Here is a 56,101-nt window from a genome sequence, read left to right on the forward strand (position 1 = left end):
CCAGCGTGGCGGTCGGCGCGTTCTCCGCCACGCTGGCGGGAACCGCAGGCGTCAGCGCCTACGACCTCGACATGCGCCGCGCCATCCTCCGCGAGCTGCAAGGCTCGGGGCTGCTCTATCAGGGAATCGGATAGCACCATGCTGCAGATACCGAAACGCGCCCTCCCAAGCACCGCAGCCGTGCGCGTGCCGCTTGAAGGCGACTACGGCGGCGAGTTCGCCGAGCCGGTCGCCATCGGGCACGTGCGCTACGAGAAAGCGGCGGGGATCAGGCGCACCGACTACCAGTTGCAGGACGGCACCACCGGGATCGTGTTCATCGACGCCGTGAACAGCGAGGGAGCGTTCGAGGTGCCGGCCAGCTCGATGGTGAGCATCGACGGAGCGCCCGAGGTTTGCGTCAACGCATGCCACCCCCGCGAGCAGTTCGCGGGGCGCGTCCATCACTGGGAATTGGAGGTGCGCTAGATGACCGTTCGCATCGACCTGTCGGCCATGGAGAGCCGCTTCGGCGACGCGGAGGCGGAGAAGCGCCAAGAGTTGTTCGCGATGAAGGCCGCATCGCTGATACGCAAGTACGTGCCGGTCGAGGAAACGACGCTGCGCTCGTCGGAGCCGATGAACAGCGACTACAGGGGCGGCGTGCTCGTCTGGGATACGCCTTATGCGGCGAGGCACTTCTACGTGCCCATGAACCACTCGGAGGCCGGCACGGGCGACCACTGGGACGAGCGGTTGAAGGGCGGCGACATGGGCGCGCTCGAAGACTTCGCCGGCGGGCTGTTCGGGGGCGGCGCATGAGGTTCGATCTGCTCGACGTGGTGCGCGAACGCCTGAAAGAGGCCGGCATCGCCGACGTGGTAACCACGCTGCCCGATTCGTCGAAGCACCCCGAGGCCGTCGTCGTGTCGCTCGGCGTCGCATCGCGCCAGACGCGCTACCACGACGGCGAGGTGGCGACCCCGCTGCGGCTCACCGTCATAGCGAAGCGGAGAAGCGAGCTTGACGCCATGGGCGACGCGATGGAGGCCGAGCGTATCTTGCGCACCCGCCCGCTCGATTCGCGGAACGGCTCCTACCGCGTCGCGAGCGTCGAGACGGCGTTCCCCCGCCCCATCCCGTGGGACGAATCGGGCTTCTTCGTCTGGGCGTTCGACGCGACTATCAACATAACGAGAAAGGACTTCGGTTAATGGATATCGGATTCGCACCCAACCACACGCACCTTTACGAGCTGGATATCACCCCGTTCGCTGTGAAGCGCACGTTCGCGCGCATCGGCGCGGGCATCGCCACCATCGACGGCGACCCGTCGGAGGAGATCGACCAGACGGCCTATTTCGACGGCGACGGAAACGCAAGCTCGGACGTCACCGGCGGTCAGGAGATCATCAGCGTTTCGGGGCATCGCCGCCACGGCGACCCGTACCAGGATTACGTGGCGTCGCTCAAGTTCGTGCGCGGCGAGGCCCGCAAATCCACGCTGCGCATCACCGACCCGGCCGGCGAGGTGGTCGAATCGAGCGTGACCATCTGCAACATCAAGGCGCTCGGCGCGAATGGCGACGCGAACGGCAAGAACGAGTTCTCGTGCGAACTGCACTTCAACGGCGCGCCGCGCGTCATCCCATCCGACGCCACCGTGCTGCCGGAATCGGTCACGGCGACCGTCGGGGCCGTGGCCGTCGGGAAGACGGTCGCGGCGTCGGCAACCGTGACGCCGAGCAGCGCGTCGGACCGCTGCGTGTTCGCCATCGAAAACGACGAGTTCGCCACCGTCGATAGCGAGGGCAACGTCACCGGCGTCAAGGCCGGCAAGACGCGCCTCTCGGTAAAGTGCGCCGCGAAGCCCAGCGTTTGCGCCGTCGTCGACGTGACGGTGGGGGCATCCGCATAGAGCGGCGCGACACCGCAAATACATTAGGCCGAGGGCCGAGGCGAACGCGCTGCGCCTCGGCCCTTCCTTTGCCCACAGCGCGCAAGAAAGGGCGAAGAAATGGCTAAGATCATCGCTTTCGGGAAGTTGTTTGAACCGCTCGATATCGAGCTTGGGGACGAGACGGTGCACGCGCGTATCGACCTGCGCGATTCGAGCGTGAACAAGAACTGGGAACTGCTGCGAAGCTCGCGCGAGAAGATGGAGGCCATACAGGAGGCGGGCAAGGCCCTCGAATCGGCCTGCGGGCCGGAGGCCGACAAGATCGCCAAGGACATGGCCGACCTCATGCGCCCCGCGATATGCGGGGCCATCGGCGAGCAATCCTACCTTGAAATCCTCGTGGCATGCGGCGACGGCGAGCCGGTGCAGCCGGAGGAGGCCAACATGGTCATGGCCCTCGTGTTCAGCGAGATCGAAGTGGCGATCATCGACCGAATCAAGGCTTTCAAGGACCACAAGGCAGCGCATTACCTCAAGGAGATCGCCAATGCGCAGCCCGAGCCTCACAAGGCGTAGCGAGCACGCTGGAGGGCGGCTGTGCCACTGGTACGACTGGCGCGGCCGCTCGGTGCTCGTGTGCGATTCCGCCCGGAACATGCTGCTCGTCATCGAGCTATTCGCCGACAAGGAGCTTGAGCCGGAGGACAAATACCAAATTCTTCTCGCAATGCTGTTCCCCGATCCTGCGGAAGCACTCGGAATGGCCGGCGGCGACATTAACGACCTCATAGCGTGCGTGCTGTGGGACGCGTGCGGCCTCGACGTGACCGGCACCAAGCCCCACGAGCGCGCCGTCTTCGACTGGGAATCCGACGCGCCGCGCATCCAGGCGTCGCTCATGAGCGCCTACGGGATCACCTGGGACCAAGCGGCCGACGGGCTGTCGTTCGCGGACGTGTGCGCGCTGCTCGGCGAGCTTGTCGAAGACGACGGCCAAACCCCGTTCGCGCAAGCGATCTACTACCGCACGGCCAAGCCACCGAAGCGCACGAAGTACAACGGCGAGCAGTGCGACGCATGGAGCGCGCGCCGCAGCCATTTCGCGATCAAGGCCGCCGACGCCTCGCCGGCCGATGCCATGGAAGAGCAGAACAACCGAAGCCGCGACCTGTTCGCCGCGTTGAAGGCCGTCGCCAAGGGCGCGGAGGTGGGCAATGTCTGACGGGCGCGTGGAGGTAGAAGCGGTACTCAACGAAGCACCGCTCAAAAAGGGCGTCGCGTCGGTCAAGGCCGATATCAAGAGCATCGAGGACGCCGACCGCAAGCTCGACTGGTCCGGCCTGCAGAAGGGTGCGGACGCCGCGAAGCAGTTCGGCGACAAGCTGACGAGCGCAGGGCAGGGCCTTACCCTCAAGCTCACGACGCCGGTGCTCGCGGCAGGCGTCGCATGCGCGACCATGAGCATGAACTTCGACGATGCCATGGCGAAGGTATCGACCATCGCCGACACGACCGAAGTACCGCTCGACGACCTGCGCGGCGCGATCCTCAAGCTGTCCGACGACACCGGCGTGGCGGCATCCGATATCGCCGATAACGTCTACAACGCAATATCCGCCGGCCAATCGACCGGGGACGCCGTTAACTTCGTGAGCAACGCCACGAAGCTGGCAACCGCCGGTTTCACCGATTCGGCGTCGGCGCTTGACCTGCTGTCAACCACCATGAACGCGTACGGCATGGAGGCCGACCAGGTAAACCGCGTGTCCGACGTGCTGCTGATGACCCAGAACAAGGGCAAGACGACCGTCGGCGAGCTGTCGCAGGCAATGGGCAAGGTCATCCCAACCGCGTCGGCCTACGGCGTGAGCCTCGAAAACCTCGCGGCGGCGTATGCGACCACCACGGCCAAGGGCATCGCCACCGCCGAATCGACCACGTACCTGTCCGGGATGATCAACGAGCTGGGCGATTCAGGCTCGGACGTTGGAAAGATCGTTAAGAACAAGCTCGGAAAGTCGTTCAAGGAATGCATGGCCGAGGGCATGAGCCTCGGCGAAGTGCTCGATGCGTGCCGCCAGTACGCCGACGAGAACGGCGTGAGCCTGAACGAGCTTTTCGGGAGCGCAGAGGCCGGGAAGGCCGCGCTCGCCATAGCGGGCGACGGGATCGACGGGTTCACCGCGAATCTCGACGCCATGAACAACTCCTCGGGTGCGACCGAGGAAGCGTTCGGCAAGATGCAGACCGATTCGTGGGACCTGAACAAGGCGATAAACGAGATAAAGAACGTGATGATCGAGTTCGGCGGCACCATCGTCGAAACGCTGCGCCCCGCCATCCAAGGCTTCATCGACGGCGTGTCGGCGTTCAAGGACTGGTTCCAAAGCATCGGGCCTGCGGGGCAGCAGGCGATCCTCGGCATCGCGGCCGTGGTCGCGGCCATAGGCCCGCTGCTGATCATCGTCGGGAGCCTCGCCGGAGCCGTCGGCAACATCGGCGCGCTCATTGCTGCGGCCGGAACAGCAGCAACCGGCGCGGGCGCTGCTGCGGGAGGCCTTGGCGCATCGCTCGGCGCGCTCCTCGGCCCCGTCGCCCTCGTGGTTGCGGCCGTCGCCGGCGTCGTCGCGATAATCGTGTACCTATGGAACACGAGCGATGGCTTCCGCGAGGCCGTCATGGGAGCGTGGGACGCCATTTCGTCGAAGGTCCAAGAGGTGGCGGCGTTCCTCATGCCCTACATCCAAATGGCGATGACCGCCATACAGCAGAGCATAACGACCGTTTTCGAGGCCGTCATGCCCATTATCGACGCGGCTATCCAGTTTGTCATCGCCACCGTTATACCCGTGATAACTAGCCTCATGGACACTGTGGGAAACGTATTCGCGGCGATCCTCGCGACCATTACGGGAGTGATGACCGGTGTATCGCAGATCATCAGCGGCGCGCTGTCGGTCATCCAGGGCGTGTTCCAAACGGTTTGCGGCTTCATCCACGGCGTGGTGACCGGCGATTTCTCGCAGATGCAGGCGGGCGTCGAATCCATCATGAACGGGATATCGAACATCGTCTCCGGCGTGTGGAACACCATTTCGTCCATCTTCTCCGGCGTCATCAACACCATCGTTTCCGTGGTCGAGGGCGGGTTCAACGCCGCGTCGTCTGCTATTTCAGGCGTGCTCGACGGCATCGCCAACACGATATCGAACGTCATGGGCGGGGCGAAGAACACCGTTTCCGACGCGATAAGCGCAATATCCGGGTTCTTCTCCGGCTGCAAGCTCGAACTGCCGCGCATCAGCCTCCCCCACTTCTCGATCAGCGGTTCTTTCAGCCTCAACCCGCCGAGCATCCCGACCATCGGCGTGGACTGGTACGCCACGGGCGGCATCTTCAACGCCGCGTCGATCATCGGCGTGGGCGAGGCAGGCCCCGAGGCCGTCATGCCGCTGCGAGGGCGGAACATGCAGCCCTTCGCCGACGCGGTGGCCGCAGGCATCGGCGGCGGCGAGGCGCGCGACGTAGAGGTGAACATCTACGTCAGCGCAACGGTGAGGGAAGAGGCGGACATAGAAAGGCTATCGCAAGCCATCGCCCGCGAGTTCAAACGGAAGGAGCTGTTCGCGTAATGATATTCAACGGCTGCGATCTGTCGAAGTGGTTCAGCGCGTCGTTCGAGCGGCGCATATCGCCCGAGCTTGACGTGGCGACGCGCGACGTGCCGGGGCTTGCCGGCGCGCGCTTCGTCCGCGCGAAGGTGAAGCCGCTCGTGATCCCGGTGAAGCTGCGATGGCGGGCACGCCCAGGGGCCTCCATGGCGCGCCTGCGCCGCGAGGTCGCCCCGGTGCTCATGGCCTCGGAGCCGAGGCCGCTCGTGCTCGACGACGAGCCGGACATGCACTATATGGCGATCATGACCACGCAGGCCGCGTTGAGCAATCTGTGGTACACGGGCACGTGCGATATCGAGTTCACCGCGTACGACCCCATAGCCTACGGGCGCGACCGCGAGGCGTCGCTTTCCCCCGCCGGCACGTTCGAGGTCGGCGGCACATGGCCGACCGAACCCATAGTGACCGCGCGTCCGGGCGGAAGCGTGTCGTTCCTCCGCCTCACCGACAACGCGACGGGCAGGTTCGTGCAGGTTACCGCCGCGCTCACGTCCTCGTCGGTGGTCGTGTTCGACATGGCCGCGCCGAATGCCGCCGTCAACGGCGCGAACGCGCCTGTGACGTTCGAGAGCGACTTCTTCGCGCTCGAACCGGGCGAGGCGTCGCTTCGGCTGTCGAGCGGCACGGGCACGGTCGCGTGGACGGAGAGGTGGCGCTAGATGCAGCTATTCGTCTGCGACCGCTGGGAGAACTACAAGGGCGCGATCAAGACGCTCGCCTCGTGCATCGACACCCGCGAGCTGAACGGAGAGAACAGCCTCGAGATCGTCTCGTTCGCGGTGCTCGACAAGGGCGACCGCATCGTTTGGCGCGACCTCAAGGGCCGTTGGCGCGAGAACATCGTCGGAAGCTGCGACGAGAGCCACGCCGACACGGGCGTGGAGCGCACGCACTACTGCCCGAATTCCGCCATCGAGCTGCGCGGCGACTACATCGAGGACAAGCGCCCCGGCAACTGCTCGGCGGCGACCGCGCTCGCCTCGGCGCTATCGTCGTCGCGGTGGACGGTCGGCCAGGTCGATGACCTCGGCACGGCACAGGTCAACTTCTACCACGCGAGCGCGTGGCAGGCGATACACGACGTGGCCGACGCCTTCGGCGGCGAGCTGCGCTTCGATATCGCGGTTTCCGGCTCGCGCGTCGTATCGCGCCGCGTGAGCCTGCTCGCGCACGTCGGGGCCGACACGGGCAAGCGGTTCACGTACCGGAAGGACCTATCGGAGTGCAGGCGCACCGTGTCGGAGGACGACGTGTGCACGGCGCTCTACGGCTGGGGCGCGTCCCTTGAGACGACCGACGATGACGGCAACCTCACGGGCGGGTACTCCCGCAAGCTATCGTTCGCGGACGCGAACGGCGGGGTCAAGTGGATCGGAGACGACGCGGCCCGCGAGAGGTGGGGCCGCCCCGACGGCAAGGGAGGCAAGGCCCATGTCTTCGGCGAGGCGACGTTCGACAAGTGCGAGGACCCGGCGGAGCTGCTGCGCCTCACGAGGGCGGAGCTTGCCATGCGCAGCGTGCCCAAGGTGAGCTATGCGGCGTCCGTCGCCGCGACCCGGAACGCAGGCGTCGGGTTCGAGGGGTCAGACGAGGGCGATGCCGTGGCCGTCATCGACGGCGACCTCGGCGTGCGCGTGATGGCCCGCATCACGAAGATCAAGGAAGACCAGCTCGAAGAGGAGAACACGACCTACGAGTTCGGAAACTTCGGCGACCTCGCGGACGTGTTCAAGGCCCAGAAGAGCGCGATCCGCGAATCATCGGATTCGGTGGCCTCCTACGCGCAGAACGCCGTCAACGCCTCGAACGCGCAGACGAACAGGAACATGGGCGCGCTCGGCGACAGGTTCGAGCAGGAGGTGAACGAGGCGATCAAGCACGGCGACGACCAGGTGGCCGCGCTCAAGGCCGAAATGGACAAGATACCCTCCGATATCCGTGAACAGCTCATAGACATGATCAACGAGGAGGTTAACACGACGGGCGGCTGGGTGTACGAGGAACCCGGCAAGGGCATATTCGTGTACAACTCGCGCCCGGAGAGCGCGACGAAGTGCGTGAAGATCGGCGGCGGCATCGTGGCCGTGGCGAACAGCAAGTACAGCAGCGGCAATTGGTACTTCAAAACCGCGATGACGGGCGACGGCATCGTGGCCGACCGCATCTATACCGGCCGCATAACCGGCGGCAGCTCGTACTTCGACCTCGACAGCGGCACTATCAACATGCGCAACGGCATCATCAACATCACCGACACCAACGGGAACACCGTAACGGTGTCGCCGTCGCTCGGGTTCCAAGTGCGCGACAAGAACGGCTCCATGATCGCCGGAACGGTGATAGCGAACGGCAAGGCGTTCTTCATGAGCCGCGCGGTTGGCGTGTCGTCGTCGCTCTACGTGACGACAGGGACGACAGCGGCGGGGAATCCAGGCGCTTCGTTCGTCAACTCGCAGGGCAACTACCTCGACGTCGAGGCGCTTCGCGCATCGGCCGACCCGAGCAACAGGACGACGGGTGCGGGCATGGCCTGCTTCAACAAGCCATTCCTGCACACGAGCACGTACTACAAGCAGCTATGGCTCCATCCGCCGTATTTCGACGACACGTATATGCAGCAGCCGAACGAGCAGCTATTCCTTCGCTGCGGAGGCAACAGCCTCGGCGAATCGCCGCTCGTGAAGCTGCAATACAGCAGTTCGCAAGGGCTGTTCTTCGGGAGCGGGTACGTAACGCTCAAGCTCGACGATTCGCACTATGTTCGCATCTCGTCGGACGGCGTGCAATGCCGCTGCGGCTCGAAGGGCTTCGGATGGCTCAATGGCGAGTTCCACCAAACGCTCGTCTGGTAAGGAGGCGCACATATGGAAGAAATATCAGACGGTTCGGTGCCGGCGGCGGTAGGCGCGCTAAATGGCGAGACCGAAGCGAAGCTCGCAACGATTCTCGACCTGCTCGAAACGTCGATCTTGCCGGCGCTTGAATCGGTCCCGACGAAGGCGGAGCTGGCGGAGGCGATAGGCGAAGTGAAAGGAATGATCAATGGCAATTAGCGCGCAATGGTACACGCGCGCCGTCACGCTCGACTGCGCCGACGGCCACGTAGGCGACATGTACGCGAACGAGGGGGACGCCAACGGGCGCGGCATCGACCTGTCGCTGTTCGACGGCAAGGAACCGGCGAACACGACCGGCATGTCCGTGTACCTCGCATGGGGCCACGAGGCTGGCGGCGAGGGTTTGACGCCGTTCTCCGCCGTGGACGCGGCGCACGGAAGATGGCGCGTGCTCTACCCCACCGCCATGCAGCGGAGCGGAACCGTGCTGGCGCGAATCATGGTTTACCTGAACGGCAACCGCGCCGCGATATCGGGCAGCAAGAACTTCCGGATCTTCGTGGACGTCGATCCGGTGGACGGGAGCGCGGCGCTTTCCGATAACGACTTCTCGGTATTCCAACAGGCGGTCATCGACCTCAACACGGCGAAGGCGAACGCCGACAAGTCAACGAAGGCGGCGAACGACGCCGCGAAGAAGGCGACCGACGCGGCTGCGGGCGCGAACGCGGCGGAGAAGAGCGCCGCCAAGGCGACCACTGACGCGAACACGGCGGCTAAGAGCGCGGACGAGCAGGCCGACAGGGCATCGAAGGCGGCGAACGACGCCGACACGGCGACCGCGAAGGCGAAGGAGGCCACGGGCAACGCCGAGAAGGCGACCACGGACGCCGCAGCGGCCACGAAGTCGGCGACGAGCGCGGCATCGCAGGCGCAGGGCGCGGCGAGCAACGCGAACGCGGCGGCGAGCAACGCCCTGCAGATCGCGAACAGCATCGCGAGCAACGGAGCGGGCGACGGCGAGGTGGCCGCGTTGAAAGAGAGCGTGGACAAGCTCGGGAACCTCGCGGCGGAGCTGTCGGGCGGCTACATCGTCATGGACGGCACGCTCTACGCCCCTTCGGCGAAGGCGACCGCGAGCGGCGGCACCGCGGCCATGAAGAGCGCATCGGTTAGCGGCGAAATGGCATCACTTACCTAGAAAGGAACGGAACATGACGGATATCAGCAAACTGGGCGTGGGGGGCACCACGTACACCATCAAGGACGAGAGCGCCCGCACCAGCAGCCAGAACGCCGTGAACGCGTCGGAGTACGCGCGGCAGATCGACACGGACACCTACGCGGGCCAAAGCCTCGCCGCGCTGTTCGCGGGCGAGATCGCGAATTACGCGAACGTCTGGGCGTGGCTGCGCGCCCGCGTGCGCGCGGGGAACTTCGCGGGAATGCGGACGAAAGACTACATCGACCTGACGCTCACGAACGGCAACAACGTGCGGTATCGCATCGGCGATTTCGACCCGTACCTGTATTGCGGCGATGCGTCGAAGGGCCATCACGTCGTCATGGTGCCGAGCGCGCCGGTCGCCGTGACGGGAGCGGATGCGGTGAACGGCTCCTACATCGTATGGAACGAGACGGCGACCAACCAGGGGACGGCGGAAAACGCGCACCCCTACCTGGTGAGCAACCTGCACCGATGGGAAACAGAGGTGTACTACCCCATGTTGCCGCAGATCGTCCGCGACTGCATCCTCAACCAGCGCGTTCTGCTCGAAACGCGCTACAGCGCGTCGGGCGCGCTCACGGCCTCCAACAACTGGGCGTGGGCCGACCTCGGGCCGGTGTGGTCGCCTTCCGAAATGGAGGTGTACGGCTGCTGCGTCTGGGGGACGCCTGGGTATTCGGTCGGCTTCGACTGCCAATTTGACATTTTCAAGAAGACGAAGGACCGCATCCAAGGTTCGCGGATCTCTTGGTGGCTTCGCTCTGTGTCCGGGCTTTCCTCGTCCTACGTGTGCTACGTCGACAGTTACGGGATTGCCTACTACTATACCCCGGCGTACGCCTGGGTCCGGCCCCTGCCCTGCTTCCTCGTAGGCTGAAAGCCGGTGCTGTATACTTCTCTGCGCCCGCCTTGCGCGGGCGCACTTGCCCGCGAAGCGGGCCGGTTCAAATTTTTATTTTTCGGAGGGTAGAGCATGGGCGGGGTTTACGAGCGGACCCGCAAGGTGTCCGAATTCGAGTTCTACAACACGGCGATCAGGATACGCGTGGAGGTCAACAGACTCATGGCGTCGCCCGCTGTCGTGCCGAAGGCTTACCGCCTGCTGAACGCCGTCCCCACGGTCGAGACGGCGCGTGCAATCGTCTACAACATCAACCGCGCCGATCAGTTCTACCCGAACAGCGCGGCCAACGTGCTCGAGCGCAGAAAGTACCTGTCGCTCGCGATAGCGGATTGCGAGCAGCTTTGCCAGGACATGCAATGCCTTATCGACATTGGGCTACCCGTCAACGTCGGAAAGTTCGAGGCCGTCGTCTCGATGATCGAGCAGGAGATAGCATTGCTCAAGGGCGCGCGCAAGAACGTGCGCATCGTCGGAAAGCGCAGCGCCGAAGAAATGCTAGCCGATGCCGAGGCGGAGGTAGAGAGGATTCGTGCGCTATAATGGTCGCGCGTTATGCCTTGCATCGCGGATCAATTGGTGGCTTCGCTCTGTGTCCGGGCTTTCCTCGTCCAACGTGTGCTACGTCAACAGTAACGGGAATGCCAACTACAATACCCCGGCGAACACCTGGGTCCGGCCCCTGCCCTGATTCCCAGACGGCCAGACCGAGTAGGCGAAAGCCGAAAGCAGCGCCATTGAGGAAGGAAGGCATGACCGTCGGCCGCGAGGCCGTAAATACGCACCCCGCGAGCGATGGCGGACGCTTCTTGCATGGCCGTGGCCTTAGGCGCTCGACCCGGTTTCATGCCATCGTCTCACGCGGCTGCTGCACGAACGCCATTGAAAAGGCCGTGCGGGGTGCCCTCCTATGAATTCGGATGAGCGCAGGGCGGCGCGCAGGGCGCGCAGGGAGGCAGAGCGGGCGCGCAGGAAGGCCGAGCGCAACGCGGGATGCGACCTTGAGGCCGTCGCCGACTTGAACGCGCTTTACAAGGCGGCGAAGCAGGCCGCGCGCGGCGTCGCATGGAAGGCGAGCGTGCAGAGGTACCAGGCCGACGTGCTGCGCAACGTCATGAAGGCACGCCGCGACTTGTTGGAAGGCCGCGACGTTTGCCGTGGGTTCATCCGCTTCGATCTATGGGAGCGCGGAAAGCTGCGCCACATAAGCGCCGTACGCTTCTCCGAGCGCGTCATACAGAAGAGCCTAACGCAGAACGCGCTCGTCCCGGCCATAGCGCCGACGCTTACCTATGACAACTCGGCGAACCTCAAGGGCAAGGGAACCGATTTCGCCATAGCCAGGATGAAGAAGCAGCTCGCGCGCTTCTACAGAAAGCACGGGGCCGATGGCTACATCCTGCTCGTTGACTTCTCCGACTACTTCGCGCGGATATCGCACGGCCCAGCGAAGGCCATAGTGGCCGGCGCGCTCGAAGACAGGCGGCTCGTCGCGCTTGAGCACCGCTTCATAGACGCGCAGGGCGATATCGGGCTGGGACTTGGAAGCGAACCGAACCAGATACTCGCCGTGGCGTTCCCATCCTACATCGACCACTTCGCGGCGGAAATGTGCGGGCTTGAGGCCACGGGGCGCTACATGGACGATAGCTATTACATCCACGAGAGCAAGGCGTACCTCGAAGTGGTGCTCATGCTCATAGAGCAGAAGTGCGACCAATGCGGGATATCGATCAACCGCAAGAAGACGCGCATAGTGAAACTGTCGCGCGGCTTCACGTTCCTCAAGAAGAAAATCTCGTTCGGAGAGAACGGGCGCATCGTCGTAAGGCCGTCGCGCGAATCGATCACGCGCGAAAGGCGGAAGCTGAAAAAGCAACGCAAGCTCGTCGATCTCGGGATGATGACGCCCGAGCAGGTAGAGAGGTCCTACCAATCGTGGAGGGGCGGCATGAAGAAGCTGGACGCGCACCGCACGGTGCTGTCCATGGATGCGCTGTACAAGGATTTATTCTCGAACCCCGAAAATGCCTCGCGGGGGGGGGTGTCATTGAAATAGCACTTCCGCGAGCCGCATGACGCGACGCCGGCGGGATCATCGAGCCACCCGAAGAAAGGATGGCGAAATGGAGCGCACGGAGATCGAAGGCGCGATCAACGCATACAAGAACCTGCTGCAGCAAACCGACTACATGGCGATCAAGCACGCCGACGGCGCGCTGACCCCCGAGGAATACGGCCCCATGAGAGCTAAGCGCGAGGAATGGCGCGAGGCGATCAACCAGTGCGAAGCGCAGCTCGCCACGCTTGACGAGCAGGAGCCGGCAGAGCAAGGCGCGATCTGAACGCAAGCACCCGCAAAGGTGCTTTTTTTGCGCCGCGACGCCGCAAATACCCTTTAGCAATCCGCTAAAGGAGGTGATCTATGGATGCGTTTCTGAACAGCCCGGAAGCAATGAAAGAACTTGGCTTCTTCTGGACCTTCATCGCACTTGTTGTCGCGTCGTGCATCTACTTCGGCCCCGATATCAAGGCGCTCATAAAGGGCATTCCTGCGCGACGGAGCAAAAGCGACCAGATGACCGAGAACAACACCGAGGCGCTGCACCTATGCCGCGCAGCCCTCGACAACAACACCGAGGCGCTGCGGTCGAACAAGGAGGACCGCGACACGACCACCGCGATCCTGATCGAGCACGACCGAAAGTCGGAGATCAGGTTCGAGCACCAGAACGAAACCCTGGCACGCATAGAAAGCAAACTCTAGGAGGCGAACATGCCCGAATTGATGAAGTGGTTTTTAAACGACAACTCGCGAGAGGCGAAGCTGGCCAGAACCGTGGCGCAAGGCGTCGTCGGCGTCGCTGCGGCAGCGGTCACCTACTACGCCGCCATGGCCCCCGAGTTCGTCGCCGTCGTGGTGTGCCCCGCGTCCATGGCCGTGCTTTCGCCGATCATGGACTATCTTGGCGAGCGGATGGCGTGATGCGCAAGACGAGAAACGCCGTTCGCGCCCTTCTCGCGGCCCTTGCGGCCTTGATCGTGGTGTTCGTCGCACTCGTGGCCGCATCGCAGCCAAGCGGGCGCGCAGAAGAGCCGAGCGAAGTGCTGGAAGCCAGCGAAGACTACATGGTCACCGCAGCCGATATGCAGCTTCCGGAGCTTCCGACCGGCTGCGAGGCGACGGCCATAGCGACCCTGCTGCGGCTCAACGGCGTTGACGCGTCGAAAACCGACATTGCCGACGTGATGCCAAAGAGCGATACGGACTTTGTGCATTCGTTTTTGGGCGACCCCTACAGCAAGAACGGCGGCTGCTGCATGTCGTTGTGCGCAGTCGAGACGATGCGGAAATTCCTAGTCGGCTGCAGCCTGATCGGCTACGAGACGGAAGGCTACGATCTCGCCGACCTGCCGACGCCGTGCGTCGTGTGGGTAACCATCGACCTGGCAGAGCCGCAGGGGCCGCTCAAGACGCAAGGGGCTTACTCGATGTTCTATCCCTCGCACTGCTTGACCGTGCTCGGCGTCGATGACGACACGGTGCGCACCATCGACCCTCTTAAAGGATACGAGGAGTACCCCCGCGACAAGTTCGAGCACGTTTACAGCGTGCTCGGTAAGCAAGCCGTTTATATCGGGAAGGAATAGCCCATGGACGAAGAGAAGAAGACCGCCGAGGACGAGGCCACCATGCTGCAGAAGGCCGTGGAGGCCGGCCGCACCGACGGCGACGGCCCCGATGACGTGGAGGTGGCAGACGATGGCGAATAGCGCGGCCGACGTTATCAGGATCGCTGCTGCGGAAGTCGGCTACTCGCGGTGGAGCGACCCCGAGCAGGGCACGAAGTACGGACGCTGGTACGCCGAGAAGACCGGCAGCGGCTACTACGGCACCAACGGGGTGCCGTATTGCGCCATGTTCGTGAGCTGGGTCATGGCGCAGGCCGGCGCGAGGTGCGAGGGCATCCCCGGTGCTTACTGCCCGTGGATTCTCAACGCCGGTAGGAAGGCGGGGAAGCTCGTATCGGCCGCGAACGCGAAGCCGGGCGACGTGGTGCTGTTCGACTGGGAAGGCGACGGCACAAGCGATCACGTGGGCTTCGTGGAGCGCAACAGCGGCGTGCTCCACACCATCGAGGGCAACACCAACAACGGCGCGGTGGCGCGCCGCACGCGCTCGTACGGAACCGTGTGCGGCGTCATCCGCCCGGACTACGATGGCACGACCGCGAGCGCCCCAGAGAACGGCGTCGGTGCGCTTGAAGTCGATGGCGTGTGGGGTCCCGCCACGACGCGGGCCGTGCAAGCTGCGCTCGGCACCACGCAAGACGGCATCGTGAGCGACCAGTACGCCGGATACCGCGCGGGCAACCCCGGATTGAGTTCCGCGTCGTGGGAATGGCACAGCCGCACGTCCCTTGGCAGCGACATGGTGCGCGCGCTGCAACGCAAGATCGGCGCAACGGTCGATGGTGTCGCAGGCCCTAAGACGTTCCGCGCCCTGCAAACCTGCCTCGGAACCACGCAGGATGGGCGTATCAGCAACCCAAGCACGTGCGTTAAAGCCCTGCAGCAACGTCTGAATGCGGGCACGTTTTAGAGTTCGAAAAGGGAAAAGCCCCTAGTGATAGGGGCTTTTCTCGTACTTGCCCACTATGACGAATCCACGCCACAGTGCATAAAATCCGAACGTTTGTTGTGTTCGGATATTGGTTCCGTGGTGGAGATGATGGGATTCGAACCCACGACCCCCACGTTGCGAACGTGATGCTCTCCCAACTGAGCTACATCCCCACGGGTAGTGCGCTTATCGCGCGGGGCAATATTCTGCCTGTCTTGGAGGCATTTGTCAAATGGCAATTGCAGACGATCTGCAAAATGCACACGAACGGGATTTACAGCTCGGCATTCTCGTCGATGAACATGGCATTCGCCTCGTCGGCGGAGACGTGTTTGAGGATATCTCCCGGCTGACATTTGAGCACCTCGCACAGCATGTCGAGCGTGCTGAAACGGACGGCCCTGATTTTGCCTGTCTTGATGCGCGAGAGATTGACGTTGGTGATTCCCACCTTGTCAGCAAGCTCGTTCAGCGAGATATGCCGATCCGCCATGATCTCGTCAAGATGAAGAACGATAGGCATCGAACCCACCTACAAGGTTTCGTCCGAAAGCTTTTGCAGAAGTATGCCGTATTTGAACACAAAGGAGAAGGCGAAGACAACCGCCGCTGCCACTAAAGGAAAGAAGTTCAGAGTTGGAGAGACGCTACCCGCAGAAGAACCCGCCCATCCTTGATTCATAAAAGCCGCACTGCACGTCATTACAAACTCAAGAACGCCATAGGCCAGCAACGAGATCGCAATCAGCCTAAGCCTTTTAACTTGCAGCATAGTAAAGGGAGAATGGCCTTTTGAAGTATCGGAGAATATTTTAATAAGAGTGATGCATATCGCAGCCATAGCGATACCACACAACACATAGTTAACTAACGTAAACCCATTAACAGGGTTATCTGAGAAACCGGGATCGAACAAAGAACAAACCATTACCCCACTTGATGCCAGCCACCAAATGCAAAGGAAGACAAAGACGACAATCATGGCGAGACCGATAAGACGACATATCTTGCGAGTTTTAACAAGTAAACGTTCCGTTGTTTCCACATCCGTGTCAGGCATTACGTCTCCTTCTCCCAGAGCACCTTACAAATAAAAGCTATAGTATCGCAAAGACCTCTTTCATTACCTAATGAAAGAGGTCTTTGATAAATACATCGATGGGGTTTACTGTTTACTCAGAAACCCACCGCAAAACAGGAACCGTTAAACCCGATGGGATAGCACACAGACAAAGGTTCCGCGTCGCTATAGAACAGCATTCTTTCACCTCCTTTGTTGTAGTGATTCTGACATGGCTTTTCCCAGGACGTCGTAGAATTCCTGGGTCATCAGGCAGTAGGAGTCCTTCGACTCCAAATTGCCCGATTCGAACAGCGAGCGGGCTCGGCAGCCTCCCCCGCAGATTCGCAGATACCGACACGTTCCGCAGTCCTCGAACTTTTCGGCGTCGAGCGTTTGGAACGTGCGAGACACATCCGTCTGCAGCGCATCGAGCACGGCGTCCGTGAACGCGTTGCCCATGGCAAGCTCCGGGCGATGCAGCATGTGGCACGGGTAGATGGTGCCGTCGGCGTCCACGCTGAGCGACTTGCAGCCGGCGCCGCAGTTGCGTTTCACCGTGAGGTTCACGCCTACGGGCGCGTCCATCGCGGGAAGGGGCTTGCCGTTGTCAAGCGTCAGCAGCGCGCGGCCCAGCATGCGCAGCTCGTCCGCGCCGGGCAGCAGACCTCCCAACACCTCGTCATCCGGTTCGCAGGTAAGCAGGCTGAAGTTCAGCGACGCGCCCAAATCGCGCGACAGCTGCACGTACGAGGCCAGGTCGCCCACGTTCTTCGCATGCACCGTGGGAATGATGTGCGCCGAAATCCCCGCACGCTGCACCATGCGCACGGCTTCCACCAGCTCGTCGAAGCGCTGCTCGCTCCTGATGTACGCCGGCGCGCCAGCCGAGCAGCCGTCGAACGACACCGACACGCAATCGACGTTCGGCGCAAGCTGCTCAAGCGCTTCCTCGGTCATGCGCGTGCCGTTCGACAGCACGGTGACCGACGCGATGCCGCAGGCGCGCTTCGCGTGCTCCACGATGTCGGGAAGGTCCTCGCGCAAGAACGGCTCGCCGCCCGAGATGATCAGCTGCGACAATCCGGCGGCGGCAAGCCCTTCCACCGCGCGCTTCATGTCGGCCAAAGGCGCGTCGGCCAGACGGTTGCGATGCTCGTCCAGCGAGTAGCAGCCCGCACATGCGAGGTTGCAGCGCTGTGTGACGTGCAGGTACGCCGAAAGCACGCGCGGCTCGGCAACGACCCGCTGGAAGAAGCCGCCGCGCGCAAGATGTTCCAGCAACGCCGGATCCACCGCGGTCACATCGTCCTCGGGAACATCCTCCTCGAGCATGCGCGCGCAAACCGCAGCGCCCTGCTCGGTCAAACCGATCGCATATCCGGTATCGAGGCAGCCCACCATCGGGATTCCCGCGAAGTCGAACAGAACTACCTCTTCGGTAAACCTCATACACCCAGCCCCTCGTCGTACGATCGATGCATCCCGAACAAACATGGCGCAAAACCGTCTCTCCACGCTTACAAAAGCATACTAGCATTCAATGAAACCTTGCTGCTAGGGGGCTTCTGAAATACCGGTGCGACAAGTTGCGTAATCCGATGATTACAATTAGGAATTTTGCAGTCCATCTGGGCATTCAGTCGGAACAAAACGGCGAAGCCACCATCACAGATTTAATGTTTTATGATAAATTGTCTGACGTTAAGATTACTGCAGAGCCACGATCATCGGAAAAGAGCCGCCGTCATGAATATCAGCCGATCGGAGCATATCGTGACCGCCGGACGCAATGGAAGCCTCTCATGCCATTGCACGCATAAACGCGATCTTCAACGATCGCACTAGATGATACCACGAGCGAACCACCGGACTTGAAAGGGATGACGCTGATGAACACTCCCGCAGATCGTGAACTGAACAAGCGGCTCATCGACATCTCCAAAGCTTTGACTACGCTTCTTTGCGGAACCTCTACCGTAGACGATTCCGCCTACATCCGCGACGAGGCGCTTCGCGCCGTTGCGGAGCAATCGGAGCTGGCTCGGCTGAAGCTCTCGCGCGCCGCCTCGGGAAAGTAGCGCCGAACGGGAGAAGGCCGACGCCCTTGCACGGACGCCGACCTTCTTGACCGCAGACGCGAAACGCAGAGCGTAGTCGAAACGCCGCCGCTTAGGCGTTCGCCACCGCCGAGGCTCCGGCGATGCGGCCGAACACGATGAGGTCGGTGAACGAGTTGCCGCCCAGACGGTTGCCGCCCTGGACGCCGCCGGTGACTTCGCCGCACGCGAACAGGTTGGGGATGGGTTCGCCCGCCTCGGTGCACACCTGCGCGTCGGTAGTGATGCACAAGCCGCCCATAGTGTAGTGGATGGTGGGGATGCGCTTGGAGGCGTAATACGCGGGATCGGACAGCTCGGTGCCCAGCAGCTCCTTGCCTGGGGCGATCTGCGTGTCGACGCCGGCCTTCACGCAGGCGTTGTAGCCCTCCACCGTCTCGGCCAGCGCATCAGCCGGGACGCCGATCTGGTTCGCCAGATCTTCGATGTCGTCGGCCTTGAAGCTATGGCCCTTCTCCACCAGCTCGGCGATCTGGTCGGCGCGGTCGGCCGCGATGTCGGTGGAGTCCACGAGCAGCCACATCTCGTCGTTGGGCTGTTCGAGGATGGCGTCGGCGATGGTGTCGCGGCGCTCGTCCTCGCGGATGAATCGCTTGCCCTCGTCGTTGACCATCACGTAGTCCTCGACGCCCAGCCAGTTGCCCACGAACGTGGCCACGCCGCCGTTCTGCGGGTCGCCCAGCGGGTGGATCTGCACCAGCTCCATGTTGCGCAGACCCGCGCCCACGCCTTCGCCCAATCCCAGGCCGTCACCGGTAGACGAGCACACATTCGACGAGGGCATGTCCTTCGTCACGCGCTTGTCGTACTCCATGGCCAGCTCGGCGTTGCGGGAGTAGCCACCCGTGGCCAACACCACGGACTTCGCGCGCACGGCAATGGAAGCGCCGCTCGAAGGACGGGTTCCGGCGACGCCCGTCACCTTGCCGCCTTCCTCGACAAGCTGTTCGACCTTCGCGTCGGTGTACAGCGTGACCTTGCCGGTCTTGTCGGCGCTGTCCTTCAGGCACGACACGTAGTAGCTGCCGCCCTGCTCGCCCTTCTTCTCCACCTCGACGGCGTGACCGCGCTGCCATAGGCCGCCGATGGCCGTGAACGGTTCCTTCTCGTACACCAGGCCGTGGTCCTCCATCCAGTGCACGGCGTCCAGCGCGTTGTCGGCCAGGATGCGCACGAGCGCGGGATCGCCCAACTCGTCGCCGCCTTCGAACGTCTGCTGGTAGAACAGGTCAGGCGAATCCTCGATGCCGAGGGGCTCTTGACGCTCGGGGTCGGGCGCGTTGAGCGTGCCCTCGCCGGCGTTCGTGTTGCCGCCGTAGATGTCCATCTTCTCCAGCATGACCACCGTCTTGCCGGCCTCCGCCGCGGTGACGGCCGCCGCGAACGCCGCGCCGCCGGAGCCCACGACGCACACGTCGCAGTCTTCGTCGATAGCGGCCGCGGGCTCGATGCCCGTGTCGGCCTTCTTGAGGGCCTTCACGTCGCCGCCCGCCTGGTCGACGCACTCGGCCACGGCCGTGGCGAAGGCCATGGACGACAGCGAAGCGCCCGTGACGGTGTCGAAGTTGAGGCTTTGCGACTGGAGATACTTGTCCTTGAGGATATCGATGGCGGCATCGCCGATGTTGCGGCTTTCCTCGTGCTCGACATCGATGGCGTCGATAGCGTCGTCGGTGAACGTGACCTTCACGTTGACGGCGCCGTTGCGGCCCTCGGCGCTGGCCTCGTAGGTGCCGGCTTTGTACGCCTGCGAGCCCACGCCGCCGTTCGCGTCGGCCTTCGGCGAGCAGCCGGCCAGGCCGAGCATGGCCAACGCCATGGTTGCGGCGCTGCCGCAGACGAACTGGCGGCGGTTCATCTGCAGGCGCGTGCGCACGTTCGCCTCGATGCGACTCATGGCTTCTTCCATACGCTGGCGGGCGGCGATTTCGTTCGGGTTCTGGATCATGGCTCCTCCTTGGTTGTGTCTGCTTCCCTCACCGTCGCGGCGCGACCCTTCGCTCAGCCGCTGCCGGATCGCGATCGGCTGACGAGCGGGAAGATCAGGGAGGGAATGCCCGCCGGTCGATCACGATGGGTTCATGATGCGGCGCAAACGGGTGGCGCAACAGTACACGGACGGGGTGTTTTCGCAGGTTGTGCCATGACACGAACCGGGTGATATACTGTGCGGCATGGAATATCGCGACGCATACGACCCCATCCCGCTGGAAGACGTGCACGAAACGCACGGGCCCAACGACGCGGGCATGATGACGCACCAGTTCTACGCGTTCAACACGATCATCACCCTGCAAGCCTACGCCGATGCCGCGCAGTGCGCCCCCGCGTTCGACGCGGCCCGCGGCGCGAGTCGCGCGTTCGAGCGGCGGCTTTCGCGCACGCTGCCGCACTCCGACATCTCGCGGCTGAACGCGGCTGCAGGCAAGCGCGTGGCCGTCCACGACGACACGGCCGAGCTGCTGCGCGCGGCCATCGGGTACTGCGCCGACAGCGAGGGCCTGTTCGACGTCACCGTGGGCTCGGCGGTGCGGCTGTGGAACTTCCACGAGGGCACGGTGCCCGAGCGCGCCGACGTGGAGCGCGCGCTGACGCACGTGGATTGGCGCGCGCTGCGCGTAAGCGAGGCCGGAGAGCCCGGCGGGTCCTGGGCGCAGCTGGCCGACCCGCAGGCGGCCGTGGATGTAGGCGGCATCGCGAAGGGATGGATCGCCGACCGGCTTTCCGCGGTGCTAGCCGAGCACGGGCTGGACTCGTTCGTGGTGAACCTGGGCGGCAACGTGATGGCGCACGGGCAGAAGCCAGACGGCAGCCCATGGCGCGTAGGCTTGCAGGATCCGCGCGACAAGGGCTCCATCGTGGGCGCCGTGACCGTGCGCGACGCCTCGGCCGTGACCAGCGGCGTGTACGAGCGCTGCTTCGAGCGAGATGGCGTGTTCTACCACCACATCCTCGACCCGAAGACGGGCTTCCCCGTCGAGACGGATGCCGCGGGAGCCACCGTGGTGGCGCGCCGTTCGATCGATGCGGAGGGCTACTCGACCACCCTGCTGGCATTGGGGATCGAACGCGGCCTGGCGTTCGCCCGCGAGCGCGATGCGATCCTGGGCGCGTATTTCGTGGACCGGGACGGCAAGGTGGCAGGGATCGCCTAGCCCTGCGCGATCAGGTCCAAGATCTCCTGCTTCGAATGGACGTCGAGCTTCGCGTAGATGTGCTTCGAGTGGGACCGCACGGTGTTCTCGCTGATGAACAGGCTTTCTGCAATATAGCTTTTCGAGCGGCCCTTGCACAACAGCTGCAGCACCTCCACTTCGCGCGCGGTGAGGCCCCGCTGGGACCCCAAGCGCTCGCAGCCCTCGTCGATGCTCGCGAACATGGAGCGTTCGGGCGCGGGGCCTTCCAAATCGGCGAAGATGCGGCGCTGCGAGAAGTTCGCCTCGTTGAGCGCGAACACCGCGGCGATGGTCAGCAGGTAGGCCAACGCCAACAGCACCGCGGATCCCGCGCCGTGCAGCCCTTCCGCTTTGCCCGCCAGCTCGCCCAACGCGAACGGCAGCGAGTAGGCGATCCAGCCCGAGCCGAAGATGACGTAAGGCGACGTGCGCGAATGATGCGCCACGTCGGCCAGCATCGTCCAGAACAGCATGACCACGAGCGTCTGCGCGATGGAGATGAGCACGAGCGCCCAGCCCGCCCACGCCGAGCCGATGACGGGCAGGAAGAACAGCCCCGTGGCCGTGAACAGCAGGATCGCGCGCCACAGGCTGGAAAAGCGCAGCAGGCCGCCCTTCGCGAACACCCACCACAGCACGCACAGAGCCACCGCGATCTCGGCCCCGTGGTGCGCGGACGTCATCATCCAGAACGGGGTGTAGTCGGCTTGGATGGGCATGCCCTGGATCACGCCGATGATCAGGCTGTACGCAGCTACGCCGAACAGGATCTTCCACGGGATGGACATGGGGTTCTGGTCGTAGAACATCCGCGGCTCGCGCTCCGTCGGCGGCTGCTTGCGTTGCGCGCGGCGCGCCAGCGCGGCCGAGGCGAACGGCAGCGCCATGAGCACGACGGCCGCCGGAACGGGCGGCAGCAGGTCGATGGGCACCTTGAGCGCGGAGCCTACGGCCATGGCGCAGAAGATGCACGCGATGGCCTCGCGAACGTCGAGCTTCGCGTAGAACGGCGCCCATTGCAGGTACAGCCATGCCACGCCGATGCCCGCCGCCACCGCGGCCGCCGTGGCGCTGGCGGCCCCCGTCAGGGGCAACGGCACCACCAGCAGCAGGGTCGCAGCCGCCTGCAACGCGGCCAGCGGCCAATCCAGCTTGGGCGCCACGCGCTGCGCCTTGCCCTTCCAGGCCAGCAGCATCACCGCCAGCATGAACGCCGACAGCGCGATGTACAGCGGGATGCCGATGACCACGCCGCCGAAGTCGAGCCCCGCGCGGTGCGCCACGCAGTATATCCAAACATGCGGTGCGCAGATGCCCAGGTACGACACGTCGAAATGCCGCAGCACGTACGGCAAACGCACGCCTTCCTTTGCCCGATCTTGCGCCACGGTCCCTCCTCTTGCGTCGATCCCCGACCCGCTTTCCACCCCGCTATTCTATACGCTGACCTCGCTGCACGACAGAAGAAACAAGGCCGGAAACGCAAAACGGGTGCCGCGCTTGCGACACCCGTCGGTTTGCCGGAACCAGCCCTGAGCCGTTAGGACAGGACCTTCTCCTCTTCCTGCTCGTCCATAAGATCCGCGGCGGGCGCACCGTCGGCCGACTCGGGCACGAAGGGCTCGAACAGCGGCTCGCCGTTCTGGGACAGCTCCACCATGCCCGTCAGCACGTCGACGTACTGGTAGGACTGGCGGGAGGTGCGGCCGCGCTTGCGATCCACCTCGAGGATGAACAGCTGCGGGTGCACCTGCATGAGAACGCCTTCGCTCTCGACGATTTTCGACCGACCCATATTGGCCCGAACTTTCAGGCGTTGACCTACGAAGTCGTGTAACGTATCATGAATGGAGTCGACGATTTTGGCTTGTTTCGCTAAATCCATGCTCACTCTTTCTCGCGTATGCCAGTGTGCAGAAATGACAGCCTCAAATTATACCACCTGAGTCAATACTCTACAGAATCTGCACGGATTGTCCCCAAGTCCATAACAATTCAAACCTCGCGCCTCGTCACGTGAAACCCCCGTGGAAGCGGGCGCCGTGCGAGCGCTGCCGTCCGCGGAGGCTTCGAGCTCCTCACGGACGCACATGCTAGAATGGCCGCGAACATAGTGCGAAAGGATCCACGTGAGCTCGAAGAAAGACAAGAAGAAGAAACCGGACAAGAAGAAGGCGGAAGCGAAAAAGACGGCATCGGTGCTCGACGGACGCGTGTGCCCCTGCTGCAAGAAGCACTGCCCGCTTGCGAAGCCCAAGTGCAGCAAAGGCAAGGCCGTGCGCGCCAAAGCGCTGAAGGACGCCTAGCCCGCGACCGAGACTCGCGAAGGCGCACCGCCCCGTTCGGTCCACGGGTGCACCGATTCGCACGGTTCCGCTGTTAAACCAATATTGACATAGCCGGGCCGGGCCGTCCCGCGAGGACTCGCCGGCGGCTCGGAGGCCCTCTTCGGCCGTCGGCCGGGCGCCCGTCCCGCTCGATCGCCGGCTCCCCGACAGAGGAGGCGGCGCACGGCGGCGCATGTCAATATTGGTTTAACAGCGGACGCACGGCGATGTGCAGCAAAAACGAGGTTTTGGCAGTCGGAACCTCATTCGGCCGTCGCGGGAAGCTCTTTTGCGGGCAGCGCGACGAAGAAACCCCAGGTCGCGTTTCGCTCTATGCGCCGGCGAGGTGGCTCGCGCTGCCAAAACCTCGTTTTTGCTGCACATCGCCCGCGGATTTGCGACGCGAGGGGGGCCGCGAGCTGCTCGGCGGCAAGCCCCTCGGCAGACGAGCCCTCTTCAGCGACCGAACCGTTCAAGCGATCTGCTGGAAGGCGCAGCCGAGGCGGACGAACTCGGGGAGGTCGAGGGTCTCGCCGCGGAGGCGGGGATCGATGCCGGCGCGCTCGAACAACTGCGGGAGCCGGGCGATGACGGCGGCCCCTTGCGGGCCTCGTCCGGCGAAGTAGGTTTTGCAGGAGTTCGACAGCGTTTTGCGGCGCGTGGCGAACGCGGCCTCGGCCATGGTGCAGGCGGCGGCGATCGCATCGGCATCGAGCGGCACGCCTTGGTCGTCGAAGACCGGGCGGCGGTTCAGGCGCAGCACGGCGCTCTCCACCCGCGGCGGCGGGAAGAAGTTGCCCGGCCCTACGGCGAAGCGCCCGGCCGGCTCGGCGTACAGGCGCAGCTTCACCGTGTAGGCGCCGTAGTTCTTCGTGCCCGGGCTGGCGGCCATGCGGTCGGCCACTTCCTTCTGCACCATGACGGTGGCGCTTTCCAGCGACGCGAACCGCTCGAAGTAGTCGAGCACCACGGTGGCGGCCACGGCGTAGGGCAGGTTCGCCACCAGCTTGTTGGGTAAAAGCCTCATGGGTCCAGCTACGTCAGCGAGGGTTTCCGTGGTGCCCGAGATCGTGGGGAGGGCGAAGGCGCTGCGTACTTCGGTACGCGAGCCTTGGGCCTCGCCGCGAGATCGGGCACCACGGGAAGCCGCAGCGTCGAGTGGTTCCGCTGATTGGAAATCAGCGGAACATAAATCAAGCGCGTCTTTGTTGAGCAGGGCGAATCGGTCGGCCCAGGGGGACAGCGTCTCGGCCAGCACGGCGGGCAGGTCGGGGTCGCGCTCCACCGACAGCACGCGTCCGACGCTCTTCAGCAGCGCGACGGTGAGCGTGCCGATGCCCGGCCCCACCTCCAGCACGTAATCGTCGGGCACAAGATCGGCCAGGGCGACGATTTTCTGCAAGATGGCGTCGTTGATGAGGAAGTTCTGGCCGAGCGAGTACTTGGTCGAAAGCCCGTGCGCTTCCAGGACGGCACGCGTCTCGGACACGCTGGCCAGCGGCGACAGCTTCGTCATCAGACCTGCCCCACCGCGCGTGGAAACGTGCCTTCGGGACCAGTGCACGTGTAGGCCGAAGCCGGATGTACGCGGCCGCCCTCCAGCACGTCGGAGCCCGAAGGGAGCGCGCCGTCCGCGCTGACGAGGCCCACCCAGTCGTGCACGGATTCCAGCGCGAAGCCCGCCACGGCCAACGCCGAGCGCGCCTCGCCCACAAGCGGGCCGAACCCGTGCGGGTCGCCCCCCTCGCCCACCACGTACAGGCTTGCCGGTCGCTTCGGCTTGGCGCGCCAGTTGGCGTAGAAGTACGGCTGCAGGCGGTCGAGGAACGCCTTGAGCTGGGACGGCGCGCCCGCGAAGTACACCGGCGACACCACCGTCAGCTGATCGCAAGCGTTCAGCATCTCGCGCACGCGCAGCATGTCGTCCGAGATGATGCAGTACAGCTCGTTGCGCCCTGTGGTGCGCGCGCACGTCTCGCATCCCGTGCAGGGCGAGATGCGCACGTCCGCGAGCGACACGAGCCGCACGTCGTCGTCGGCGCAGGCGTCCTCGAACGCGAAGCGCACGGCCTCCGCGACGCCCGCGCTGCGCCCCCGCGCCCGAGGGGAACCGCTGATGATGAGTCGCTTCACAAGCGTCACGCTCCTTTGTTCTTCTGCCAAGCGGTGGCCGGGCGATCCAGCAGTTCGCGCGCATTGTCCATGAGCCGAGCGAGGAACTCCTCGCGCTGGGCCCCGGGCGCCCGCCCGCACGCCTCGGCCAGCCGTTCCGCCGTGAACAGCACGTGGTCGGGCAGGCAGGTCATGCCGCGCATGGGCTCGGGCGTCATGTACGGCGCATCCGTCTCGGTGAGCAGGCGGTTCACCGGCACGCGGGCCGCGGCCTCGCGCGTGTCGTCGGCGTTCTTGAACGTGAGCGCCCCGCCGAAGGCCACGTAGCACCCTTCCTCGACCCACGGCTCCAGCGTGGCCCAGTCCAGGTTGAAGCAGTGCAACAGCGTGCCCGCCTCGGGGAAGCCCTCTTCGCGCATGATGGCCAGCGCCTCGTCATGCGCCTCGCGCAGGTGCAGCGCGACAGGCAGCCCCGCTTCCTTCGCCAGGCGGAGCTGGCGGCGAAACGCCTCGCGCTGGTCGTCGCGCGGCGAGAAATGGTAGTGGTAGTCCAGGCCGATCTCACCGAGCGCGGCCACGCGCGGGTCCTTGAGCATGCGCCGCAGGTCGGCCTCCAGGCCGTTGTCGTAGAACTTCGCGTTGTGGGGATGGCACCCGACGGCGATCCGAACCCGCGGCACGCGCGGGAAGGGATCGCTTCAAGTCCAGCCGACGAAGCGCTTGGCGGCCGCGGCGGCCTCGAACCGCCACGAGTTCAGCCGGTCGAACGTGGCGGTTCCGTCTTCGAACGCGTCCACGATGGTGCAGACGAACTCGACCTTATGAGCCGCGCAACGCGCGAGCGCGTACGACGGATCGGGCAGAAGCTGCAGGTGGGCATGCGTGTCGGCCACCGACCCCTCGAGCTGGGGAGCGTCCACCACGCGGTAACGGCCGTGCTTGCGCTTCTGCCGGAACTGCGGATCGTCGAAGACGGGTTCCGCGCTCTGTTCGTCGACCATGGTCGCGTCCTTTCTTGCTCGCAGGTTGTTCGAGTCGTCGCCGGTCCAACAAAGCCAGCGAGGGGCGTCCTCGGATGCGAGATTCGCGGGATCGCGGAGGCGAAGCGTACCGCGGTACGCGAGGCTCCGGGATCGCACGAAGATCGCTTGCGAGGACGCGCCGCAGCGTCGGCCGTTCCGCCGGCCGGCAGGCCGGCGGAACCGTTCTACTCCATGCTCAGGTCGATGGCGTCCATGTCCAGGCGCGGGAACAGGGGGTCGCCGATTTCCACCGGGTTGCCGGCGGGCAGCTGGCCCCAGGCCGTCGCGGCCTCGATGTCGGTCACGGCCTCGATGTCGCCCAGCGACAGGCGACGGAACACCTCGGCCGACGTGTTCGGCATGAACGGCGCCATGTACAGCGCGATGATGCGGATGGCCTCGAGCGCGTTGTAGATGACCTCGGCCAGCTCGCCGGCGGTCTCCTCGCTCTTCGCGAGGTTCCACGGGGCGCTCTCCTCCACGTAGAGGTTCACGCGGCCGGCCAGCTTCTGCACGGCGGCCGCGGCGGCCGTGAAGTCGACGGCGCCCAGGGCGGCGTCGTACTCGGCGTACAGCTCGTCCGAGATGGCGCGCAGCGGGTTCTCCTTCGCGAGAACCCCGGCGGACACCTCCGGAACCTGGCCGTCGAAGTACTTCTTCGTCATGTTGAACACGCGGCTGCACAGGTTGCCCCAGGTGTTCGCCAAATCGGCGTTGTAGACCTGCACCATGCGCTCCATGGAGATGGAGCCGTCGGCGCCGAACTGCACGTCGCTCATGAAGTAGTAGCGGTACGCGTCCACGCCGAACACCTTGCAGAGGTCCGCGGGCTTCAGCGCGTTGCCCTTCGACTTCGACATCTTCTCGCCCTTGGTGAGCAGGAAGCCGTGGCCGAACACCGTGTGCGTGATGGGCAGCCCGGCCGCCATCAGCATGGCGGGCCAGATGACGCAGTGAAAACGCGTGATGTCTTTGCCCACGAAGTGGTACTGCATGGGCCAGCGGGCGTCGAACTCGCCGGCGCGCTCGCCCTCGTCGCCGTAGCCGATGCCGGTGAGGTAGGCCAGCAGCGCGTCGGCCCACACGTAGGCCACGTGACCCTCGTCGAACGGCAGCGGCACGCCCCAGTCGAACGTGCTGCGCGAGATGGACAGATCCTTCAGACCGCTCTTCACGAACGACACGATCTCGTTCTTGCGCGTCTCGGGACGGATGAAGTCGGGGTTCTCCTCGTAGAACGCCAGCAGCTTGTCGCCGAACTCGGACAGCTTGAAGAACCAGTTCTCCTCGCCGCCCGCCTTCTGCACGGGGCGCTTGCAGTCGGGGCACACCAATTCGCCCTCGTCGTTCTTCTCGAGGTCGCTCTCGGCGTAGTAGGTTTCCTCGTGCACGCAGTACCAGCCTTCGTAGCTGCCCTTGTAGCACCAGCCCTTGTCGTAGAGGTCCTGCCAGAACTTCTGCACGGTAACGGCGTGGCGCGGCTCGGTGGTGCGCACGAAGTCGGTGTAGGTGATGCCCAGCATATCCCATGCGTCGCGGAATGCGGGCTCCATGGAATCGCACCAATCCTGCGGGGTCATACCCTTGTCGGCAGCGGTGTCGGCCACCTTCTGGCCGTGCTCGTCCATGCCCGTCACGAACGCCACGTCGTAGCCGTTCATGCGCTGGTAGCGCGCCACGGTGTCGGCGGCGATGGTGGTGTACGCGGTGCCGAGGTGCGGGGCCGCGTTGACGTAGTAGATGGGGGTGGTGAACGAGTAGGTTCCCTTTGACATGGTGCTTCCTCACATTTCGGGGCCGCGCGGCGCATGATGCCTCGTCAGCCGGCTTTCGAGCGCCGCCGCTCATGATGCGGCGCGCTTGGACGACGCGCGCCAACCAGCATTCGTTCGCCAGTTGGCAAGCAACTGGATATTCTAGCACGAGGAAACGCTTCGACCCCTCGTCCCCGCAGATCGCACGCGAATGTTTCACGCCCGCGATGCAAAGGAATCCCGAACCTTGCCGCAACGTGCCCCAAACCTTAAGAAATGCTTACAGCACGCTTAAGTTTCACTTGCGTTGCGCCAGCACCGGTAACCGCGGCGGCACGACACCGTATACTGGCCGAAACGAAGGAAGCACTCACCGATGGCGAAGGAGGACCGATGCAGACGAACCCCGCGCGACGCTTCGCGTCGGCTGTCGCTTCCCTGCTCGGCTGCCTCCTTCTCATCGCGCTGTTCATGGTACAGCTCCGGTACACGGGCTACGAATCGGGGCTCGTTCCCGTCGCGCACGCCAATGGAAACGCGGTCGTCGCGCACGTCCCCGCTTCCCCGCGCACCACCGTCACCGCCGAATACTGCAGCGAGGTGGTGGCCGCCCTCGACCCAAACAACCCGTCAGGACGAACATCCACGCAGCTGACGTTCGACGACTCCTGGTTCTTCCACGACGCCCGCACCTACCAGCACGATCTGGCCACGGCCTGTTCCGTGTTGGCGGCGGTGTGCAATTCCGAATCCCAGTACTACGACGGCGTGGCCGGTTCGCTGCCCTACGCCGAGCGGACGCTTGGCGCGCTGGGATTCCACGACGTGCGCACCGAGTCGTACGCGATGCGCAGCAGCGTCCTCGACGAGGTCAGCTCACTGTTGGTGGGATCGAGCGACGTGGCCGCGTACACGTTGGCCAGCAAGACCATCGCTTCGGACGGCGACGGGAAGCCCGTCACGCTTCTGTTCGTGGGCATCCGCGGCACGTACGGCGCAGAGTGGCTCAGCAACTTCAACTTCCTGGGCGCCGGCTCCGACGATGCCGACCACCGCGGGTTCAAAGCGGCCGAGGAAGAGGTCGAGAAAGCAGTGCGCTCCTACGCGAGCGATCTGGGCATCGACCCCGCTCACACGCGCATTCTCATCACAGGGCACAGCCGCGGCGGGGCCATCGCGAACCTGCTGGCCGCCGACCTCGGCGACCCGGACGACGACGCGTCGGCGCTGGCGCCCTCGTCCGGCATCTACGCTTACACGTTCGCCGCCCCGTGCGCCACGCGCGCTGACGACCGGCACGATCCGAGGTTCGGCAACATCTTCAACGTGGTGAACGAGGCGGACATCGTCACGCAGCTGCCGCTTTCCTCCTGGGGTTTCGGACGCTACGGCTCCACCATCACGCTGCCCAGCACCGTAAGCGTCGACTTCGACGATTCGTACGCCATCGTGCAGACCGCCTACCAGCGCAACACCGGCTACGCGTTAGGATGCGACGAGGACGACTTCGCCACGCTGAGCACGTTCGGCTCCACGGCATCCACCCGCGTGCCCACGCTCGACGCGCTGGTCAGCCCATTGGGCATCGTCGGTGCCGTGCAGTCGCTCCTCGGCCTCGACCTTTCGGCCGCGCTGACCGCCCACTACCCCGACACGTACATCGCCTGGATGCAGGCCGGCGCGGCCGATCAGCCGGCTTCGGCCTGATTGAGGGCACGGAGCGCCGCGAGCGAGGGCAACGGTCGACGTTCCGTAGATTGCGCGCCCGGACGGCATGCGGTACCGTGGACGACGAGGTGATACGCATGCAAACCGACCGACGCAAGGAATTGCGAGACGCATACAAGAGCCGCCGCCCCGACATGGGCGTGGTTGAACTGCGCTGCACTGCCACGGGCCAGCACTTTCTGGGCATCACGCGCGACGCGGCGAAGGAGCTCAACAGCCTGCGGGCGAAGCTGAACGGAGGCGGGCACCCGAACCGTCCGCTGCAGCAGCTGTGGAGCGAGCACGGCGAGAACGGCTTCGACTTTCACGTGGCGGACACGCTGGAGTACGAGAACCCCGAAGACGTCTCGGCCGACGACCTGCAAGCCCTACGCGACCTGCTGCTGGCCGAAGACCCCGAAGCCTGCAAGATCTGGAAGTGAGCCAGGCGCGTCCGTCGATCCTAGACGCGCCCTTGCACGCGCCTCACTCGAAGTAGAACAGATCCTCGAACTTCTTGTCGAGCGCGATGCAGAGGACGAGGGCCAGCTTTGCCGTAGGGTTGAACAGGCCCGTCTCGATGGACGAGATGGTCTGGCGCGAGACGCCCACGAGCCCCGCGAGCTCTGCCTGCGAAAGCCCCGCCTCGGCGCGCGCCGCCTTCAGCCGGTTGCAGAGTTCGAGCTCGCCGTCGTTGTCATGCACATCGTCGAATCCGAGAGACGGTAGCTTGATCATGAAGTGCCCCTACATCGTCGCGAATATATGGTGGACGACGACGCTGATGACCGCGACCGTCACCAAAACGCCCGCACCCAACGCGGTTTTGTAACGAAACTGGTAGAACTGGTAGAAGTTCATGGCGGCTATGCCCGACATGACAATGGCGAACGACACATCCGTGCTCTGACCATGAAGCGAATCCCACAAGAACAACAACGCCCATACCACCATCATCACGGAGAGCATAAGGTAGCTCGCACGCCATTGCATCAGCTTGAACCGCTCGTCCATTCCGTCGTTGTCCCGACGGCTCTTCTCCAGAATCTCGTCCTTGTTCATGGCTGCCTCCTTCTGCATCGCCCGTTCGCTTCCGGATGTTTCACGTGAAACATTTGTACTCATGCCTCACCAAGCACGCAAAAAGCTTCTCGGTGGCGAAAAACCTCCGAATTCGGAAGTTTGAATCCCTGATCGCAGCGATACGCGGCTACCCACTCTGCAAAATACCTGGTCGCGAGCCGACATCCTCAATCACGTTGGACTTGCCACCGAATCGGACCGCGCTCACCTTCCGAATTCGATTGCTTTTTGCCAACTGGGCATCCTCGTACGGCATCCCAAGGTTTTCATTGGTTCATTCTGCCAAGTTTTCTTATCACAATGTCAAGTATACTTATCACGAAGAGGAAATGCAAGGCAAGCGTTGCAGATCCGGAACCGCGCATGGCACTCTTTTGCTACCATGCTCGTCATGGAAACGAACGAACCCACACCCACGACGGAAGCGGCCGAAAGCGGCACGCCCGTCGCCGCGCGCCGCAAGCCGCGCAAGCTCGTCGTCGCGCTGACGGCCCTCGCCATCCTGCTGTGCGTGCTGGCAGCCGCGTTCTTCGCGTACGCGAGCGACTCGTACCACGACCTCGACGCGAACCATCGCAACCTCGTGTCGACCGAGACGCTGCCCGTTCAGCAGGGAGACAACTACCTTGCGTTCGGCGACCCGAACGCAGCCGTCGGCCTCGTGTTCTACCCCGGCGCGAAGGTGGAATACAGCGCGTACGCGCCGCTCATGCGCGATCTGGCCGAGCGCGGCTACCTGGCCGTAGTGGTCCAGATGCCGTTCAACTTCGCGTTCTTCGACATCAACGCAGCCGACCGCGTGCGCGCGGACTTCCCCGACGTGGGCACCTGGTGGGTGGGCGGCCACTCGCTGGGCGGCTCGATGGCGGCGCAGTACGCGGTCGACCATGCCGGCGACGGCACGCTCGACGGCCTCGTGCTGTTGGGATCCTACTCCGCCAGCGACCTGTCGAGCACGAACCTGGGCGCCATCTCCCTGTACGGCTCGAACGACCAGATGCTCAACCGCGCCAAGCTCGAGGACAACGCCGACCTGCTGCCCAAGGGAGCCGAAACCGTGGAGATCGAAGGCGGCAACCATGCCGGCTTCGGCGCCTACGGCCCGCAAAGCGGCGATGGCGAAGCCAGCATCACCCCCGCGGAACAGCAGAGCCAAACCGCCGACGCCATCGACCGCTACATCAGGGCCCGCTACGCCGAGCCGTCCCTGGCAGCCGCAGCATAGCGCGAACCACGCTCAGCCGAGCCGCCTCTAGCGCGTTTTCCGCTGCGGGCGCGGCAGAAACGCCATGCCCACGACGAAGCCCACGACGATGACGGCCGCCTGCACTTCGAAGCTTAAAGCGAAACCGCCGACGTCGATGCCTAGCTCGTTGGAAGATGCGAGCGCCATAACCGTGATAAGCGCCGACGACGAGAGCGCACCGAAGATCTGGCGAAACGACGTGATGATGGCCGTGCCTTGCGCGATGTCTTCAAGAGACAGCGCCGCGCAAGCGTGAGCGGTCATCGGCATCATGAGGCATGCGACCCCCACCGTGCGCACGCCGTACAACACGGTTATCGCCCACTCGGGCGTACCCGCGTCGCACGCCGCGAACGCCAGCGTGCCCGCAGCCAGCACCGCGCATCCCACCGCAACGAGCGGCCTTGGACCGTAACGGTCGAGCAGGCGTCCCGTCACCGGGTTCAAGAACCCTAGCAGCACCGCGCCCGGCAGGATAGTCAGCCCCGACACCGTGGCGCTGCCGCCCTGCACGTCCTGTACGAACAACGGCACCATGATGGAACCGACCATGAACGCCATCTGGGACATCATCACCAGCACAGTGGCTATCGCGAACGTGCGGTTGCGAAAGCACGACAGTTTGAGCAGCGACTGCTCGATGCGCGCCTGGCGCCTCGCGAACACGAAGAGCGCAAGCGCGCCGCCTGCGAGCGCCGCCAAAGACACAGGATCGAACGCAGCGTCCGACTCCATAACCGTGGTCCCCAGCATGATGCCGCAGAAGCCAAGCGTGTACAAAAGCCCCGAAGGCACGTCGAACCGCTCGCGCGACCCTTCGCGCTTCACCACGTCGGACAGCACGAATAACGACAGCACCACAACCACCGCCGACACCGCGCCCAAGATGACGAACACCGAGCGCCAACCCCAGAAGTCGATGAGGAAGCCGGATACGGTGGGCCCGATGGCCGGCGCGAAGCCGATGATGAGGCCCACCAGACCCATCGCACGGCCGTACTCGCTTTTGGGGTACACTGACAGCGCCACCACCTGGATAAGCGGCAGCGCGATGCCCGCGCCGCCGGCTTGCAGCAGGCGCGATGCCAACAGCAGCGGATAATTCGGTGCGACGAGCGCGGCCGCGCAACCTGCGACGAAGCACACCATGGCTGCGATGAACAGCTTCTTCGAATCAACGCGATGCACCAGATAGGCGGTCATAGCCGAGATGAGGCCAAGCGTGAAGATGTAGGACGTGGTGAGAAGCTGGCCGAGCGAGGCGCTCACGGAGTACTCGTGCATGATGGTGGGAAGCGCGGCTATCATCATGCTCTGCGAGATGCACGCGGCGGTGGTGCCCGACATCATGACCGCAAGCACGATGGTGCGCTGTCTCTTCGGCAAGCCGTCGGATACCCCTTGCGCGGTATCACCCGCGCTGCCATAGTTCCGTTCTCGCTCTATCGCCTGTGCGCTTTCCATAGTTCCATGATAGCAGCGTGCGCAAGCGGTTTGCGAAGGATGCACACATTCCGCGATCAGGCCTGGGCAAGGCCAGTCGCGCCCGCGCCCTGGACGCTCGCCCGCGCCCGACGGTGACCGCCGTGCCGGACGCTCGCCTGCGCCCGACGGAACCTCACCGTGCCGGACGCTCGCCCGCAGCTGCGAGGCCGACCTGGGCGCAAAACACCCCCACCGTTCCGTTTTTACCGCGGAAGCCCGAACGTCCCGTCAAGCGGCCCGCCGGCCACGCGCAGAAGGGCATCGGGAACGCGCTCGGACGAACGCAGGGCACGACCTGCGGCTTTCATACGGTGCACGCGGGCGTATCGAGATCGACCCGCGCATTCCGAGCCGGCGCGTAATGCGCGCCGCGCACGGACGCGACCCGCGCCCTTCGGGGTGGCGCTCAGCACTCGGTGCTCGCCACGCTTGGGCGCCTACGGGCGCGGCGCTACCAAGGCCCTAGCGCAGCTTCGCGCGCCGATCTCGCCAGTCGGGCATGAAGGCGTCCATGAGCGCTTTGAAGCGGGAGCCGTGGCCGCGTTCCAGCAGGTGGCACAGCTCGTGCACCACCACGTACTCCAAGCACTCGGGCGGATAGAGCGCCAAACGCACGTTGATGCAGATGCGGCCCGTGGCGGGTTGGCAGCTGCCCCAGCGGCTGGTCATGTTGCGGTACGCCAGCTTGCCCGCCTTCACGCCCATGATAGGCTCCCACGCCTCCACCAGCGCGGGCACGCACGCCTCCACCACGGCGCGCCACGCCGCCACCTCCTCGGGCCCCGCCTCGGCCGCCACGGCGGCGGGCGAGGCGGCAACCTGCGCGAGCTTCGCGTCGATCCACGGGCGCTTCTCGCGGACGAACCTCTCGATGTCGCGATCGCGCACGTACGCCGGCGCCGACACCTCTACGAACCCGCCGCCGCGATGCACGCGCAGGTTGAGGTTCTTGATGCGCTTGCGTGTGAGCCGCACGACCAGGCCGTCCACCACGAGTTCGACGGGCTCGACGGGCGCAACGGGACGCGAGGCCGAAGCCCGCCCCCGCGCCGCACGCTGCCGCGGGCTCACGCGACCACCTCCCGATCGCGCCGGCGCGGCCCGTGCACGAACCGCACGAGAAGCACGGCGGTCAGCGCGAACGTGGCCGCCTCGGCCGCGGGGAACGTGGCCCACACGCCCGCCATGCCGAACAGCGCCGCCAGCACGGCCGCGAACGCGAGCATGGCCGGAAGACCGCGCACGATGGAGATAGCCAGGCCATACGCCGGCTTCTCCACCGCGCTGAAGAACGCCGCCGCCACGATGTTCGCCCCCGCGAAGAAGTACCCGAGGAAGTACACGCGCATGCCGTCCACGGCAAGCGCCGTGAGCTGCGGATCGTTGTCTCGATTGAACGCGAGCGCAAGCGGCTCGGCGGCGAGCGCCACCGCAGCGTACGTCGTCGTCGCGATGACGAGAGCCGTCAGCAGCGCCAGGCGCAGCACCGCGCGCACGTCGCGGTCGCTGCCACGCGCGTACGCGTTGCTGGCCAGCGGCTGGATGCCCTGCGCGATGCCCACGAACAGGGCGCTCGCCACGAACGCGAAGTTCGCGACCACCCCGTAGGCCGCCACGCCGATGGTTCCCTCGAACGCAAGGATCACCAAGTTCAGCACCAGCAAAACCAGCCCGCCCGACAGCTCTACCACGAACGACGAGAACCCGAGCGCCGCGATATGCCCCACGAGCCGCGCGCGCAGATGCAAGCGCACCGGCCGAAACGTGTTGCGCTTCCTGAGGAAATGGATCAACAGCACCGCCATGCTCATGAGCGGAGCAAACCCCGTGGCGAACGCCGCGCCGAACATGCCCCACCCGAACCCGAATATGAACAACGCGTCGAGCGCGATGTTCCCGAAGCTTCCCACCAGCATGGCGACCATGGCCAGCTGCGGGCTACTGTCGTTGCGCACGAACGGCAGCAGCACGTTGTTCAACAAGAACAGCGGCGCGAACGCGAAGATGGTGCGCAGGTACGTCACGGTCAGCGGAAGCGTGGCCTCGTCCGCTCCCAAAAGCGACGCCAACGGCGTCGCGAACGCCTCCACGACCGCAAGCAGCACCGCGGCCGCGCAGCCCGCCATGACGAGCGCCGTGGTGAACACCCGGTTCGCCCCCGTGCGGTCGCCCCTCGCCGAGCACACCTGGAACTCGGTTGCCGCGCCGATGCCCAGCATGAGGCCCGTAGCCTGCAGCACCGTGTACAGCACGATGGAGAAGTTAAGCGCCGCGAGGCCGTCCGACCCCACCCCGTTCGCAATGAAGAACGTGTCGGCCAGTATGTACACCGACACGCCTACCATGCCCAGCACGTTGAACGACACGTACCGCGCGAACGGACGCGCCATCGACGACGAGCCGGCCATGCCGGCACCGCGTGCCATCGCGCGCCGCCTCACGCCTCGAGCGAGATGTCGTATGCCGCGTTGCGCGCGATGCCGAACTCTTCGGCTATCGCGCGGGCGACGTCCTTGCTGCGCACGCCGGCGGCCTTCAGCTCGGCGGCGCGGGCGCGGGCTGCGACTTCGGCGTCCTGCTCGGCGGCGGCGTCCTCGGCCTCGCTCGGACCGTCGATCACCAGCACGATCTCGCCCTTGATGCCCGCGCCCTCCCGCTCGCGCGCGGCGAACGCGTCGCGCACCTCGGGCAGCGGGCCCCGCACCACTTCCTCGTGCAGCTTCGTCAGCTCGCGGCACACGGCGATCTCGCGGTGCGGAACCGTTTCCGCCAGCGAGGTCAAGGCCGCCACCAGGCGGTTCGGGCTCTCGTAGAACAGCAGCGCCGCATCGAGCGCGCGCAGGCTCTCCACCACGGCGCGGCGTTCGGCGTCCTTGCGCGGGAAGAAGCCACCGAAATAGAAGCGCGGGTTCGCACTGCCGCTGGCCACGTACGCCGTGGCCACGGCCGTGGCGCCCGGCAGCACCTCCACCGGCACGCCCGCCTCGCGGGCGGCGCGCACGAGGCGCAGCCCCGGATCGGACACGCCCGGCATGCCGGCGTCCGAGCAGTACGCGATCACTTCGCCTGCCGCCACGCGCTCAACCAACGACGACGCGCGCTCGCCGATGAGCGCCTCGTCCAGCCGCTCGATGCGCTTCTCGATGCGGAATGCCGCTAGCAGCTTGCCTGTGACACGCGTGTCCTCGGCGCACACCGCGTCGGCCGACCGCAGCGCCTCGAGCGCGCGCTCGGTCATGTCGCCCAAGTTGCCGATGGGCGTAGGACATATGATGAGCTTGCCGGCCATGTGCTTCCTTCCATTGCTGCGCGCGCCGCGCCGTTCTTCGTTGTCGTCCATTGTCGGGCAAACGGGCAACCTTGGCAAACGCGCAGGATGGAAAGCACGCGAGCAGCCGGGTCGGGTCAGCCCTTTTTGGCGCGGGGATAGGGCGCAAGCCCTTCTCTGGCGCGGAGTGGGATTTGGGACTTAGGTGTCAGCGGCCGCGCCGGTCGCACGCCGCGCCCGCCACGAATCGGCGCGGAACGCGCCCACCCGCTCGCAAGCGCCACCCCGCGCCCAGAAGAGCGGGCCCCACCCGAGGCCACCTTCCCCGCCTCCCCCGCCTCCTCTCCTCTTCCTCCCCTGCCCTCCATACCCGCGCGTCAACGCGCTACAATAGCTCCAGCTTATCGACCCGAGAGAAGGGAACGCGCATGCAGCAGCAACTCACGAAACAGACCCCCGAGGGCTTCCTGCTGGTCGGACGCATCGACGCGCCGGAGCAGCCGAAGGCGGCAGTCGTCATCGTCCACGGGCTGTGCGAGCACTTCGGCCGCTACGACTACGTGACGCAGCGGCTGCTGGAAGCCGGGTACGCCGTCGTGCGCTTCGATCATCGCGGGCACGGGCGCTCCATGGGCAAGAAGGTGTGGTACGACGACCGCACGCAGATCGTATCCGATACCGACCTGTTCGTCGAAGAAGCCCGCGCGCAGTTCCCCGACCTGCCGGTGTTCATGATCGGACACTCTATGGGCGGCTTCGGCGCCGCCAGCTACGGCACGGCCCATCCCGGCAAGCTGGACGGCTACGTGCTGTCGGGCGCTTGGACGCGCGACCACGCGAGCCTGGCCTCGGGCGCCGTCGAGCAGGGGCTCGACCCCGAGACGTACATCCCCAACGAGCTGGGCGACGGCGTGTGCTCCGACCCCGCCGTGGGAGAGGCCTACCTGGCCGACCCCTTCGTCATCAAGGAGTTCTCGGTGGCGCTGCTGCGCGCCGTGCACGACGGCCACCTCTGGCTGCGCGCGCAGGCCGCCGATTTCGCCGACCCGGTGCTTCTGCTGCACGGCGGAGACGACGGCCTGGTCAGCCCGCAGGACAGCATCGACATGTTCCGCGAAGCGTCGTCGGCTGACAAGTCGCTGCGCATTTACGCGGGCCTCTACCACGAGATATTCAACGAGTTCAAAAAGGACCGCGTCATCCGCGATGCCATCGAATGGCTCGACGACCACGTGAGGTAAGCTGCACTGGCCAAGGCCGAACATCGCCACGCCAACGGGGAAAAGCGCCTGCGTCATAAGAAGGATCGACGCAGGCGCTTGCACGAGGGCAAAGCCCCCTCGCGGCCGGACAGCCGTCTGCGTAGCCGAGCCCGGCATGCGCCGCATCCTGCCGCAACAGGAAAAAACGCATAAAAATGCACCCCCCCCCCCCCCCGCTCATCCCCGGATCGAGCCCCTATCAATGGTATTCTGTAGCCATCATGAACATCCATCGACGAAGCGGTGCGCGTGGAACATATGACTGACAGCGAATTCGAGCAGGTACGCTCGTTTCTTGCCCAGACGTACGGTCTGGACATGGATTCGAAGCGCACCCTGCTAGAATGCCGCCTCGCGCGCGAGCGCGATCGTTTGCAGCTGCCGTCGTTTTCGGCGTACTTCGACCTCGTGGAGTCAGGGCGAAACCAGCAGGAGCGAAACCGGTTCGTCAACCTCGTCACCACCCATTACACCTACTTCCTGCGCGAAAGCGCGCAGTTCAAGTTCCTCTTCGCCACGGCTTTCCCGGAATTGCTGGCCAAGCGGCCGAACCGCCCGTGGAACATACTGTGCGCCGGCTGCTCCACGGGAGAAGAATGCTACAGCGTCTCGATGCTGGTCGAGGACTACGCGCGAACCCACCCGATCCCCTCCGTTCGCATCACCGGCATCGACCTGTCGCAACCTGCGATCGAAGAGGCGCGTACGGCCGCCTATCCCGAATCGCGCATCAACAGGGTGCCCCGTCGCTGGCGCAATGCGTACTTCGTTCGGAACGGTCAGCTGTACACCGTTGCCGAGCGCATCCGCTCGCGCGTCTTTCTGGCGCAGGGCAACCTCTGCGACGACGAAGTCCTGCGCAGGACGTACGACCTCATCATGTGCCGAAACGTCATCATCTACCTCAAAGCCGAAGTTCGCAACCGGGTGATCGCGACATTGCACCGCCACCTCGCCCCATCGAGCTACCTCATGCTGGGGCACGCCGAGATCATCCGCGAACGTACGCTGTTCGAATACCAGGGGAACTCCGTTTATCGAAGACAAGCGAAAGCGACCAACGTATGAGCATGAAACCGAGCAACATCAGCATAAGCCGCATCTTGATGATATCCTACGGCATCGTCATCGCCCTGTTCGCCCTTTCGATCGCAGTGGCGCTCTACGGCGTCCACGCGAACGCCTCCATGACCAAAGAGTTCTACAACCGGCCGTACATGGTTTCGAAAAGCGCCGTGGCGCTTCGCTTCACGATCGAGGAGATGTCGACGTACGTCGAGCAGCTGCTTAACGCAGAAAACGACGCGGCGAAACAGAAAGCGCTGGTGGCCATCGAGGATCTCACTGAACAACGCATGAACGAGCTGAACGTCGTCCGGTCGCTGTTCAAAGCCGATCCCGATCTTCTAGAACGCTTCTCGAACGCCTGCGACGAGCTGGGCGCGCGCCGCAACGCCGTGATCGGTGCAGCCGAAGCGGGAGACATCAACCGCGCCATCGACCTGTACTCGAACGAGTACCTCGCGCAAAAGGAAGTGACCGTCAACCTGTCCACCGAGGTCGTGAACACCGCAGAGCACGTAGCGCAGGCCTTCGTCAAAGACTCGTTCAGCGTCGAGGTCGGAACCTCGCTGGCCATCGGGCTTCTAGGGACGGCGGCCATCGTGCTCGTCATCGTTATGTGGAGGCGCATCACGCACAGCATCGCCGCGCCCATTCAGGAGATCGACCGCATAGCGAAGCGGTTGGCCGACGGCGATCTGACGGTGCGCTCATCCTGCACGTCCGGCAACGAGCTGGGCTCGCTCGCTTCGTCCATGAACGAAACGGTAGCTTCGCTGCGCTTCGCCACCGAGCAGCTCAGCGAAACAGCCGAGCAGGTGGCTCGCTCGTCATCGCAGATGTCGGACAGCTCCCAAGCCGTCGCGCAAGGCTCCGCCGAGCAAGCCACCGCCATCGAAGAGCTTGCCGCCAACGTTCAGAGCATCACGCACGTGGTGGGAGAGAACACCGAAAGCGTCCTGACCGTGAATTCCAACACCTCCGATGTACTGGGCGCGGTCGAGGAAAGCAGCGACTCGATAGCCCGCACCGTGTGCGCCATCGAGGAGATCAAAGACAACGCCCAGAGCATCTCGCAGCTGGCCAACTCCATCGAAGACATCTCGTTCCAGACGAACATCCTCGCGCTGAACGCCTCCGTCGAAGCCGCGCGCGCAGGCGATGCCGGACGCGGCTTCGCCATTGTGGCCGAGGAGATCCGCCGCCTCGCCTCGCAGGTGAGCGAAGCGTCGCGTGCGGCTGACGAACTCGCCGGGCGCGCCATCGAAAACGTCGAGGCCGGAAGCGAGCTGATCGGCTCCGCATCTTCGAACATGGAGGAAGCCGTTACCTCTATCGAAGACATCAAGACGGCGATGTCCTCCATCGCTCACGCCTCCGAGCAGCAGCTCGAAGCGGTTGCCCAGATACAGGAGAGCATGGACAGCCTCTCCCAGGTCGTGCAGGAGAACTCGGCCGCCTCCGAGGAAAGCGCGGTCATCGGAGAGGAGCTTGCGGATCGCGCGAACGAACTCAAGCACCTGATCGGCCGCTTCAAAATCGATGCAGATCCGCACGAAAGCGAAGCTGGGGCATGACGCGATTCCGAACCGAAACAGGCAGCGCGCCGAGCGGATCGGAAGGCATCCGAGAAGACCGCGAACGCCTGCGCGCCGACAACGCCGCCCTGAAGCAGCAGCTGGACGTCATGCGGGCGCTCGCATTCCGCGACCAGCTGACCGGCTTGTTCAGCCGCCACTATTTAACCGACTACCTGGAGCAAGAGATCGAACGCATGAGCGGCGAAGCGAACATCGTGCTCGCCCTGTGCGATATCGACGACTTCAAGCTCATCAACGACGTGCGCGGCCATCAGGCCGGCGACATCGCCATCGTCTGCATCGCCGACATCCTCGACGACCTCTCCGGCAACCATCCGGTCATCCGATGGGGCGGCGAGGAACTGCTGCTCGTGCTGTTCTCCACGCCCGACCACGAGGCCTTGCGTCTGTGCAACCAGATGCGTGAGGAAGTGGCCAGCTATCCCATCAGCGACGACTTAGGCGATTTTTCGTGCACGCTCACGTTCGGTCTGAGCGCCTACGATCCGGAACTCACGTTCGGCGAGAACTTCGCATCGGCCGACCGCGCGCTGTACCACGGCAAGGAGACGGGCAAGAACCGTTGCGTGTTCGCGCAATCGAACCAGATAGAGCGCGACGGAGGGAACCGGTCGTGAAACGCGAGGAGATCACCGTGCAGGCGAAGCTCAAGCCCAATTGCGGGCTCGAGAACACGCGCGCTTCGCTCGTCATGCGCCGCATCGCGCCGTTGTGCGACTCGGCAACATGCCATCCGCACGCGATCAAGAGCAGTCGAGAGACGATTCCCTACCTGCGCGACCACGGCTTGTTCGTCACCTTCGTCTCGCGCACGCCCGAGCGGGTGCTCGCAGCCATCAGCGGTGCGTTCTTCGTGGACAGCTGCACCATCGTGGAGGATCCCGAAGGCATCCCGCCGTTCGAGATGCCTTCCGCACCCCAGGAAGACGATGCAGAAAACGGAGGGATCGAAGCGATTTCTTCGTTCGCCGATCGCGATGCGCGCAGCGAGCGAGACGAAAAGCTGTCGAACCTGATCGCGCAGCTGGAGGAGACGAACCGGTCTTTGCGAGCGCACGCCGAAAGCCTTCCGAACGACCGCGTGCTCAGCGATATCGCGTTCTCGTACGCGCAGACCCTCGACCACCTGCGATCCACCGTCGCCCTTTCGCGCATCGAAGCGTTCGACCGCATCGCCCCATCGCTTCATAAGCTCGTCGAGGACTACGGGCGCCAGTTCGGCGTTCCCGTCGATCTGGAGCTCGAGCAAGGACGCATGGATCTGGATCGTTCGGTGCTCGCATCCATCGAGGAAACGCTCAGACGCGCCCTTCGATCATGTATCCGCGACGGCATCGAAAGCGCCGAGGAACGCGCCGACCTGGGAAAACCGGAACGCGCAACCATACGCTTGCGCCTGGAAAACGAAGGCTCGGATGTCGTTTGCCGCATCGAGCACGACGGCAGGCCCTTCGACGCGCACCGTATCGCCACGATAGCGTCGAAACGCGGCCTTCTCGCCCGTCCGCTGGACGCGTATTCCGACGAGGAGATAGGCGCGTTCATCCTTCTGCCGCAATTCTTCTTGCCGAGCGCCGCCAGCGATGGCAACGCCTTCGCAGAACTGAACGAGATAGGCTGCATGCTGCAGCGCATCGGCGGGCGCGGCACGATGCGCAACACCGAACGCGGCACGTTGGAGATCGTCCTACGCTTTCCCGTGCCGTTCACCGTGTTCGAAGCCGCCCTGCTGCGCACCGGAGGCGTCCGCTTCGCAGTTCCCGCACAGCAGATCGTGCGCTTCGAGGCGTTCGACCCCGCCCGCGTCCAGCGCGGCGGCGCAGCGGGAGAAGGGTCGAAAGCAACCTCAACCTGGTACGAGGACGAACACGGCGCGCATATTGAGATGCTCAACCAAGGTGCCAAGCCCTTTCCGCTTGACGCGGCGCACCCCGCATATACCGTCCTGCTTGAAGCTCTGGGGGAACGATACGCTTTGGCCGCAGACGACGTTGAGGGCTACGAGCGGATCTCGATGCTGCAGCTTCCGGCACTGCTCGACCGCCGGTGCATGCACGAACTGAGCTACATCGGATACGCCATCCTGCAAGACGGTTCACCCTGCATCGTGATAAGCGTACGGCGCTTTCTGAACGACGCGGCGAAGGACAGGGGAACCCATGCGCGACCGTAGCCAACGTCTGCACTGGATTGAAACGCTCATCGGCAAGGACCGCCAAGAGGCTCGGCGGAATAACGCGCTGGTCATCCCCACCGATGACGGAGACATGGCCATCGCGTTCTCATCCATCGTCGAAGTGGTCGCCGCCAGCCGCGTGCAGCCCCTTGCCCTCTTGCCCGAGCAGTTCTGCGGCGTGCTGTTCCGCGGCAACGAGCTGGCTCCCATCGTCGACACGAGAGCCCCCGACACTGGACCGGGGCACGTCGTGCTCGTCGAAGGGGAAGGATGCCTGTTGGGGCTGCAGTTCTACGGCACGCCCTACGTCGTCGACCTCGACGAAACCGAACATGCCCTCTTGGCCATCGAGCGCCGTCCGAGCTTCCCGTCGGGAACGCTTCCCCTGCTGGATATCGACGCCGTAGCGAAAGCGCTGCTCGCCCTCGATTAACGCCGCAGTGCGCGAGCTCCCAACCAGCGCATCAGGTAGAATGGCTCGAACAACCAGCCACCGCATCCGACGAAAGGACGCATGCCATGGAGTTCGCACGCAGCACATGGAGGCTGTTCGCCGCCAATGCGCGAACCGCTATCCTGTTCGAATTCGGTTTCCGATTCTTGTTCGCCATCCTGTTCGTACCGGCATGTTTCGGCATGGTGGATCTCGCGATGGAAGCGGCCGGACTTGCCTACTTGGCCGACACGAACATGACGACTCTATTCGCGAATCCGCTGGCGTGGGTGTTTTTGCTCGTGGCCGCGCTTGTGCTAGCCCTCGGAGCCCTTTTCGAGATGTGCGCCCTCGTCGTTGTCATGCAGGCGGGAAAGACGGGTCGGCGCATCGGAGTGTTCGAAACGAGCCGGCTCGCATTCTCTTCCGCCCGGCGCATCGCACGCCCATCGAACTGGCTTCTTGCGCTGTTCGTGCTGCTGCTGGTTCCGCTCACGAACCTGACCGTCACTTCCTCGGCGCTCACCGGCGTGCGGCTTCCCGAGTTCATTATGGACTTCATCTGGGAAAACGGCGCGCTGACCGCGGTGTTCGTCATCGTGATGGCCGCACTGTACCTGCATGCGTTTTTTCTGGCGTTCGGCATTCACTTCTTCACGCTGTGCGACGAATCCTGGATGCAGGCACGCATCTCGAGCAGGAGCCTGCTGCGCGGCAACGCCTGGCGGCTGGCGCGCCGTCTGCTGGCCTTGTTCGCCGTGTTCGCGTCGGGAGCGGTCGCGGCCATAGTCGTCGGCGTCCTCATCTTGGCCGCCATCCTAGAAGGCGGCCTGCCGTTCGGAGTCTCCTTCGCGCTCACGCTCGTGATGTTCGCGTTCACTATCGTGGTCGACTGCGTGTTCGCGCCGCTGAGCTATGCCGCCCTCAGCGCCACGTTCTACGAATTCTCGCAGGAGCGGGGCATCGACATCCCTTACCGCATCGACGAGCCCTCGCGTACGTGCAGGACGAGGCTCGCGCGCGCAGCGGTCGGCTCCTTTCTCGCCATGCTCGGACTCGTTTCGTTGCTGTCCTACGACCCTTTGCACGGGGTATTCGAATCCGAAAGCCAGCGAGAGCCCGCGCCGGATTTCGCGATCACCGCGCATCGGGGCGGCGCGCGCGAGGCTCCCGAGAACACCTTGGCTGCATTCCAGAACGCTATCGACCAAGGCGCGGATTGGGTGGAGCTTGACGTGCAGCAGACGGCCGACGGCGTGCTCGTGGTGATGCACGATGCCAACCTCAAGCGCACGACGGGTCTGGATAAAGAGTTCTGGCAGGTCACGTACGACGAGATCAAAGACCTCGACAACGGCAGCTGGTTCGATCCCGCATTCGCAGACCAGCGGATATGCACGCTGGAAGAGGCGCTTGCGTTGTGCAAAGGCAAGATCAAGTTGAATATCGAGGTGAAGCCGGACGGCCACGGCGTCGACCTCGAGCGAAAGACGGTCGACCTCATCAACGCCTACGATATGAGAGACCAGGTGGCCGTCGCGAGCATCTCCTACGAGTCGCTCGCGAAGGTGAAGGAGATCGACCCCTCCATGCCCACCATGTACGACATGACGTTGGCTTACGGCTCCATCTCGAGCATCGAGCATGTCGATTATTTCAGCGTCGACGACTTCTTCGTCACCCAGGAACTCGTCGACGAAGTGCAAGGGGCGGGGAAGATCATATACGCTTGGACCGTCAACGACCCCGCCAACATGTCGCGCCTCATCGATTATGGCATCGACGGTCTGGTCACCGACGACATCGCACAAGCTCGCGAGCTGTACGAAGCCGCGCTGAACGAGGGGCACGAGTACTTCGCCGCCATCTGATCGACGGCGGCGAACGCTTGCGAGGTGTTGGCGCGCCCGAGAGCCCGCATGGGCGCCACCCGCAAGGCGACTCGTTGCCCCGCGCTTCGATATCGACGTCGTGATGGAAACGCCGCTCGCCCTCGACCAACGCCTCGATGGCCGAAAAAGCCGCCGTCGGACGAGGCTACTTAGCCGATGCGACCGATGCCGCCCGGTCGACGGCGTCCGCGAACGTTTTCGGACGCTCGTAGTGGATGTCGTGGCCCGATTCGACGACGACGGTTTCGCAGACAGCCACGAGCTGCTGCACGCGTGCGGCGTCCTCGTCGGAGTTGGCGGCGAGCAATGTACCATCCTCGCCGTAGTTCGTCTTCGCTTTCAGGTACACGGCAGGACAGGTTATGCAGCGCAGAAGGTCGGCCTGGTCGATGCCGTCGAACCACGTGCCGTCATAGAACGTCTCGCTGAACCGCACGTCGAAGTCGTCGTAGAAGTACAGGCCACGCACCCAGTCGTGCGGCACCCAGGCCAGCGTGAGATGCGCGTCGGGGTTCGCTGATCGCTCCTGCGCCGTCCACTCCGCGATTTTAGGCTGCAGTCCTCCGAACAGGCTGAACAGGTAGCTGTGCTGCGCGTAGTACACGGTCGGGTCGGCAACGTCGCCCTGCCGGAGGAACGCGTGCGTCACCATGAAGCCGTCTTTCCATGCGAAGCAGCCCGGTTCCTGCTGCATCTCGACCGGCGTGACGCGGAAGAAGGGCGGATCCTCCAGCACGCATGCCGATACCCGCTCGGCGTCGTTGGCGGCCAGCCACGCGGCGATGATGCCGCCCGACGAATGGCCCGACACGAGATAGCACGCGCCGATCTTTTGCGCAGCGAAGGACTTGAGCGCCCGCCCGATGGCCTCGCATGAGTAAAGCGCCGGATCGTGGCTCGATTCGCCGTGACCGAAGCAGTCGACGGCGAACACGTGGTAGCGCTGCGCGAGATCGGGCAGCACGTGGGCATAGTCCTCCCACTGCACGCCCTGGCCGTGCACGAAGTATCCCGTGCGGCCGACGGCGCACTTGATGGCGAAAAAGCATCGAATTCGGAAGTCTCCATCCAGTGCGCAAGAGCACCGGGAATCCTCCTCCTCGCATAACACCAGGTCACAGGATGGCTCGCTTCCGGCACCATGCATCGAGCTCGTCCGAGGCTCGCGATTTCTTCCGAATTCGATGCCTTTGTGCCATTTCGAGGGCGACTGGCCGCACGGAGGGGCAACGCGTCCCGATTCGCGATGCAAGAAGACCTCCGCTGGGCGCGAACCCAGAACAACCCTTAGGCGAGCATCTCGGCCGATGCTCTCCCAGTGGCAAATCCGTACAAATGCTTCACGTGAAACACTCGGACGCGCACAAAAAACGCCGCATCACTATGGATGCGGCGGCCAGGTTCGCGGGTTCGCGCTTCATGCGCTTGCGCGAGATAGGTGCGATCCGAAAAGGCTACAGCAGCTCCTCCACGGCGGGCGCCACGACATCGGGGATGGACGCGGTGGGCTCGAAACGGCGCACGACGTTGCCCTCGCGGTCGACGAGGAACTTCGTGAAGTTCCACTTGATGTCCGGCTTGCCGGCGTAGTCGGGGTCGTCCTTCGACAGCAGGTCTTCCAGAATGGGCGTCAACTCGTGGCCGTCGTCGAAGCCCTCGAAGCCCTTCTGCTGCTGCAGGTAGGTGAACAGCGGGTCGGCTCCCTCGCCGTTGACCTCGATTTTCGCGAATTGCGGGAACGTCACGCCGAACCGCGACGTGCAGAACTGCGCGATCTCCTCGTTCGTGCCGGGCGCCTGGTGGCCGAACTGGTCGCACGGGAAGTCGAGGATGTCCAGGCCTCGCTCATGCAACGCGGTGTACAGCTCCTGGAGCTGGGCGTACGTGGGCGTGAAGCCGCACTCAGTGGCGGTGTTCACCACCAGCAGCACGCGACCCCGGTAGTCGGCGAGCGACACGTCGTTGCCCTGCTGATCCTTTACGGTAAAGTCATAGATGCTGGAAGCCATGGGTCCTTCTTTCAACGAGGGGTTGTTCTTCGTCTGTGATCGTACCTATGATACCGCCAAATGATACTTTGTTGATAACATTTTACGGAACGGTCATACTTGCGCACCCTGCGGCGCGAAGCCGCCAACCGAAGGATCGCCCACCAAAACAAGGATGTCGTAATCCTCGCTCCATCCTCCCGACTGATCGCTGTCGTAGCAGTACACGCTCCCCGGCCCGACCACCTTCAACAGCTCGGCCAGCTCCTCCGCTTCCGCGCTGTTTTCCTTGTGGTAGTACGACACGCGCGTCAACGCAGCGTTGAAGTAGGTCGCGTTGTCCACCGTCACGTTCTCGAACCCCGCGCCGCGCACCTTCTCGGCCACCTCGGCAGCTGCGCCCTCGACGCCGCAGCCGTTGAGCACGAGCACCGTCACCTGGTCCTTGCCGATGCGCACGGATCCAGCAGCATCGACCGCAGCCGAAGCCGGCTCTGGCACGGAAGCCGCACGGGATAGAACGTTTCCTTCAGCCGACGCAGCCGTCTCGTACGCCGACTGGTTCGCTGACTCCTGCGCGGAAGGCTGGCCGGTCGAGCACGAACCGAGCAGTATCCCCGACGCCCCGCATAATACGAGTGCGCTCGCGAGAAGAGCCCCATGCGCCGTCTTCGCGTTCACGCTCATCGCAATCACCGCCTATCGTGCTCGAACATGCCGTCTCAGAAAAGAGTATACCCCCCCCCCTGACGCGCCGCCGCAAGTTTGCAGCAACGCGAAGGTTTGTCCTGCGGAGTGTTTCACGTGAAACATTTGTGCGCTATGCAGGGTGGCGGCCCCGACCCGCCTCAGCGGCCGACGCGCACGCCGCGCGCTTAGATGCCCGCCAGCACTTCCACCACGGCGAGCGCGAACACCACTGCGAAACCCACGCCCACGGCCGCGAAGCTGGTGCCGCCACAACGCCGCACGTAGGCGAGCGCCTCCCGCACGTTCGTCGCGCCCTGTTCGAACGCGCGGTCCATCGCGCGCTCGGCGCTGACGCGGTACAGCGAGTAGAACGCCATGCCGAACACGAGGCTCGCCAGGAAGAAGAGCATCCCCACCACCGTCGAAAGGGACTTCGACAGGAAATCGGCGCCGAAGCTCACGGCGATCCAGCAGCCAGCCGCGAGGTACTGCTTGCGGTACAGCAGGTACAGAGGTGTCAGCAACAGCGCGAGCCAGCTGAACCCCCACCCGCGCATCTTCCGCACCATCTGGGGTTTCGGACTGCCTCCCTCGCCTTCCGCATAAGCCGCGTACAAATTGCAAAGCTCGTACGGCTCTCCCGCGGGCGTCCTCGCCATGAACCGGGCATCGTCGTCCATCGCCCAACCTCCTTCCGAAAGCAACGGGGCGAGCCGCTCCGGCCCGCCCCGCGTCAACTCGCTCGTCGTTCGCTATGCCCGCTCCGTCTCGATTTCCAGCGCGCCGGCTTCTTCTTGGACGGCCTGGGGGCGGCCGGCGTCCACGAACCGGTCGCGCGCCTTCTTCGCCTCGGCCTCCTTGTCGGCAAGGTTCGCCTTCGCCACGCTGATCATCAGCTTGATGCGGTTGAGCTGGTTCACCTCGGACGCGCCGGGGTCGTAGTCCACCGCCACGATGTTGCTTTCCGGGTAGCGGCGACGCAGCTCTTTGATGACCGCCTTGCCCACCACGTGGTTCGGCAGGCACGCGAAGGGCTGCGTGCATACCACGTTCGGCGCACCGGTTTTGATGAGCTCCACCATCTCGGCGGTCAGCAGCCAACCCTCGCCCATCGAGTTGCACAAGGACAGGATCTCGCTCGCGTACTCGGCCAGCTCGTAGATGTCGGCCGGCGGCTCGAAGCGGCTGGAGTCCTGCAGCGCCTTCGTGACGGGCGCCCGCATCTTCGCGATGGCCCACAGCCCGATGCGGGAACCCAGCGCGCCCTTCGCCGAACGACCGAGCGGGTCCTTCTGGAAGATGCCGCCGGCGATGCCGAACAGGAAGAACTCGGCCAAGCCCGGCACCACGGCCTCGCAGCCCTCGCGTTCGATGACGTCGACGATCTGGTTGTTCGCAGTGGGATGGAACTTCACCAGGATCTCGCCCACCACACCCACACGCGGCTTCAACCCCTCGCCGGCCAGCGGCAGCGTATCGAAGTCTTCCACGATGCGGCGCACCGTCTTCTTGAACTCGCCGCGCTTCAAGCCACTGCGCAGCTGCGCCTTGCACGTCGTCATCCAGTGGTCGAACAGGCGGTTCGCGCTGCCCTCCTCGACCTCGTACGGACGCGTGCGGTACAGCGCCATCATCAGCAGGTCGCCGTAGAAGATGGCGTATGCGGCCTGCAGCAGCATGGACGGCGTCACCTTGAAGCCGGGGTTGCTCTCGCCCAGATCCTTGAACGACAGCGCGATGACGGGAATATGCGGCAGCCCCACCGAGGCCAGCGCCTTGCGGATAAGCGAGATATAGTTCGTGGCGCGGCAGCCGCCGCCTGTCTGCGTGATGATGACCGCCAGCTTGTCGGTATCGTAGCGGCCGGACATGACGGCCTCCATGATCTGACCGGTGACCAGCACCGACGGATAGCAGATGTCGTTGTTCACGTACTTGAGGCCCGCGTCCACCGCGCCGTGGTCGACCGACGGCAACAGCTCGAAGTTGTAGCCGTTGCGCTTGAAGATGTCCACGAGCAGGTCGAAGTGGATGGGTGCCATCTGCGGGCAGAGGATCGTGTAGCCCGCATCCTTCATCTCCTGCGTGAACACCGCGCGCGGGAACTCGGTGGTGGCGCCTTCGCGCTGGCGGAAGCGCTCGGCAACCTCGGGCGCCGCCTTCTGGGTGAACGTCTCGGGGGTGGCGCCGGTCAGCTTCGCCGCGATGGCGGCCTCGGTCTGGCCCGTCTTCGCGTCGATGGCCGCCTCGGGCGTGGCCTCGAACGTGTCGGGATCGAAGCTGACGGCGGGGCAGCCGCGCGGCATGCGTTCGGCGTCGGCCTTCTCGTCGGCCTGGTCCTTGAGCGCCGCCAGCAGCGAGCGCACGCGGATGCGCGCCGCGCCCAGGTTCGACACCTCGTCGATCTTGAGCACGGTGTACACCTTGCCCGCCGCCTCGAGGATCTCCTGCACCTGGTCGGTGGTCAGCGCGTCGAGGCCGCAGCCGAAGCTGTTGAGCTGGATGAGGTCGAGGTCGGCTCGCTCGGTGGCCACCTTCGCCGCCGCGTACAGGCGGGTGTGGTACATCCACTGGTCCACGAGGCGGATGGGGCGCTCGAGCGTGCCGAGGTGCGCGATGGAGTCCTCGGTGAGCACGGCCAGGCCGAAGCTGGTCAGCAGCTCGGGAATGGCGTGGTTGATCTCGGGGTCGTTGTGGTAGGGACGGCCCGCCAGCACGATGCCGTGCGTGCCCGTGGCCTCCATCCAGGCGAGCGTCTCCTCCCCTTTCGCGCGGATGTCGCGCTTGAAGGCCTCGTCCTCGGCCCACGCGGCGTCCACGGCGGCGTCCACCTCGGCCTGCGTCGGCGCGGCGACCGAGCCCATGAGCTCGGGGTGCGCCTCGACCAGCTCTACGAACAGGCGCTTCTTGAGGTGCTCCTTCTGGTCGTAGGGCAGCCACGGGGTGAGCAGATTCACGTCGGACGTGCGCAGCTCGTCGATGTTGAGGCGCAGCGCCTCGGGGTAGCTGGCCACGATGGGACAGTTGAAGTGGTTGCCCGCGCCCTCGTCCTCCTGGCGCTCCCACTTGCTGCACGGGAACCAGATGAAGTCGGGGGCTTTGTCCAGCAGGTTCATGATATGGCCGTGGCTGAGCTTCGCCGGGTAGCACACCGACTCGGACGGCATGGACTCGATGCCCGCCTCGTAGGTCTTCTTCGTGGACGGGTCGGACAGCACCACGCGCCAGCCGAGCTTCGTGAAGAAAGTGAACCAGAACGGGTAGTTCTCGTACTGGTTGAGCGCGCGCGGGATGCCCACGCTGCCGCGCGGGGCGTTCTCGGGCGCGAGGGGCTCGTAATCGAACAGGCGGCTGCTCTTGTATTCGTAGAGGTTCGGCACGTTCTTGCTCTCGTCGAGCGTGCCCGCGCCCTTCTCGCAGCGGTTGCCCGTGATGAAGCGGCGGTGCTTGCCCGTGGTCTCGTCCACGCCGAAGTCGTTGACGGTGAGCAGGCAGTGGTTCGAGCACGCCTTGCAACGCACGGTCTTGTGCGTGGGCGACAGCGCCGCCAGCTGCTCGAGCGACAGCAGGCTCGAGCCCACCGCGACGGGCGCGGCTAGCTGCTCGCTCTCGGAGCTCCACGCGGCGCCGGCCTCGGCCTTGCGCGCCTCGAGCGCCACGGCGGAGTGGTAGCGGTCGCGCGCGAGCAGCGCGGCGCCGAACGCGCCCATGTTGCCGGCGATGTCGGGGCGCACGGCCTGGACCTCGGACAGCTGCTCGAACGCGCGCAGCACGGCGTCGTTCAGGAACGTGCCGCCCTGCACGATGACCTTCGTGCCCACATCGTGCGGGTCGCGGATCTTGATGACCTTGAACAGCGCGTTCTTGATGACGGAGATGGCCAGGCCCGCGGCGATGTCGCCCACGGTGGCGCCTTCCTTCTGCGCCTGCTTCACGCGGCTGTTCATGAACACGGTGCAGCGGCTGCCCAGGTCGACGGGACGCTCGGCCTTGATGGCGGTCTGCGCGAACTCGGCCACGTCCAGGTTGAGGCCCGTGGCGAAGCTCTCGATGAAGCTGCCGCAGCCCGAGCTGCACGCCTCGTTGAGCATGATGTGGTCGATGACGCCGTCCTTGACGCGCAGGCACTTCATGTCCTGGCCGCCGATGTCGAGGATGAACTCGACGCCCGGCAGCATCTCCTGCGCGCCGCGCAGGTGCGCCACCGTCTCGATCTCGCCGGAGTCCACGCGCAGCGCCTCCAGCAACAGATGCTCGCCGTAGCCCGTCACCGTGGCGTGGCCGATGTGCACGAGCGGCTCGCCCGTGTCGGCGTCCACCGGCATCTCGTTGTACAGGTTGCTCAGCGCGGTGCGCGCGCAGCCCAGCACGTCGCCCTTGTTGCTGGCGTAGTGCGACCACAGAAGCGCGCCGTCCTCGCCGATGAGCGCGGCTTTGAACGTGGTGGAGCCGGCATCGATGCCGAGGTAGGCCGTGCCCTCATAGGACATGAGGTCGCCGCGGCGCACGCATTCGCCGTCATGGCGGTCCTTGAACTGGGCGTACTCGTCCTCGCTGGCGAACAGCGGGGGCAGGCGCACCACTTCGGAGCCCTGGATGTCGCCGAGGTTCTTCAGGCGGTCGAGCACGTCGTCCAGCAGCTCGGCCTTCACCGTCTCGCTGGCCGCGCCCGCGATGGCGCAGCCGCTGGCCACGAACAGGTGGGCGTTCTCGGGCACGATGATGTGCTCGTCGTCCAGCTCCAGCGTCTCGTAGAAGCGCTTGCGCAGCTCGGGGAGGTACTGCAGCGGGCCGCCGAGGAAAGCCACGTGGCCGCGGATGGGGCGGCCGCACGCCAGGCCGCTGATGGTCTGCGTCACCACCGACTGGAAGATGGACGCGGCGATGTCCTCCTTGCGCGCGCCCTCGTTGATGAGCGGCTGCACGTCGGTCTTCGCGAACACGCCGCAACGGCTGGCGATGGGATACAGCGTGGTGGCGCCCTGCGCCAGCACGTTCAAGCCGCCCGCATCGGTGTTCAGCAGCGCGGCCATCTGGTCGATGAAGGCGCCCGTGCCGCCGGCGCACGTGCCGTTCATGCGCTGCTCGATGCCCTGGTCGAAGTAGATGATCTTCGCGTCCTCGCCGCCCAGCTCGATGGCCACGTCGGTGACGGGGATGAAGGTTTCCACCGCCGTCTTCGAGGCGATGACCTCCTGCACGAACTCGATGCCCAGCCACTGCGCGAGCAGCAGGCCGCCCGATCCCGTGATGGCGATGGTCATGCGATCGGCGCCGAAATCGGCCGCCGCCTCGGAAAGCACCTCCACGATGGTGGCGCGCACGTCGGCGTGGTGGCGGCGGTACACCGAGAATTTCACCTCGTGGGCCTCGTCGAGGATGGCCAGCTTGACCGTGGTGGAGCCCACGTCGATGCCGATATGCAGGTTGTTGTTCTCTTCCATAGCTCCCTTGCCTTACAGCTTGATCGATTCGCCCGGTTTGATGAAGAACAGCCTCATGGCGATGAGGGCCATCTCCTCCGAGCTTTCCTGCATGCCCGTTTCGATCCAGCGCGTGATGACGCCGAGGTACGCGGATGCGAAGAACGCGACGTAGTAGCCGACGAACGGCGACGGATCGTTGCGGTAGCGCTCGTGCAGGATGGATTGGACGAGGTTGGTGCACACGGAGTCGCGCAGGCGCGGGCCGAAGCCCACGTCGCCGCCCGGGCCCAGCGCCGCGTGAAGGAACGCGCCCTGCTCGCGCAGGTAGTCGAACAGCTCCACGAGCAGCGGCAGCGGCTTCTTGCGCGCCCGGTAGCCCAGCAGCTCGCGCACGGTGAGGTTCTGCATCTGCGCCTGGAGCCGGTCGAGGTCGTCCATGACCTCGGCCTCCAGCTGGGCCAGCAGGTCGTCCTTGTCGCGGAAGTGGTTGTAGAACGTGCCGCGGTTGAGATCGGCGCGCTCGCACAGGTCGTTCACCGAGAAGCCGTCGAAGCTGCGCTCCTCCATGAGCTCGATGAGCGCGTCGCTGAGCGCGCGCTTCGATCGCGTGATGCGGCGATCCTGCGGGGCAGCCGTGCTTCGCGCCGTCGCGACAGCGACGGGAGCGGGCGAAACGGTTGTCGTGGTCATGATCACCTCTAATTGAACAGTTGGGTCAATAATGAACAACTTGTCGAATAACGAGCAGTATACCTGTTCGCGCCCCGGAACACAACGAGGGAGAACCCCGCCTTCACACGAGGCGCGCCGCGCGGCGTGCCGCGAGGCGGGGCGCGATGCGCGTCGTGCCGCAGGGCGCCCGCCTCCCGTGGGGCGCACCTCGCCTGCGACGCGCCGCGCGCACTTCCTCGCGCGGCGGCGTGCCGAATGTTTCACGTGAAACATTCGTTCGTTTCTTCGCCCACCCCCCCCCCGCCCTCGCGCGCCCAAGCCCTCGCGTCCTCTCGCACGCTTCCCTCCATTGTCACCTTCTTTCGCCGATCGCGTTGACACGATCGGCCTCTCTCTCCTACCATGCACCCATGGGAACCAAGGAACAACTGCTGCGCCTGCTGGAGGAGAACCGCGAGCGCTACGTGTCGGGCGCCGCGATGGCGCAGGCCATCGGCGTGAGCCGCAACGCGGTGTGGAAAGCCGTCGAGGCGCTGCGCGCCGAGGGGTACGCCATCGACGCCGTCACGAACAAGGGCTACGCGCTGTCGCAGGAGAACGACCTGCTGTCGCCCCAGGGCATCGAGCGGTTCCTGCCGCCCGGCCACCCCTTCGCCATCTCCGTGCGCAAGCGCGTGGACTCCACCAACTCCGAGGCGCGCCGCCGCGCCGCCGAGGGCGCGCCCGAGGGCACCGTCATCGTGGCCGAGGAGCAGACCGCCGGCAAGGGACGCCCCGGCAAGACGTTCTTCTCCCCTGCGTCTTCGGGCCTGTACCTCAGCATCGTGCTGCGCCCCACGCTGGCCGCCGACCGCGGCCAGTTCCTCACCTGCGCCGCCGCCGTGGCGGGCGCGCAGGCCATCGAGCAGGTGACCGGCAAGGAAGCCCTCATCAAGTGGGTGAACGACATCTACTGCGACGAGCGCAAGGTGGCGGGCATCCTCACCGAGGGCATGGTGGACATGGAGTCGGGGCGCTTCGAGCACGCGGTGCTCGGCATCGGCGTGAACGTGAAGCCACCGGCCGATGGCTTCCCTCGCGACATCGCCGACGTGGCGGGCGCCGTGCTCGACGACCGCACGGGCGCCGTGCGCTGCGAGCTGGCCGCCGCCATCCTCACGCGCTTCTGGAACCTGTACCGGCACGTGGCCGACGCCTCGTTCTACGACGAGTACCGCCGCCGGTGCTTCCTGCTGGGCCAACCGCTCGTCGTGCGCCAGGGCCCCTCGCGCGTGCGCGCCCGCGCCGTCGACCTCACGCCCGACTTCAAGCTGGTCGTCGAACTGCCCGACAAAACCCGCCGCGAGCTCCCCTACGGCGAGGTCAGCACCCGGCTCACCTAACCCGCTGCCCCGCC

Annotated in this window: 58 protein-coding genes and 1 tRNA gene (1 of these 59 running past the window's edge); 35 read left to right on the forward strand and 24 right to left on the reverse strand. The window is 64.8% G+C overall.

From position 1 onward, the window contains the following. The 21 genes from ELEN_RS16340 to ELEN_RS13265 all read left to right on the forward strand — a co-directional run. Positions 1 to 134 carry the 3' end of a head-tail connector protein gene (locus ELEN_RS16340; RefSeq protein WP_015761302.1) on the forward strand. It extends 226 nt beyond the left edge of the window, so the window shows 134 of its 360 coding nt (coding positions 227-360); its start codon lies beyond the left edge, outside the window; the stop codon is at positions 132 to 134. Between the two features lie 4 nt (positions 135 to 138). Further along, positions 139 to 468 (forward strand): putative minor capsid protein, encoded by a 330-nt coding sequence (locus ELEN_RS16345; protein WP_015761303.1) that lies wholly within the window; start codon positions 139 to 141, stop codon positions 466 to 468. Further along, positions 469 to 801: a minor capsid protein gene (locus ELEN_RS13180; RefSeq protein WP_015761304.1), complete on the forward strand. Its 333-nt coding sequence runs from the start codon at positions 469 to 471 to the stop codon at positions 799 to 801. Next, the gene (locus ELEN_RS13185) at positions 798 to 1,193 is read left to right on the forward strand and encodes a minor capsid protein (protein ID WP_015761305.1); all 396 of its coding nucleotides are present in this window, start codon (positions 798 to 800) and stop codon (positions 1,191 to 1,193) included. Before ELEN_RS13180 ends, ELEN_RS13185 begins: the two co-directional genes overlap by 4 nt. Further along, on the forward strand, positions 1,193 to 1,897 hold the full coding sequence (locus tag ELEN_RS15805) for a phage tail tube protein (RefSeq protein ID WP_015761306.1): 705 nt from the start codon (positions 1,193 to 1,195) through the stop codon (positions 1,895 to 1,897). The genes ELEN_RS13185 and ELEN_RS15805 overlap by 1 nt, the downstream gene beginning before the upstream one ends. A gap of 99 nt (positions 1,898 to 1,996) precedes the next feature. Beyond that, entirely contained in the window at positions 1,997 to 2,455 is a 459-nt protein-coding gene (locus tag ELEN_RS13195) for a hypothetical protein (RefSeq protein WP_015761307.1), read from the forward strand. Beyond that, positions 2,427 to 3,101, forward strand: coding sequence for a Gp15 family bacteriophage protein (locus tag ELEN_RS15810; protein ID WP_015761308.1), 675 nt, complete (start codon positions 2,427 to 2,429; stop codon positions 3,099 to 3,101). The genes ELEN_RS13195 and ELEN_RS15810 overlap by 29 nt, the downstream gene beginning before the upstream one ends. Then, positions 3,094 to 5,511 (forward strand): phage tail tape measure protein, encoded by a 2,418-nt coding sequence (locus tag ELEN_RS13205; RefSeq protein WP_015761309.1) that lies wholly within the window; start codon positions 3,094 to 3,096, stop codon positions 5,509 to 5,511. Before ELEN_RS15810 ends, ELEN_RS13205 begins: the two co-directional genes overlap by 8 nt. Beyond that, complete coding sequence (locus ELEN_RS13210) at positions 5,511 to 6,212, forward strand: distal tail protein Dit (RefSeq protein ID WP_015761310.1); 702 nt, start codon at positions 5,511 to 5,513, stop codon at positions 6,210 to 6,212. The genes ELEN_RS13205 and ELEN_RS13210 overlap by 1 nt, the downstream gene beginning before the upstream one ends. Then, on the forward strand, positions 6,213 to 8,405 hold the full coding sequence (locus ELEN_RS15815; RefSeq protein ID WP_015761311.1) for a phage tail protein: 2,193 nt from the start codon (positions 6,213 to 6,215) through the stop codon (positions 8,403 to 8,405). 12 nt (positions 8,406 to 8,417) lie between these two features. Then, positions 8,418 to 8,606 carry a hypothetical protein gene (locus ELEN_RS13220; protein WP_015761312.1) on the forward strand — a complete coding sequence of 63 codons (189 nt, stop codon included), beginning with the start codon at positions 8,418 to 8,420 and terminating at the stop codon, positions 8,604 to 8,606. Beyond that, on the forward strand, positions 8,596 to 9,591 hold the full coding sequence (locus ELEN_RS15820) for a BppU family phage baseplate upper protein (RefSeq protein WP_015761313.1): 996 nt from the start codon (positions 8,596 to 8,598) through the stop codon (positions 9,589 to 9,591). Before ELEN_RS13220 ends, ELEN_RS15820 begins: the two co-directional genes overlap by 11 nt. Positions 9,592 to 9,604: 13 nt before the next feature. Next, on the forward strand, positions 9,605 to 10,495 hold the full coding sequence (locus ELEN_RS13230) for a DUF6273 domain-containing protein (protein WP_015761314.1): 891 nt from the start codon (positions 9,605 to 9,607) through the stop codon (positions 10,493 to 10,495). 96 nt (positions 10,496 to 10,591) lie between these two features. Continuing rightward, positions 10,592 to 11,062 carry a hypothetical protein gene (locus tag ELEN_RS13235; RefSeq protein ID WP_015761315.1) on the forward strand — a complete coding sequence of 157 codons (471 nt, stop codon included), beginning with the start codon at positions 10,592 to 10,594 and terminating at the stop codon, positions 11,060 to 11,062. Then, positions 11,052 to 11,210 carry a DUF6273 domain-containing protein gene (locus ELEN_RS16585; protein WP_220270411.1) on the forward strand — a complete coding sequence of 53 codons (159 nt, stop codon included), beginning with the start codon at positions 11,052 to 11,054 and terminating at the stop codon, positions 11,208 to 11,210. The genes ELEN_RS13235 and ELEN_RS16585 overlap by 11 nt, the downstream gene beginning before the upstream one ends. 219 nt (positions 11,211 to 11,429) lie before the next feature. Further along, positions 11,430 to 12,578, forward strand: a complete 1,149-nt coding sequence (locus ELEN_RS13240) for an RNA-directed DNA polymerase (protein ID WP_015761316.1) — start codon at positions 11,430 to 11,432, stop codon at positions 12,576 to 12,578. 67 nt (positions 12,579 to 12,645) lie between these two features. Further along, positions 12,646 to 12,864: a hypothetical protein gene (locus ELEN_RS13245; RefSeq protein WP_015761317.1), complete on the forward strand. Its 219-nt coding sequence runs from the start codon at positions 12,646 to 12,648 to the stop codon at positions 12,862 to 12,864. 80 nt (positions 12,865 to 12,944) lie between these two features. Further along, complete coding sequence (locus ELEN_RS16350; protein WP_015761318.1) at positions 12,945 to 13,286, forward strand: hypothetical protein; 342 nt, start codon at positions 12,945 to 12,947, stop codon at positions 13,284 to 13,286. A gap of 9 nt (positions 13,287 to 13,295) precedes the next feature. Further along, entirely contained in the window at positions 13,296 to 13,505 is a 210-nt protein-coding gene (locus ELEN_RS16355) for a hypothetical protein (protein ID WP_015761319.1), read from the forward strand. Beyond that, a complete protein-coding gene (locus tag ELEN_RS16360; protein WP_015761320.1) occupies positions 13,505 to 14,170 on the forward strand; it encodes a C39 family peptidase in 666 nt (221 codons plus the stop codon). Before ELEN_RS16355 ends, ELEN_RS16360 begins: the two co-directional genes overlap by 1 nt. Positions 14,171 to 14,282: 112 nt before the next feature. Continuing rightward, a complete protein-coding gene (locus ELEN_RS13265) occupies positions 14,283 to 15,122 on the forward strand; it encodes a CHAP domain-containing protein (protein ID WP_015761322.1) in 840 nt (279 codons plus the stop codon). A 118-nt stretch (positions 15,123 to 15,240) separates the two neighbouring features. Here the strand turns inward: ELEN_RS13265 and ELEN_RS13270 are convergent. The 4 genes from ELEN_RS13270 to ELEN_RS13285 all read right to left on the reverse strand — a co-directional run bounded on the left by ELEN_RS13270 (position 15,241) and on the right by ELEN_RS13285 (position 17,655). Then, positions 15,241 to 15,316: transfer RNA gene (locus ELEN_RS13270), tRNA-Ala, on the reverse strand. Positions 15,317 to 15,417: 101 nt separating this feature from the next. Then, positions 15,418 to 15,666: a helix-turn-helix domain-containing protein gene (locus ELEN_RS13275; protein WP_015761323.1), complete on the reverse strand. Its 249-nt coding sequence runs from the start codon at positions 15,664 to 15,666 to the stop codon at positions 15,418 to 15,420. 9 nt (positions 15,667 to 15,675) lie between these two features. Beyond that, positions 15,676 to 16,203 (reverse strand): DUF2975 domain-containing protein, encoded by a 528-nt coding sequence (locus tag ELEN_RS13280; protein WP_041691670.1) that lies wholly within the window; start codon positions 16,201 to 16,203, stop codon positions 15,676 to 15,678. A 204-nt stretch (positions 16,204 to 16,407) separates the two neighbouring features. After that, positions 16,408 to 17,655: a radical SAM/SPASM domain-containing protein gene (locus ELEN_RS13285; RefSeq protein WP_015761324.1), complete on the reverse strand. Its 1,248-nt coding sequence runs from the start codon at positions 17,653 to 17,655 to the stop codon at positions 16,408 to 16,410. 440 nt (positions 17,656 to 18,095) lie between these two features. Between ELEN_RS13285 and ELEN_RS13290 the strand changes: the two genes are divergently transcribed. Further along, a complete protein-coding gene (locus tag ELEN_RS13290) occupies positions 18,096 to 18,284 on the forward strand; it encodes a hypothetical protein (RefSeq protein WP_009306714.1) in 189 nt (62 codons plus the stop codon). A gap of 91 nt (positions 18,285 to 18,375) precedes the next feature. On the opposite strand, the gene ELEN_RS13295 is transcribed toward ELEN_RS13290, so the two are convergent. Further along, complete coding sequence (locus ELEN_RS13295; protein ID WP_015761326.1) at positions 18,376 to 20,271, reverse strand: flavocytochrome c; 1,896 nt, start codon at positions 20,269 to 20,271, stop codon at positions 18,376 to 18,378. Positions 20,272 to 20,497: 226 nt separating this feature from the next. Here ELEN_RS13295 and ELEN_RS13300 point away from each other — a divergent pair, with 226 nt between their 5' ends. Further along, on the forward strand, positions 20,498 to 21,478 hold the full coding sequence (locus ELEN_RS13300) for an FAD:protein FMN transferase (RefSeq protein ID WP_015761327.1): 981 nt from the start codon (positions 20,498 to 20,500) through the stop codon (positions 21,476 to 21,478). Here the strand turns inward: ELEN_RS13300 and ELEN_RS13305 are convergent. Beyond that, positions 21,475 to 22,887, reverse strand: a complete 1,413-nt coding sequence (locus tag ELEN_RS13305; protein WP_015761328.1) for a helix-turn-helix transcriptional regulator — start codon at positions 22,885 to 22,887, stop codon at positions 21,475 to 21,477. The genes ELEN_RS13300 and ELEN_RS13305 overlap by 4 nt on opposite strands. A gap of 152 nt (positions 22,888 to 23,039) precedes the next feature. Continuing rightward, positions 23,040 to 23,384, reverse strand: coding sequence for a Veg family protein (locus ELEN_RS13310; RefSeq protein ID WP_009306718.1), 345 nt, complete (start codon positions 23,382 to 23,384; stop codon positions 23,040 to 23,042). Positions 23,385 to 23,628: 244 nt separating this feature from the next. Here ELEN_RS13310 and ELEN_RS16365 point away from each other — a divergent pair, with 244 nt between their 5' ends. Continuing rightward, complete coding sequence (locus ELEN_RS16365) at positions 23,629 to 23,805, forward strand: hypothetical protein (RefSeq protein ID WP_015761329.1); 177 nt, start codon at positions 23,629 to 23,631, stop codon at positions 23,803 to 23,805. Between the two features lie 493 nt (positions 23,806 to 24,298). Here ELEN_RS16365 and ELEN_RS13315 read toward each other — a convergent pair whose 3' ends face one another. The 5 genes from ELEN_RS13315 to metG all read right to left on the reverse strand — a co-directional run bounded on the left by ELEN_RS13315 (position 24,299) and on the right by metG (position 28,735). Further along, positions 24,299 to 25,342, reverse strand: coding sequence for a ribosomal RNA small subunit methyltransferase A (locus ELEN_RS13315; protein WP_015761330.1), 1,044 nt, complete (start codon positions 25,340 to 25,342; stop codon positions 24,299 to 24,301). Further along, positions 25,342 to 25,959 (reverse strand): flavodoxin family protein, encoded by a 618-nt coding sequence (locus ELEN_RS13320; RefSeq protein WP_015761331.1) that lies wholly within the window; start codon positions 25,957 to 25,959, stop codon positions 25,342 to 25,344. The genes ELEN_RS13315 and ELEN_RS13320 overlap by 1 nt, the downstream gene beginning before the upstream one ends. Before the next feature lie 5 nt (positions 25,960 to 25,964). Continuing rightward, on the reverse strand, positions 25,965 to 26,618 hold the full coding sequence (locus ELEN_RS13325) for a TatD family hydrolase (RefSeq protein ID WP_021409715.1): 654 nt from the start codon (positions 26,616 to 26,618) through the stop codon (positions 25,965 to 25,967). An 18-nt stretch (positions 26,619 to 26,636) separates the two neighbouring features. Then, a complete protein-coding gene (locus tag ELEN_RS13330; RefSeq protein WP_041691671.1) occupies positions 26,637 to 26,939 on the reverse strand; it encodes a hypothetical protein in 303 nt (100 codons plus the stop codon). Between the two features lie 206 nt (positions 26,940 to 27,145). Beyond that, on the reverse strand, positions 27,146 to 28,735 hold the full coding sequence (metG, locus tag ELEN_RS13335) for a methionine--tRNA ligase (protein WP_015761332.1): 1,590 nt from the start codon (positions 28,733 to 28,735) through the stop codon (positions 27,146 to 27,148). A 372-nt stretch (positions 28,736 to 29,107) separates the two neighbouring features. Here metG and ELEN_RS13340 point away from each other — a divergent pair, with 372 nt between their 5' ends. Together ELEN_RS13340 and ELEN_RS13345 are read left to right on the forward strand one after the other, a co-directional pair. Next, on the forward strand, positions 29,108 to 30,421 hold the full coding sequence (locus ELEN_RS13340; protein ID WP_015761333.1) for a lipase family protein: 1,314 nt from the start codon (positions 29,108 to 29,110) through the stop codon (positions 30,419 to 30,421). A 98-nt stretch (positions 30,422 to 30,519) separates the two neighbouring features. Further along, complete coding sequence (locus tag ELEN_RS13345) at positions 30,520 to 30,864, forward strand: GIY-YIG nuclease family protein (protein ID WP_015761334.1); 345 nt, start codon at positions 30,520 to 30,522, stop codon at positions 30,862 to 30,864. A 43-nt stretch (positions 30,865 to 30,907) separates the two neighbouring features. On the opposite strand, the gene ELEN_RS13350 is transcribed toward ELEN_RS13345, so the two are convergent. Together ELEN_RS13350 and ELEN_RS13355 are read right to left on the reverse strand one after the other, a co-directional pair. Continuing rightward, entirely contained in the window at positions 30,908 to 31,159 is a 252-nt protein-coding gene (locus ELEN_RS13350; RefSeq protein WP_009306731.1) for a helix-turn-helix transcriptional regulator, read from the reverse strand. Positions 31,160 to 31,168: 9 nt separating this feature from the next. Then, the gene (locus ELEN_RS13355) at positions 31,169 to 31,483 is read right to left on the reverse strand and encodes a DUF6442 family protein (protein WP_015761335.1); all 315 of its coding nucleotides are present in this window, start codon (positions 31,481 to 31,483) and stop codon (positions 31,169 to 31,171) included. Positions 31,484 to 31,895: 412 nt separating this feature from the next. On the opposite strand from ELEN_RS13355, the gene ELEN_RS13360 reads away from it, so the two are divergent. Next, entirely contained in the window at positions 31,896 to 32,729 is an 834-nt protein-coding gene (locus ELEN_RS13360; RefSeq protein WP_227110058.1) for an alpha/beta hydrolase, read from the forward strand. 27 nt (positions 32,730 to 32,756) lie between these two features. On the opposite strand, the gene ELEN_RS13365 is transcribed toward ELEN_RS13360, so the two are convergent. The 4 genes from ELEN_RS13365 to rsmI all read right to left on the reverse strand — a co-directional run bounded on the left by ELEN_RS13365 (position 32,757) and on the right by rsmI (position 37,524). Beyond that, on the reverse strand, positions 32,757 to 34,136 hold the full coding sequence (locus tag ELEN_RS13365) for a DHA2 family efflux MFS transporter permease subunit (protein WP_227110056.1): 1,380 nt from the start codon (positions 34,134 to 34,136) through the stop codon (positions 32,757 to 32,759). Between the two features lie 561 nt (positions 34,137 to 34,697). Further along, positions 34,698 to 35,306 carry a M48 family metallopeptidase gene (locus ELEN_RS13370; protein ID WP_009306739.1) on the reverse strand — a complete coding sequence of 203 codons (609 nt, stop codon included), beginning with the start codon at positions 35,304 to 35,306 and terminating at the stop codon, positions 34,698 to 34,700. Beyond that, complete coding sequence (locus ELEN_RS13375) at positions 35,303 to 36,661, reverse strand: MATE family efflux transporter (protein ID WP_015761338.1); 1,359 nt, start codon at positions 36,659 to 36,661, stop codon at positions 35,303 to 35,305. The genes ELEN_RS13370 and ELEN_RS13375 overlap by 4 nt, the downstream gene beginning before the upstream one ends. A gap of 11 nt (positions 36,662 to 36,672) precedes the next feature. Then, the gene (gene rsmI / locus ELEN_RS13380) at positions 36,673 to 37,524 is read right to left on the reverse strand and encodes a 16S rRNA (cytidine(1402)-2'-O)-methyltransferase (protein ID WP_015761339.1); all 852 of its coding nucleotides are present in this window, start codon (positions 37,522 to 37,524) and stop codon (positions 36,673 to 36,675) included. 407 nt (positions 37,525 to 37,931) lie between these two features. Here rsmI and ELEN_RS13385 point away from each other — a divergent pair, with 407 nt between their 5' ends. From ELEN_RS13385 to ELEN_RS13415, 7 genes are all read left to right on the forward strand, one after another. Next, positions 37,932 to 38,744: an alpha/beta hydrolase gene (locus tag ELEN_RS13385; protein ID WP_015761340.1), complete on the forward strand. Its 813-nt coding sequence runs from the start codon at positions 37,932 to 37,934 to the stop codon at positions 38,742 to 38,744. Positions 38,745 to 39,023: 279 nt separating this feature from the next. After that, on the forward strand, positions 39,024 to 39,833 hold the full coding sequence (locus tag ELEN_RS13390; RefSeq protein WP_015761341.1) for a CheR family methyltransferase: 810 nt from the start codon (positions 39,024 to 39,026) through the stop codon (positions 39,831 to 39,833). Beyond that, entirely contained in the window at positions 39,830 to 41,404 is a 1,575-nt protein-coding gene (locus ELEN_RS13395) for a methyl-accepting chemotaxis protein (protein ID WP_009306749.1), read from the forward strand. Before ELEN_RS13390 ends, ELEN_RS13395 begins: the two co-directional genes overlap by 4 nt. Next, positions 41,401 to 42,045, forward strand: a complete 645-nt coding sequence (locus tag ELEN_RS13400; protein WP_009306750.1) for a GGDEF domain-containing protein — start codon at positions 41,401 to 41,403, stop codon at positions 42,043 to 42,045. Before ELEN_RS13395 ends, ELEN_RS13400 begins: the two co-directional genes overlap by 4 nt. Then, a complete protein-coding gene (locus tag ELEN_RS13405; protein ID WP_009306752.1) occupies positions 42,042 to 43,601 on the forward strand; it encodes a hypothetical protein in 1,560 nt (519 codons plus the stop codon). The genes ELEN_RS13400 and ELEN_RS13405 overlap by 4 nt, the downstream gene beginning before the upstream one ends. Then, entirely contained in the window at positions 43,588 to 44,037 is a 450-nt protein-coding gene (locus ELEN_RS13410; RefSeq protein ID WP_009306754.1) for a CheW domain-containing protein, read from the forward strand. Before ELEN_RS13405 ends, ELEN_RS13410 begins: the two co-directional genes overlap by 14 nt. 86 nt (positions 44,038 to 44,123) lie before the next feature. Beyond that, on the forward strand, positions 44,124 to 45,908 hold the full coding sequence (locus ELEN_RS13415) for a glycerophosphodiester phosphodiesterase family protein (RefSeq protein WP_009306756.1): 1,785 nt from the start codon (positions 44,124 to 44,126) through the stop codon (positions 45,906 to 45,908). A gap of 166 nt (positions 45,909 to 46,074) precedes the next feature. Here the strand turns inward: ELEN_RS13415 and ELEN_RS13420 are convergent, their stop codons facing one another. From ELEN_RS13420 to ELEN_RS13445, 6 genes are all read right to left on the reverse strand, one after another. Then, positions 46,075 to 46,932: an alpha/beta fold hydrolase gene (locus ELEN_RS13420; protein WP_231566115.1), complete on the reverse strand. Its 858-nt coding sequence runs from the start codon at positions 46,930 to 46,932 to the stop codon at positions 46,075 to 46,077. A gap of 451 nt (positions 46,933 to 47,383) precedes the next feature. Then, a complete protein-coding gene (locus ELEN_RS13425) occupies positions 47,384 to 47,938 on the reverse strand; it encodes a glutathione peroxidase (RefSeq protein ID WP_015761343.1) in 555 nt (184 codons plus the stop codon). Between the two features lie 93 nt (positions 47,939 to 48,031). Beyond that, positions 48,032 to 48,604 (reverse strand): LytR C-terminal domain-containing protein, encoded by a 573-nt coding sequence (locus tag ELEN_RS13430; protein ID WP_015761344.1) that lies wholly within the window; start codon positions 48,602 to 48,604, stop codon positions 48,032 to 48,034. A gap of 188 nt (positions 48,605 to 48,792) precedes the next feature. Further along, on the reverse strand, positions 48,793 to 49,287 hold the full coding sequence (locus tag ELEN_RS13435; protein ID WP_015761345.1) for a DUF2628 domain-containing protein: 495 nt from the start codon (positions 49,285 to 49,287) through the stop codon (positions 48,793 to 48,795). Positions 49,288 to 49,359: 72 nt separating this feature from the next. Next, entirely contained in the window at positions 49,360 to 54,051 is a 4,692-nt protein-coding gene (locus ELEN_RS13440) for a 2-hydroxyacyl-CoA dehydratase (RefSeq protein WP_015761346.1), read from the reverse strand. Positions 54,052 to 54,063: 12 nt separating this feature from the next. Further along, positions 54,064 to 54,723: a TetR/AcrR family transcriptional regulator gene (locus ELEN_RS13445; RefSeq protein WP_015761347.1), complete on the reverse strand. Its 660-nt coding sequence runs from the start codon at positions 54,721 to 54,723 to the stop codon at positions 54,064 to 54,066. A gap of 392 nt (positions 54,724 to 55,115) precedes the next feature. Between ELEN_RS13445 and ELEN_RS13450 the strand changes: the two genes are divergently transcribed. Next, a complete protein-coding gene (locus ELEN_RS13450; RefSeq protein WP_035585678.1) occupies positions 55,116 to 56,087 on the forward strand; it encodes a biotin--[acetyl-CoA-carboxylase] ligase in 972 nt (323 codons plus the stop codon). The last annotated feature ends 14 nt before the right edge of the window (positions 56,088 to 56,101 follow it).

The organism is Eggerthella lenta DSM 2243, from assembly GCF_000024265.1.
Taxonomy (GTDB): domain Bacteria; phylum Actinomycetota; class Coriobacteriia; order Coriobacteriales; family Eggerthellaceae; genus Eggerthella; species Eggerthella lenta.

Bases quoted from the DNA above. Each gene is read 5' to 3' on its own strand.
- ELEN_RS16345 (WP_015761303.1), top strand. From the start codon at position 139: ATGCTGCAGATACCGAAACGCGCCCTCCCAAGCACCGCAGCCGTGCGC.
- ELEN_RS13180 (WP_015761304.1), top strand. From the start codon at position 469: ATGACCGTTCGCATCGACCTGTCGGCCATGGAGAGCCGCTTCGGCGAC.
- ELEN_RS13185 (WP_015761305.1), top strand. From the start codon at position 798: ATGAGGTTCGATCTGCTCGACGTGGTGCGCGAACGCCTGAAAGAGGCC.
- ELEN_RS15805 (WP_015761306.1), top strand. From the start codon at position 1,193: ATGGATATCGGATTCGCACCCAACCACACGCACCTTTACGAGCTGGAT.
- ELEN_RS13195 (WP_015761307.1), top strand. From the start codon at position 1,997: ATGGCTAAGATCATCGCTTTCGGGAAGTTGTTTGAACCGCTCGATATC.
- ELEN_RS15810 (WP_015761308.1), top strand. From the start codon at position 2,427: ATGCGCAGCCCGAGCCTCACAAGGCGTAGCGAGCACGCTGGAGGGCGG.
- ELEN_RS13205 (WP_015761309.1), top strand. From the start codon at position 3,094: ATGTCTGACGGGCGCGTGGAGGTAGAAGCGGTACTCAACGAAGCACCG.
- ELEN_RS13210 (WP_015761310.1), top strand. From the start codon at position 5,511: ATGATATTCAACGGCTGCGATCTGTCGAAGTGGTTCAGCGCGTCGTTC.
- ELEN_RS15815 (WP_015761311.1), top strand. From the start codon at position 6,213: ATGCAGCTATTCGTCTGCGACCGCTGGGAGAACTACAAGGGCGCGATC.
- ELEN_RS13220 (WP_015761312.1), top strand. From the start codon at position 8,418: ATGGAAGAAATATCAGACGGTTCGGTGCCGGCGGCGGTAGGCGCGCTA.
- ELEN_RS15820 (WP_015761313.1), top strand. From the start codon at position 8,596: ATGGCAATTAGCGCGCAATGGTACACGCGCGCCGTCACGCTCGACTGC.
- ELEN_RS13230 (WP_015761314.1), top strand. From the start codon at position 9,605: ATGACGGATATCAGCAAACTGGGCGTGGGGGGCACCACGTACACCATC.
- ELEN_RS13235 (WP_015761315.1), top strand. From the start codon at position 10,592: ATGGGCGGGGTTTACGAGCGGACCCGCAAGGTGTCCGAATTCGAGTTC.
- ELEN_RS13240 (WP_015761316.1), top strand. From the start codon at position 11,430: ATGAATTCGGATGAGCGCAGGGCGGCGCGCAGGGCGCGCAGGGAGGCA.
- ELEN_RS13245 (WP_015761317.1), top strand. From the start codon at position 12,646: ATGGAGCGCACGGAGATCGAAGGCGCGATCAACGCATACAAGAACCTG.
- ELEN_RS16350 (WP_015761318.1), top strand. From the start codon at position 12,945: ATGGATGCGTTTCTGAACAGCCCGGAAGCAATGAAAGAACTTGGCTTC.
- ELEN_RS16355 (WP_015761319.1), top strand. From the start codon at position 13,296: ATGCCCGAATTGATGAAGTGGTTTTTAAACGACAACTCGCGAGAGGCG.
- ELEN_RS16360 (WP_015761320.1), top strand. From the start codon at position 13,505: ATGCGCAAGACGAGAAACGCCGTTCGCGCCCTTCTCGCGGCCCTTGCG.
- ELEN_RS13265 (WP_015761322.1), top strand. From the start codon at position 14,283: ATGGCGAATAGCGCGGCCGACGTTATCAGGATCGCTGCTGCGGAAGTC.
- ELEN_RS13275 (WP_015761323.1), bottom strand. From the start codon at position 15,666: ATGCCTATCGTTCTTCATCTTGACGAGATCATGGCGGATCGGCATATC.
- ELEN_RS13280 (WP_041691670.1), bottom strand. From the start codon at position 16,203: ATGCCTGACACGGATGTGGAAACAACGGAACGTTTACTTGTTAAAACT.
- ELEN_RS13285 (WP_015761324.1), bottom strand. From the start codon at position 17,655: ATGAGGTTTACCGAAGAGGTAGTTCTGTTCGACTTCGCGGGAATCCCG.
- ELEN_RS13290 (WP_009306714.1), top strand. From the start codon at position 18,096: ATGAACACTCCCGCAGATCGTGAACTGAACAAGCGGCTCATCGACATC.
- ELEN_RS13295 (WP_015761326.1), bottom strand. From the start codon at position 20,271: ATGATCCAGAACCCGAACGAAATCGCCGCCCGCCAGCGTATGGAAGAA.
- ELEN_RS13300 (WP_015761327.1), top strand. From the start codon at position 20,498: ATGGAATATCGCGACGCATACGACCCCATCCCGCTGGAAGACGTGCAC.
- ELEN_RS13310 (WP_009306718.1), bottom strand. From the start codon at position 23,384: ATGGATTTAGCGAAACAAGCCAAAATCGTCGACTCCATTCATGATACG.
- ELEN_RS13315 (WP_015761330.1), bottom strand. From the start codon at position 25,342: ATGACGAAGCTGTCGCCGCTGGCCAGCGTGTCCGAGACGCGTGCCGTC.
- ELEN_RS13330 (WP_041691671.1), bottom strand. From the start codon at position 26,939: ATGGTCGACGAACAGAGCGCGGAACCCGTCTTCGACGATCCGCAGTTC.
- metG (WP_015761332.1), bottom strand. From the start codon at position 28,735: ATGTCAAAGGGAACCTACTCGTTCACCACCCCCATCTACTACGTCAAC.
- ELEN_RS13340 (WP_015761333.1), top strand. From the start codon at position 29,108: ATGCAGACGAACCCCGCGCGACGCTTCGCGTCGGCTGTCGCTTCCCTG.
- ELEN_RS13345 (WP_015761334.1), top strand. From the start codon at position 30,520: ATGCAAACCGACCGACGCAAGGAATTGCGAGACGCATACAAGAGCCGC.
- ELEN_RS13350 (WP_009306731.1), bottom strand. From the start codon at position 31,159: ATGATCAAGCTACCGTCTCTCGGATTCGACGATGTGCATGACAACGAC.
- ELEN_RS13355 (WP_015761335.1), bottom strand. From the start codon at position 31,483: ATGAACAAGGACGAGATTCTGGAGAAGAGCCGTCGGGACAACGACGGA.
- ELEN_RS13360 (WP_227110058.1), top strand. From the start codon at position 31,896: ATGGAAACGAACGAACCCACACCCACGACGGAAGCGGCCGAAAGCGGC.
- ELEN_RS13375 (WP_015761338.1), bottom strand. From the start codon at position 36,661: ATGGCACGCGGTGCCGGCATGGCCGGCTCGTCGTCGATGGCGCGTCCG.
- rsmI (WP_015761339.1), bottom strand. From the start codon at position 37,524: ATGGCCGGCAAGCTCATCATATGTCCTACGCCCATCGGCAACTTGGGC.
- ELEN_RS13385 (WP_015761340.1), top strand. From the start codon at position 37,932: ATGCAGCAGCAACTCACGAAACAGACCCCCGAGGGCTTCCTGCTGGTC.
- ELEN_RS13390 (WP_015761341.1), top strand. From the start codon at position 39,024: ATGACTGACAGCGAATTCGAGCAGGTACGCTCGTTTCTTGCCCAGACG.
- ELEN_RS13395 (WP_009306749.1), top strand. From the start codon at position 39,830: ATGAGCATGAAACCGAGCAACATCAGCATAAGCCGCATCTTGATGATA.
- ELEN_RS13400 (WP_009306750.1), top strand. From the start codon at position 41,401: ATGACGCGATTCCGAACCGAAACAGGCAGCGCGCCGAGCGGATCGGAA.
- ELEN_RS13410 (WP_009306754.1), top strand. From the start codon at position 43,588: ATGCGCGACCGTAGCCAACGTCTGCACTGGATTGAAACGCTCATCGGC.
- ELEN_RS13415 (WP_009306756.1), top strand. From the start codon at position 44,124: ATGGAGTTCGCACGCAGCACATGGAGGCTGTTCGCCGCCAATGCGCGA.
- ELEN_RS13425 (WP_015761343.1), bottom strand. From the start codon at position 47,938: ATGGCTTCCAGCATCTATGACTTTACCGTAAAGGATCAGCAGGGCAAC.
- ELEN_RS13430 (WP_015761344.1), bottom strand. From the start codon at position 48,604: ATGAGCGTGAACGCGAAGACGGCGCATGGGGCTCTTCTCGCGAGCGCA.
- ELEN_RS13435 (WP_015761345.1), bottom strand. From the start codon at position 49,287: ATGGACGACGATGCCCGGTTCATGGCGAGGACGCCCGCGGGAGAGCCG.
- ELEN_RS13440 (WP_015761346.1), bottom strand. From the start codon at position 54,051: ATGGAAGAGAACAACAACCTGCATATCGGCATCGACGTGGGCTCCACC.
- ELEN_RS13445 (WP_015761347.1), bottom strand. From the start codon at position 54,723: ATGACCACGACAACCGTTTCGCCCGCTCCCGTCGCTGTCGCGACGGCG.
- ELEN_RS13450 (WP_035585678.1), top strand. From the start codon at position 55,116: ATGGGAACCAAGGAACAACTGCTGCGCCTGCTGGAGGAGAACCGCGAG.